The sequence below is a fragment of the Domibacillus indicus genome (assembly GCF_023715895.1).
In the GTDB taxonomy this organism is placed as follows: Bacteria; Bacillota; Bacilli; order Bacillales; family Domibacillaceae; genus Domibacillus; species Domibacillus indicus_A.
The window spans coordinates 57,672-115,342 of sequence record NZ_JAMBOO010000007.1 but is presented as its reverse complement, the minus strand read 5'-3'; the positions used below and the strand labels follow the sequence as shown (position 1 = coordinate 115,342).

56 protein-coding genes and 3 pseudogenes (2 of these 59 cut by a window edge) are annotated in these 57,671 nt (G+C 41.4%); 41 read left to right on the top strand and 18 right to left on the bottom strand.

Translation table 11 applies throughout. The annotated features are described in order from the left end of the window. From M3221_RS13095 to M3221_RS13085, 3 genes are all read right to left on the bottom strand, one after another. On the bottom strand, positions 1-721 hold the 5' portion of the coding sequence (locus M3221_RS13095; RefSeq protein WP_251272198.1) for a hypothetical protein. The gene continues 554 nt to the left of window position 1, outside the view; the window shows 721 of its 1,275 coding nt (coding positions 1-721); it begins with the start codon at positions 719-721; its stop codon lies off the left edge, out of view. A 520-nt stretch (positions 722-1,241) separates the two neighbouring features. After that, the gene (locus tag M3221_RS13090; protein WP_251272197.1) at positions 1,242-2,510 is read right to left on the bottom strand and encodes a saccharopine dehydrogenase NADP-binding domain-containing protein; all 1,269 of its coding nucleotides are present in this window, start codon (positions 2,508-2,510) and stop codon (positions 1,242-1,244) included. Positions 2,511-3,219: 709 nt separating this feature from the next. Further along, on the bottom strand, positions 3,220-4,674 hold the full coding sequence (locus tag M3221_RS13085) for an alkaline phosphatase PhoX (RefSeq protein ID WP_251272196.1): 1,455 nt from the start codon (positions 4,672-4,674) through the stop codon (positions 3,220-3,222). A gap of 425 nt (positions 4,675-5,099) precedes the next feature. On the opposite strand from M3221_RS13085, the gene M3221_RS13080 reads away from it, so the two are divergent. Next, on the top strand, positions 5,100-5,564 hold the full coding sequence (locus M3221_RS13080; protein ID WP_251272195.1) for a hypothetical protein: 465 nt from the start codon (positions 5,100-5,102) through the stop codon (positions 5,562-5,564). Positions 5,565-5,903: 339 nt separating this feature from the next. Here the strand turns inward: M3221_RS13080 and M3221_RS13075 are convergent, their stop codons facing one another. Further along, positions 5,904-6,782, bottom strand: coding sequence for an AraC family transcriptional regulator (locus M3221_RS13075; RefSeq protein ID WP_251272243.1), 879 nt, complete (start codon positions 6,780-6,782; stop codon positions 5,904-5,906). Between the two features lie 124 nt (positions 6,783-6,906). Between M3221_RS13075 and M3221_RS13070 the strand changes: the two genes are divergently transcribed. Both M3221_RS13070 and M3221_RS13065 read left to right on the top strand, forming a co-directional pair. Next, entirely contained in the window at positions 6,907-7,851 is a 945-nt protein-coding gene (locus M3221_RS13070; RefSeq protein WP_251272194.1) for an EamA family transporter, read from the top strand. A gap of 302 nt (positions 7,852-8,153) precedes the next feature. Beyond that, the gene (locus M3221_RS13065; protein ID WP_251272193.1) at positions 8,154-8,357 is read left to right on the top strand and encodes a hypothetical protein; all 204 of its coding nucleotides are present in this window, start codon (positions 8,154-8,156) and stop codon (positions 8,355-8,357) included. Here the strand turns inward: M3221_RS13065 and tnpB are convergent. Further along, complete coding sequence (gene tnpB, locus M3221_RS13060; protein ID WP_251272192.1) at positions 8,354-9,568, bottom strand: IS200/IS605 family element RNA-guided endonuclease TnpB; 1,215 nt, start codon at positions 9,566-9,568, stop codon at positions 8,354-8,356. The genes M3221_RS13065 and tnpB overlap by 4 nt on opposite strands. Positions 9,569-9,846: 278 nt before the next feature. Between tnpB and M3221_RS13055 the strand changes: the two genes are divergently transcribed. The 8 genes from M3221_RS13055 (at position 9,847) to M3221_RS13020 (ending at position 16,019) form a co-directional block, all read left to right on the top strand. Then, positions 9,847-10,017, top strand: a complete 171-nt coding sequence (locus M3221_RS13055) for a hypothetical protein (protein ID WP_251272191.1) — start codon at positions 9,847-9,849, stop codon at positions 10,015-10,017. Positions 10,018-10,110: 93 nt separating this feature from the next. After that, complete coding sequence (locus M3221_RS13050) at positions 10,111-10,545, top strand: SMI1/KNR4 family protein (RefSeq protein ID WP_251272190.1); 435 nt, start codon at positions 10,111-10,113, stop codon at positions 10,543-10,545. A 117-nt stretch (positions 10,546-10,662) separates the two neighbouring features. Beyond that, a complete protein-coding gene (locus M3221_RS13045; protein WP_251272242.1) occupies positions 10,663-11,118 on the top strand; it encodes an SRPBCC family protein in 456 nt (151 codons plus the stop codon). A 165-nt stretch (positions 11,119-11,283) separates the two neighbouring features. Then, positions 11,284-11,931 (top strand): DUF3221 domain-containing protein, encoded by a 648-nt coding sequence (locus M3221_RS13040; protein WP_251272189.1) that lies wholly within the window; start codon positions 11,284-11,286, stop codon positions 11,929-11,931. 167 nt (positions 11,932-12,098) lie between these two features. Next, positions 12,099-12,404 (top strand): DUF3221 domain-containing protein, encoded by a 306-nt coding sequence (locus tag M3221_RS13035; RefSeq protein WP_285880448.1) that lies wholly within the window; start codon positions 12,099-12,101, stop codon positions 12,402-12,404. Positions 12,405-12,774: 370 nt separating this feature from the next. After that, entirely contained in the window at positions 12,775-14,142 is a 1,368-nt protein-coding gene (locus M3221_RS13030) for an NCS2 family permease (protein ID WP_251272187.1), read from the top strand. Positions 14,143-14,333: 191 nt separating this feature from the next. Next, positions 14,334-15,362 carry a GTPase gene (locus M3221_RS13025; RefSeq protein ID WP_251272186.1) on the top strand — a complete coding sequence of 343 codons (1,029 nt, stop codon included), beginning with the start codon at positions 14,334-14,336 and terminating at the stop codon, positions 15,360-15,362. A gap of 111 nt (positions 15,363-15,473) precedes the next feature. Beyond that, positions 15,474-16,019 (top strand): GTPase domain-containing protein, encoded by a 546-nt coding sequence (locus tag M3221_RS13020; protein ID WP_251272185.1) that lies wholly within the window; start codon positions 15,474-15,476, stop codon positions 16,017-16,019. Positions 16,020-16,211: 192 nt separating this feature from the next. Here the strand turns inward: M3221_RS13020 and M3221_RS13015 are convergent, their stop codons facing one another. After that, on the bottom strand, positions 16,212-17,864 hold the full coding sequence (locus M3221_RS13015) for an alkaline phosphatase (RefSeq protein WP_251272184.1): 1,653 nt from the start codon (positions 17,862-17,864) through the stop codon (positions 16,212-16,214). A gap of 422 nt (positions 17,865-18,286) precedes the next feature. On the opposite strand from M3221_RS13015, the gene M3221_RS13010 reads away from it, so the two are divergent. The 6 genes and pseudogenes from M3221_RS13010 (at position 18,287) to M3221_RS12985 (ending at position 22,174) form a co-directional block, all read left to right on the top strand. Then, positions 18,287-18,565 (top strand): hypothetical protein, encoded by a 279-nt coding sequence (locus M3221_RS13010; RefSeq protein ID WP_251272183.1) that lies wholly within the window; start codon positions 18,287-18,289, stop codon positions 18,563-18,565. Between the two features lie 68 nt (positions 18,566-18,633). After that, a pseudogene (locus M3221_RS13005) lies at positions 18,634-19,155 on the top strand (GTP-binding protein); the annotation flags it as partial. 222 nt (positions 19,156-19,377) lie between these two features. Beyond that, the gene (locus M3221_RS13000) at positions 19,378-20,736 is read left to right on the top strand and encodes an RNA-guided endonuclease TnpB family protein (protein WP_251272182.1); all 1,359 of its coding nucleotides are present in this window, start codon (positions 19,378-19,380) and stop codon (positions 20,734-20,736) included. Between the two features lie 7 nt (positions 20,737-20,743). Further along, entirely contained in the window at positions 20,744-21,469 is a 726-nt protein-coding gene (locus tag M3221_RS12995) for a CobW family GTP-binding protein (RefSeq protein WP_251272181.1), read from the top strand. A 90-nt stretch (positions 21,470-21,559) separates the two neighbouring features. After that, positions 21,560-21,828, top strand: a pseudogene (gene rpsN, locus M3221_RS12990) (30S ribosomal protein S14). 4 nt (positions 21,829-21,832) lie between these two features. Then, positions 21,833-22,174, top strand: coding sequence for a hypothetical protein (locus M3221_RS12985; RefSeq protein WP_251272180.1), 342 nt, complete (start codon positions 21,833-21,835; stop codon positions 22,172-22,174). Positions 22,175-22,432: 258 nt separating this feature from the next. On the opposite strand, the gene M3221_RS12980 is transcribed toward M3221_RS12985, so the two are convergent. The 3 genes from M3221_RS12980 to M3221_RS12970 form a co-directional block, all read right to left on the bottom strand. After that, positions 22,433-22,600 carry an aspartyl-phosphate phosphatase Spo0E family protein gene (locus M3221_RS12980; RefSeq protein ID WP_251272179.1) on the bottom strand — a complete coding sequence of 56 codons (168 nt, stop codon included), beginning with the start codon at positions 22,598-22,600 and terminating at the stop codon, positions 22,433-22,435. A gap of 287 nt (positions 22,601-22,887) precedes the next feature. Further along, the gene (locus M3221_RS12975; RefSeq protein WP_251272178.1) at positions 22,888-23,868 is read right to left on the bottom strand and encodes a cation diffusion facilitator family transporter; all 981 of its coding nucleotides are present in this window, start codon (positions 23,866-23,868) and stop codon (positions 22,888-22,890) included. 122 nt (positions 23,869-23,990) lie between these two features. After that, the gene (locus M3221_RS12970) at positions 23,991-24,932 is read right to left on the bottom strand and encodes a magnesium transporter CorA family protein (protein ID WP_251272177.1); all 942 of its coding nucleotides are present in this window, start codon (positions 24,930-24,932) and stop codon (positions 23,991-23,993) included. 416 nt (positions 24,933-25,348) lie between these two features. On the opposite strand from M3221_RS12970, the gene M3221_RS12965 reads away from it, so the two are divergent. Further along, the gene (locus tag M3221_RS12965; RefSeq protein WP_251272176.1) at positions 25,349-26,710 is read left to right on the top strand and encodes an MATE family efflux transporter; all 1,362 of its coding nucleotides are present in this window, start codon (positions 25,349-25,351) and stop codon (positions 26,708-26,710) included. Positions 26,711-26,759: 49 nt separating this feature from the next. Here M3221_RS12965 and M3221_RS12960 read toward each other — a convergent pair whose 3' ends face one another. From M3221_RS12960 to frlD, 3 genes are read right to left on the bottom strand one after another with little or no spacing between them, the layout of a single operon-like run. Beyond that, positions 26,760-27,188, bottom strand: coding sequence for a secondary thiamine-phosphate synthase enzyme YjbQ (locus M3221_RS12960; RefSeq protein ID WP_251272175.1), 429 nt, complete (start codon positions 27,186-27,188; stop codon positions 26,760-26,762). Further along, a complete protein-coding gene (locus M3221_RS12955) occupies positions 27,181-28,044 on the bottom strand; it encodes an amidohydrolase family protein (RefSeq protein WP_251272174.1) in 864 nt (287 codons plus the stop codon). The genes M3221_RS12960 and M3221_RS12955 overlap by 8 nt, the downstream gene beginning before the upstream one ends. Before the next feature lie 25 nt (positions 28,045-28,069). Then, positions 28,070-28,852, bottom strand: a complete 783-nt coding sequence (gene frlD, locus M3221_RS12950; protein WP_251272173.1) for a fructoselysine 6-kinase — start codon at positions 28,850-28,852, stop codon at positions 28,070-28,072. Between the two features lie 162 nt (positions 28,853-29,014). On the opposite strand from frlD, the gene M3221_RS12945 reads away from it, so the two are divergent. The 7 genes from M3221_RS12945 (at position 29,015) to M3221_RS12915 (ending at position 35,208) form a co-directional block, all read left to right on the top strand. Further along, a complete protein-coding gene (locus tag M3221_RS12945) occupies positions 29,015-29,977 on the top strand; it encodes an SIS domain-containing protein (protein ID WP_251272172.1) in 963 nt (320 codons plus the stop codon). Positions 29,978-29,990: 13 nt separating this feature from the next. Further along, on the top strand, positions 29,991-30,809 hold the full coding sequence (locus tag M3221_RS12940; RefSeq protein ID WP_251272171.1) for a fructoselysine 6-kinase: 819 nt from the start codon (positions 29,991-29,993) through the stop codon (positions 30,807-30,809). Between the two features lie 88 nt (positions 30,810-30,897). Further along, a complete protein-coding gene (locus M3221_RS12935; RefSeq protein WP_251272170.1) occupies positions 30,898-31,611 on the top strand; it encodes a GntR family transcriptional regulator in 714 nt (237 codons plus the stop codon). A 112-nt stretch (positions 31,612-31,723) separates the two neighbouring features. Continuing rightward, the gene (locus tag M3221_RS12930; protein ID WP_251272169.1) at positions 31,724-32,560 is read left to right on the top strand and encodes a sugar phosphate isomerase/epimerase family protein; all 837 of its coding nucleotides are present in this window, start codon (positions 31,724-31,726) and stop codon (positions 32,558-32,560) included. A gap of 453 nt (positions 32,561-33,013) precedes the next feature. Next, positions 33,014-33,805, top strand: a complete 792-nt coding sequence (locus M3221_RS12925) for a transporter substrate-binding domain-containing protein (protein WP_251272168.1) — start codon at positions 33,014-33,016, stop codon at positions 33,803-33,805. Between the two features lie 28 nt (positions 33,806-33,833). Continuing rightward, positions 33,834-34,493: an amino acid ABC transporter permease gene (locus M3221_RS12920; RefSeq protein ID WP_251272167.1), complete on the top strand. Its 660-nt coding sequence runs from the start codon at positions 33,834-33,836 to the stop codon at positions 34,491-34,493. Continuing rightward, positions 34,486-35,208 carry an amino acid ABC transporter ATP-binding protein gene (locus tag M3221_RS12915; protein ID WP_251272166.1) on the top strand — a complete coding sequence of 241 codons (723 nt, stop codon included), beginning with the start codon at positions 34,486-34,488 and terminating at the stop codon, positions 35,206-35,208. The genes M3221_RS12920 and M3221_RS12915 overlap by 8 nt, the downstream gene beginning before the upstream one ends. A 126-nt stretch (positions 35,209-35,334) precedes the next feature. Here the strand turns inward: M3221_RS12915 and M3221_RS12910 are convergent, their stop codons facing one another. Both M3221_RS12910 and M3221_RS12905 read right to left on the bottom strand, forming a co-directional pair. Further along, positions 35,335-35,517, bottom strand: a complete 183-nt coding sequence (locus M3221_RS12910) for a hypothetical protein (protein WP_251272165.1) — start codon at positions 35,515-35,517, stop codon at positions 35,335-35,337. 270 nt (positions 35,518-35,787) lie between these two features. Further along, positions 35,788-37,353: an S-layer homology domain-containing protein gene (locus M3221_RS12905; protein ID WP_251272164.1), complete on the bottom strand. Its 1,566-nt coding sequence runs from the start codon at positions 37,351-37,353 to the stop codon at positions 35,788-35,790. A 473-nt stretch (positions 37,354-37,826) separates the two neighbouring features. Here M3221_RS12905 and M3221_RS12900 point away from each other — a divergent pair, with 473 nt between their 5' ends. The 7 genes from M3221_RS12900 (at position 37,827) to hutH (ending at position 46,302) form a co-directional block, all read left to right on the top strand. Further along, complete coding sequence (locus M3221_RS12900; RefSeq protein WP_251272163.1) at positions 37,827-38,135, top strand: hypothetical protein; 309 nt, start codon at positions 37,827-37,829, stop codon at positions 38,133-38,135. Positions 38,136-38,380: 245 nt separating this feature from the next. Continuing rightward, positions 38,381-39,829 (top strand): helix-turn-helix transcriptional regulator, encoded by a 1,449-nt coding sequence (locus tag M3221_RS12895; protein WP_251272162.1) that lies wholly within the window; start codon positions 38,381-38,383, stop codon positions 39,827-39,829. Positions 39,830-39,982: 153 nt separating this feature from the next. Further along, positions 39,983-41,662 carry a urocanate hydratase gene (gene hutU, locus M3221_RS12890; RefSeq protein WP_251272161.1) on the top strand — a complete coding sequence of 560 codons (1,680 nt, stop codon included), beginning with the start codon at positions 39,983-39,985 and terminating at the stop codon, positions 41,660-41,662. After that, positions 41,659-42,915 (top strand): imidazolonepropionase, encoded by a 1,257-nt coding sequence (hutI, locus tag M3221_RS12885; RefSeq protein ID WP_251272160.1) that lies wholly within the window; start codon positions 41,659-41,661, stop codon positions 42,913-42,915. The genes hutU and hutI overlap by 4 nt, the downstream gene beginning before the upstream one ends. Next, positions 42,912-43,892 (top strand): agmatinase family protein, encoded by a 981-nt coding sequence (locus tag M3221_RS12880; RefSeq protein ID WP_251272159.1) that lies wholly within the window; start codon positions 42,912-42,914, stop codon positions 43,890-43,892. The genes hutI and M3221_RS12880 overlap by 4 nt, the downstream gene beginning before the upstream one ends. Before the next feature lie 188 nt (positions 43,893-44,080). Then, positions 44,081-44,539, top strand: a complete 459-nt coding sequence (gene hutP / locus M3221_RS12875) for a hut operon transcriptional regulator HutP (protein WP_251272158.1) — start codon at positions 44,081-44,083, stop codon at positions 44,537-44,539. A gap of 236 nt (positions 44,540-44,775) precedes the next feature. Next, complete coding sequence (gene hutH / locus M3221_RS12870; protein ID WP_251272157.1) at positions 44,776-46,302, top strand: histidine ammonia-lyase; 1,527 nt, start codon at positions 44,776-44,778, stop codon at positions 46,300-46,302. Between the two features lie 330 nt (positions 46,303-46,632). On the opposite strand, the gene M3221_RS12865 is transcribed toward hutH, so the two are convergent. Beyond that, positions 46,633-47,439, bottom strand: coding sequence for a helix-turn-helix domain-containing protein (locus tag M3221_RS12865; RefSeq protein ID WP_251272156.1), 807 nt, complete (start codon positions 47,437-47,439; stop codon positions 46,633-46,635). Between the two features lie 189 nt (positions 47,440-47,628). Between M3221_RS12865 and M3221_RS12860 the strand changes: the two genes are divergently transcribed. The 3 genes from M3221_RS12860 to M3221_RS12850 all read left to right on the top strand — a co-directional run bounded on the left by M3221_RS12860 (position 47,629) and on the right by M3221_RS12850 (position 51,705). Further along, the gene (locus M3221_RS12860) at positions 47,629-49,584 is read left to right on the top strand and encodes a primary-amine oxidase (RefSeq protein WP_251272155.1); all 1,956 of its coding nucleotides are present in this window, start codon (positions 47,629-47,631) and stop codon (positions 49,582-49,584) included. 61 nt (positions 49,585-49,645) lie between these two features. Then, complete coding sequence (locus M3221_RS12855; protein WP_251272154.1) at positions 49,646-50,203, top strand: hypothetical protein; 558 nt, start codon at positions 49,646-49,648, stop codon at positions 50,201-50,203. Positions 50,204-50,265: 62 nt separating this feature from the next. Then, the gene (locus tag M3221_RS12850; RefSeq protein WP_251272153.1) at positions 50,266-51,705 is read left to right on the top strand and encodes an APC family permease; all 1,440 of its coding nucleotides are present in this window, start codon (positions 50,266-50,268) and stop codon (positions 51,703-51,705) included. Between the two features lie 207 nt (positions 51,706-51,912). Here the strand turns inward: M3221_RS12850 and M3221_RS12845 are convergent, their stop codons facing one another. Further along, positions 51,913-52,449 (bottom strand): helix-turn-helix domain-containing protein, encoded by a 537-nt coding sequence (locus tag M3221_RS12845; protein WP_251272152.1) that lies wholly within the window; start codon positions 52,447-52,449, stop codon positions 51,913-51,915. A gap of 194 nt (positions 52,450-52,643) precedes the next feature. Here M3221_RS12845 and M3221_RS12840 point away from each other — a divergent pair, with 194 nt between their 5' ends. From M3221_RS12840 to M3221_RS12825, 4 genes are read left to right on the top strand one after another with little or no spacing between them, the layout of a single operon-like run. Beyond that, positions 52,644-52,883, top strand: a complete 240-nt coding sequence (locus tag M3221_RS12840) for a PLD nuclease N-terminal domain-containing protein (protein WP_251272241.1) — start codon at positions 52,644-52,646, stop codon at positions 52,881-52,883. Further along, complete coding sequence (locus M3221_RS12835; RefSeq protein ID WP_251272151.1) at positions 52,880-53,788, top strand: ABC transporter ATP-binding protein; 909 nt, start codon at positions 52,880-52,882, stop codon at positions 53,786-53,788. The genes M3221_RS12840 and M3221_RS12835 overlap by 4 nt, the downstream gene beginning before the upstream one ends. Further along, positions 53,785-54,564, top strand: coding sequence for an ABC transporter permease (locus M3221_RS12830; protein ID WP_251272150.1), 780 nt, complete (start codon positions 53,785-53,787; stop codon positions 54,562-54,564). The genes M3221_RS12835 and M3221_RS12830 overlap by 4 nt, the downstream gene beginning before the upstream one ends. A gap of 25 nt (positions 54,565-54,589) precedes the next feature. Continuing rightward, positions 54,590-54,748 carry a hypothetical protein gene (locus M3221_RS12825; RefSeq protein ID WP_251272149.1) on the top strand — a complete coding sequence of 53 codons (159 nt, stop codon included), beginning with the start codon at positions 54,590-54,592 and terminating at the stop codon, positions 54,746-54,748. Between the two features lie 113 nt (positions 54,749-54,861). Here M3221_RS12825 and M3221_RS12820 read toward each other — a convergent pair. Both M3221_RS12820 and M3221_RS12815 read right to left on the bottom strand, forming a co-directional pair. Continuing rightward, a pseudogene (locus M3221_RS12820) lies at positions 54,862-55,068 on the bottom strand (KGG domain-containing protein); the annotation flags it as partial. 116 nt (positions 55,069-55,184) lie between these two features. Continuing rightward, complete coding sequence (locus tag M3221_RS12815) at positions 55,185-55,436, bottom strand: hypothetical protein (protein ID WP_251272148.1); 252 nt, start codon at positions 55,434-55,436, stop codon at positions 55,185-55,187. A 116-nt stretch (positions 55,437-55,552) separates the two neighbouring features. Between M3221_RS12815 and M3221_RS12810 the strand changes: the two genes are divergently transcribed. Next, positions 55,553-55,996: a GNAT family N-acetyltransferase gene (locus tag M3221_RS12810; protein ID WP_251272147.1), complete on the top strand. Its 444-nt coding sequence runs from the start codon at positions 55,553-55,555 to the stop codon at positions 55,994-55,996. A gap of 108 nt (positions 55,997-56,104) precedes the next feature. After that, positions 56,105-57,671: the 5' portion of a molybdopterin-containing oxidoreductase family protein gene (locus M3221_RS12805; RefSeq protein ID WP_251272146.1), read on the top strand. 473 nt of this gene lie beyond the right edge of the window; only the first 1,567 of its 2,040 coding nucleotides appear in the window; it begins with the start codon at positions 56,105-56,107; its stop codon lies off the right edge, out of view.

The following is a 57,671-nucleotide window of genomic DNA, read 5'->3' as shown; positions in this document are numbered from 1 at the left end:
GTTTGGTGATATAAGCCTTCATTTCAGCCATTGACTTATCTCTAGGAAAATCGGGTTGCTCCCATAACCTGGCCACCGAGTGAATCGTTAGATTATCTGTGGTTCCTGCATGGCGAACAATCCATTGCTTCAATGTTTCATCTTGAAACGGAATTGAAGGCAGACCGCCGACAAAATTATATAAATCTTTATCGTATTTTCTTAGTTTAGCTGCAACATCGTAAACTTGATTGCCAAAAGCAAGGCTTATGAATACTTGGTATTGAATATCGAGTTCTTCTATTGTCAAAGCATATTTCATACTTTTAACGTTAAAATTTGAAATGACAAGATCAACATTCAATGCTTCTGTTGCTGAGATGATTACCGGAAAAACTTTGGGAATTCTATTGAAACGATTAATAAATTGCGTGTATAACTTCTTCACATTGCCCATAATCTTAAAATCGGATAGTTTGGCGCTATCCATCTTATTCTCTTTCACCAGATTATCCAATAAATTGATGAGTTCGGAAGGAACGTTATGGTTAAAGAGAGATTGCAGAACGAACCATTCATTAAGGTGCTCTTTTTTGTTCCTCACGAATGAAACACTCCTTTCATAGCTATATTTTGTTCGTGCATATTTTTTCTGCATATCAGCCCATGAGAAGGCAGCTGTTTTTGAAACTTCTTCAAATCCTGAAAATTTAATTGGTACATACTGATTTGTGGTAATCAATCTCTTTTGCACTTAAAATCAGTAATTTGAACTCATTTGAATTTATTAATGAGTGTAGTGAGCTATCTCTTATTGAATTACTTCTTAAAGGCAACCTCTGCACAAAATGAGAATCGCCCGTCCTTGAATTCCTCTATAATTTTTGAAAAATAGATTTGTTTCATCTGGTGTGCTGTCATTTTAATCGGAAGGGCACTTTATCTATTACTTGATATGAATTTACGAAGCATTCGAAGTTTATGTGAAAGCAGTTGGGATAATTTAAAGTGGAGTTAGTAGGACGAGATATTCAACTTATACAGTGGAATTTCGGAGTATAGGCAGAATTCATTTCACATGAAAAAACATAAGGAAAAGGATTACCAAGTATTTAACAGCACAGCACCTTTTTTACCTCATCAATTGAGGGGGAGATTCAAACAAGCTCCAATGTTGCAGGCAGTTTGAAAATCTGTCTTCATCTATTACTCTCTTTAGAGGTGAAAAACAGTAACTATAGAAATACGTATAAAACCTGGCTCTAAGGATCTATTTTCTTCATTCTCTGAAGTAACAGGCCGTCTGTGTGATTATTTTCCCCCGTAACAAAGTCCGTCATATAATAAGCTAGGTATTGACCGTAATGATTATTTGTTTTTAACAGCAGCTCATCCACATAATAGACGCCTTTCGGTATAGGATCGAGCAACAAGACGGATAACGCTGCATAAAGACCGCAGGCTACTTGAAAATAGGTGGCGTTCGTCTTGTATTTAGAAGAAATCGTCTTATTGCTTAATACATTGTACATATACCGTTCCCTATCTTTATAAACAAGGAGTACACCGACTAAATCCTTACCTTTCAATGTTGCTTCAAGTGGATCAAGAACCTTCATGTCATGCTCCCATAATTTATCAACATCATCAAGATTCGAGCGGATTAGTTCTGTTGTATGGTCATTTACTTTATATAAAAAGCCGCTCTCCATGTTGAATAATTTGCCTAGTGTATAAACTTCTTCGTGAGGCATTAAACAACCGTGGAATTGTTTATTGCCTAATGTCACTTTAAACTCAAGATCATATACTTTTTCATACAAAAAGAGCGGTGTATGCTGGCTCATAAACATAGGATAACTTGCAATGGCTTCGTCTAAGAAACATTCAGGTGACCATGTTGTATAAATAACGTTCTTTTTTGCTTTTTTCCTATTTTTAAAAAAAGAGCTGTCATGCTCAACAATGTAGCAGCCAAGAGGAGACTCTCCCGCATTCTCTTTTAAAAGTTCTATGGCCATCCATTGGACGACGCCTGGGTTCATTCCAGACCCTATAATGGCAGCTGTATTGGTAAATTGACTTTTGAATTTTTCAAAATACCGCATCCGTTCAAGCAATTGGAATCCCTCATATAATTCTTCATTTTCATCTATCATCGTATTTTCCAAGGCAGTATTGATGTACTTAACACCGAGTGTATCGCAGCATTTCAGCATTTCAACCGTATCTGCCCACGAAGCGTCAATAACAATAGTCGTTTGTGTGCTCTTAAGATGCTTTATAAATTTAGCAGTATCTTTTAAATCAAATTGATGGAATGTAAATTGATTTTGTAAATGAGGAAATAATCTGCAAAAGTAATCTTTTTCTTTTTGCTTATGATCAAGTAAGTGAATCTTGCAACTGCTGATAAAGTGGTGAATAGGATCTTTTTCATCAACTGCTGATTGATTCAAGATAGAAAGTATAGATTTTGCTACCCCTCCAGCACTTCCAAGAATGGTTAGTGCTTGCTGTTGATCTTTCATTCTAGCACCTCGTTAATCTTTTTATATAAAATATGCACGAGGGGTTGAGCCGGTATAGATAGATTCCCTACAATAAGGAATTTTGTCGATGATTAGTATTTTGGGGTAATGCTGTCTTGATGATGTGTATTTTAGGTCTCATAACCATACAAAACTGTTGCTTTGTATCGTTATAAAACTCTTTAAAAAAGGAGATAGCTAGACTTAAAACAAGACAAACGAGCTTCGAAGCGTTGCCACTCAGCATGTCCAAAAACACGGAATTAGACAGTCTTTCAGATGGAAATGTTGTCCTTTAAGAAATTGAAAGGATCAAAAAGAATATGAAAAAAAACAAGAATTCAAAGAAGTGAAATATTAAGAACGAGGGTGAGTTCATTTAAAAACGCATTAGGTACAGAACAAGCAGTGAACCTCTCCAACTAATTGCTATACAATTTGATGGAGCGTCTCTGTGAGAGGCATGAAAAAATACGCTCTAACTTTTACTTTAGTATACGGCTAGGGCGCCGCTTCTTTAATAAAGGAATGGTCTCTTTAAAAGAGTTGGCTGATTTAGTGTTGACAATCCAGAAACATAAAAAGAGGGCTGGGAGGTCCTAAGAAACTCTCCCAGCCAATTACTTTTATATGAAATTAATAAAAAGAAAAGATATAAACCATACAAAGTGTTGGCTTACATCTTTTCAGGGGTATCCTGTAAAACAGTTTAAATCATTTTTACTCCGTGGCGCTCAAATGCTGCCGCTTCTAGAATGGACATACCTTGCGCCTCAGCAGCCTTAGCCACTTTTTCTGAAACTTGTGGTGCAAGATTTGCAGGAGCAGCAAAGGACATTTCTCTTGCGCGCGCAGCGTTTCTGCGTTGGAAAGGTCCCCAGATTGCAATAGTTTTTCCTGGGCTTTGAATATTGACAAAAAGTGTGTTTCCATCTGGCGAGAAGGTTGGACCACATAATTCAGAGTCACTTAGGCGGTTGGCGGCAAAAGGATAAACTTTGCCTTCTGGGGTAATTCCCATAATGCGATCTTGCCCAGAACCATCTTCTGCATACCAAAGGTCGCCCCAAGGAGTACAGCAAATATTATCCGGATATTCCATTTCTCGTGCATCATTTCCCTCATAGAAAAGCTCTAATGTATTAGTGTGAGGAACATAACGATAAACGCGTCCAAGCTTTTTGTCCCCAGCAGAGGTGTCATCGAACCAGAAAACACCCTCTTGGAAGAACGCTCCCTCTAGTCTACTGAATTCAATGCATTTTTGTGCCTTAGCGTCCTCACGGCATAAGTGAGGATCCAGCTCCTTCCAAACAATTTTAAATGTTTGTCCTGTTTTAAATGTGCTTGCTGCTGGGTCAGTTACTGCTTCAATTGCTGCTGCATAAAGCTTTCCGCCTTTTTGTAACGCACCTGGTTTTTGGCTCGTGTCATTTGGAATAAAACGGTACAAGTAACTTGGGCTAGCATCTTCAGTTAAATATACATATCCTGTCGCTGGGTCGATTGCGCAGGCTTCGTGGGAAAAGCGTCCCATATCCTTGATTGGAGTTTTGGACATTTCGTTCTCCGGCTGCTGCGGGTCCACTTCGAATACATATCCGTGTGTCGCGGTACGTGTTTCTTCACAAGTCAGCCACGTATTCCAAGGTGTCGCTCCTCCTGCACAATTTCGAATTGTTCCTGAAGAGCTTACATATTCTTTGATGACTTCTCGATTTTGACCAACAACAAGAGCTGTTGTACCACCTTTAGCGGCTGGATCAAAAGGGTTGATTCCAACCACCGGATTGTCCGCACTTGTTCCTAATTCATGATTGCGAACAAGAATAGTTGTATTATTAGGTCCTTCAAAAGCAGCCATTCCATCAAAGGCTCCAGGGATTTTTCCGCCGTTTGTCAGCTGACCGCCCTCTTGGGAAATAATTTTGTAATGAAAACCCTCTGGAAGATCAAGAATACCATTTGGATCCGGAACTAAAGGGCCATACCCACCAAAGCCGCTGGTTGGATTATTGGTTGGATTAGTAGCTGTATCCGCAAATACTTTTGAACCGAGTGATAATACTCCAGTCGATCCAAGGGTAAGAGCAAGTGCGCCCATTCCTCCCGCTTTTAAGAACTTTCTTCTGTTCAAGTCATTATTAGATGTTTGATTAGTCATAAAGTACGTGTCCCCTCACCAATAATTTTTTAAATCTAGTAATAGATTAAACGGAAATTATTAAGGAGAAACCCGGGTTTTGTAAAAGCCCGGTAAAAAATCAGTTAAGAAATGCACAAAAGAAATGAAGCAGTCTAGTTTCACTTCTAGTGGCCTCAGGTTGTTTAGTTTCTTCTGAATCTGTTTCTGACATAGTAATAACCTTGCAATTCATTTTTACATTAAAAAAGCTGTTTGAATTAGTGTTGGCGTTCTAGGTTCATAGTTGACCATTACTGTTGATTAAGCCAAGACAAAAACGGTTGGATTTAAAATTGAGATTAAACAACAATCATGATTTTCCTGTGATAAACTAAAATGTATCATTATGGAATTTGGTTTGGGAGGGAAATTTTTTGAAAGAGCGATCGGTTTATCTTATTGTCATGCTTATTATTCTTTTTTTAATAGGAAGTTTTGGAAATAGTGTAGTACAAGAGAAGCTTATTCCTTTTATTATGATCGTAATTATACTTTTTATAATTGGACACGCGCTTGAAGATCAAAAAAAATTTGATTTAAACCAGCTTGCCAGAGTAGAGGTACGAGAATTATATGTAAAAACAGAAAATGGATTTGAGATTACGGAGGAAAAAGATTTTGATGTGATAAGAGAAGCTTTTGAAAAAGTCGAATGGGAACCAAATACCATGATGGATATTCAAGGCGAAAGAACAGTAGAAGCCACCTTCTTCTATACATATGAAGAGAACATGCCGGAACCGTTATCCATGTGCAAAGTCTACCTTATGGAAGAAGGAAGTATCTCTCTTCAGAGTAAAAAAGAAGAAGAGGGCTACGGAGAGCTGAGTAAAGAACACGCGGAAAGGTTAAAATTTCTCTTTTTTTAAAATGAAAAAAGTAAATTGTAAAAGCCTCATGATTATTTCATTAGTAATTATGTGGCTCTTTTCTACTCAATTCTTCTTTTACAGTAGATTGAAGCGGTTGAGTAAAAGGCCTTTTCGATAACTGACTTAAAAAAGGAATCATGATATTGTTGATTTTCTTATTCATCTAATAGGAAAGATTCGTTAAATAAGAAAAAGACCGAAAATTTTCAGGAAAGCCTCCTCATATTAATGCCTATTCTCTCTGAAGTATCCTTTAATGTTAGTATTTTAAGACATGAGAAGCGAGGGGGGGGGGGGCACAAAATAGCCATTCGTCAAAAAATAATGTTAATAAAGCTATCCATTTTTGAGTTTTTTGTATGCTAATGGTGTCATGTTGACGGACTTCCGGAACTTATCTATAAAATAGCTTGTACTATTGAATCCTACTTGATAGGCAACATCTGTGACATTGGAATCTGGCTGTTGCAGCAGGAGTAAGCTTTTTTGAATGCGGTAATCTGTTACATAATTTAATGGTGTTTTGTTTAACATTCGCTTGAAATATCGACAGCATTCCGAGCGGCTCAATTGGCCGGCTTTTGCAATATCGTCTAACATGATTTTCTCAGCGTAATGTAGATGTATCCAATTTAACATTTGCTTCAACCGATGATTTTTCAACATTTCTGTCTGTTCGTACTCTAATTGGAAGCCATTAGCGATTAAATTTCTCCAAATGAACGTTAGCTGTATGGTGATTTCGATTTCATAGAATGGTGGCTTTTGTTGAATCAATTGATTGATTTTTATAATGGTATCTACAATGTTTTTCTCCCAAGGTTCCTTTGTATCTAGGTATAAGTAAGATAAATTAGTCGCATGGATATAAGGGCTTATATAGGAAGAATAAAGTTCTTGTGATAAAACAAAATGCGGAGAAACATTTAAACAAATATAAACACAACCAGAAGCATTTTTTTCTTCTGCCATGTGCAGGCGGCCGCTATTTATAAATATCCCTTTGCCTTCAGGAACCACTACCTTTTCCTCATTTATTTGAAAGATGGCTTCTCCTTTTATAATCAAAACAAATTGAATTTCATCATGCCAATGAAGAGGTATATATCCATTAATATTTTGGCTAATCGTGGTTTCATAACAGGCAATCGGCAATACAACCGTACGATGTTCTGTTAGTTCCTTTAAATTTTGGTCAATTCTAAAATCTTTTATTTGCATATAACTACCTCAATATATTTATATTTTTACATTCGATTTAAGTATTATTTAAGGGATTCTTCACTTATTATGACAATATTATAATATTATTTTTATAGTTGAGGGTGGGGAACCGAACATGAATAGAAGAAAAGGGTTATTTCTCGTTATTACGGGAGCGACTTTTTGGGGTATTGGAGGCACCGTTGCACAAAAACTTTTTCATCAATACGCCATTGATATAAATTGGCTTGTAACGATCCGATTACTTATAGCAGGTTTTTTACTTCTGACCGTTCAATTTTTTGGGAAAGACTCTTCTCAAATACTTGGTGTATGGAAAAAGAAAAGGACTGCTGTTCCACTGATTATCTTTGGATTAATGGGTATGCTTGCGGTTCAATACACGTATATGGCATCCATCAACCATGGGAACGCGGCTGTCGCAACACTATTGCAATACTTAGCACCTGTCATGATTATCATTTATTTAATCTTACGCAAACAATCCGTTTTTACAAGAAAGGATTTCATAACCGTTTCGCTTGCTTTAGCTGGCTGCTTTTTCTTATTAACCAACGGCTCAATCTCTCAATTATCTGTACCGATACTTGCAGTGGTTTGGGGTGTTTTATCTGGAATTACATTAGCCTTTTATACGTTATATGCCGTTCCTCTACTGAAGCAATACGATTCTCTTGTCGTTGTTGGCTGGGCTATGGTGATTGGCGGTTTTGCATTAAGTTTCATCCATTCACCTTTGCAAATGGATTTTAAAAGCTTAACATTGGAGGCCTATATATACTTAGTCTTCGTTATTGTATTTGGTACAATGATTGCTTTTTGGTTTTATATCGAAAGTTTACAAAGTCTGTCGCCTAAAGAATCAAGCCTTTTTGGCAGCATAGAACCGCTGGCGGCTGTCCTAACAACAGTCTTTTGGCTAAAAGAACCCTTTGGAGTTTTCCAATGGATGGGTGCAGTTTGTATTATTGGAATGGTTGTTCTATTGGCTTTGAATAAGGATTCTTCCTCAAAAGCTGCCCATCCGTTAAAGATTAAAAAGCTTCTTAGGTTTAGATAATTTCGTTCTAATCAAAATACAAGTAAGTTACGCAGTAGTTCGCCCATATAATAAACAGCCTATTCTCTGGATGAGCAACAGTTAATCGAAAAAAGGTTTTTCGATAACCGGCTTACAGGGAAGGAGTATGAAAGACTGTTACTTATTTTCTGTTAAACTAGAGGATATCAATATTCAACGATGAAGGGAGAACCCTTTATGTTAATTATCACCCCAAAATGTATACGAATCCGTTCAATATCATAGAAGACCACGGAACGAAACTTATAAATCTTATCGGTAAACACATAAAAGAGGTGTGGGTGGTTTGGGAACAAGATGAAGACGAATGGTTTAATGATTGCCCTGTGATCATTGGTTTTAAAGATAGCCAATTAGAATTATGTGCATTTGAACTACCACCCACTTACCTGACGATTGAAGTGGGGGATTCCTGGGCAAGGGGATCTTCGACCCCCAGTAATCAGGCTAACCCCGTATTCCAACGGTTTTATGACCAAGCTTAACTAGACTGAAGTGAAAGAAGCCGAAGAGCTTCTTTTTTAATATTCAGGCTCGCATTCAGATCCCGGTCGTGACGTACGCCACAGGATGGACATTCCCACACCCGGACAGCGAGATTTTTCACATCCTTATGCTGATGCCCGCACCTTGAGCAGAGCTGGCTTGATGGGAAGAGCGGATCGACTTTTATGATCGTCCGTCCGTACCACTTCGCTTTGTAAGCGAGCATTTCGTTGAACCTCGACCATGACGCATCGTGAATCCCCTTGCTTAGTTTTTTGTTTTGGACAAGATTCTTCACGGACAAATTTTCTACTGCGATCACTTGGTTTTCATGAACGAGCCTGGTCGTCAGCTTGTGAAGAAAATCTTCTCTTGTGTGTTTGATTTTTTCGTGCAGTTTAGCAATCTGGGCTTTATTTTTTTTCCACGATTTCGAACCTTCTTTTTTACGTGCAAACGCACGTTGAAGAAAGGCTAACCGCTTTTCGTATTTTTGATAGTATTTCGGGTTGGCAATGGATTTACCGTTGGAGAACACGGCAAACTCTTTTAACCCCAGATCAATGCCAACGGCATCGTTGGTGCTTGGTTTGTACGGGGAATAAGGCATCTCGCAAATAACCGAAATAGAATACCGGCCGGTACTGCTGCGGCGCACGGTGACACGCTTAATATCACCTTCAATGTTTCGGGACTTTGAAAAACGAATCCAGCCGAGTTTCGGCAGCTGAATGTAGTTGTCTATCATTTTAATATTGTTGTTTGTCATTTTGGTCGTATAGCTCTGAATCGGGTTTTTCTTACTTTTGAATGTTGGATGGCCTTTGAAATCATACGCCGTTGGCGTATAGCCTTCTGCACATTTTTTTGCGGCTCGTTTTTTTAATTCTTTTTTCGGCTGATCCTTATATTTTTTAAATCCTTCGTACTGATATTCGATGCTTGCCTGAAGAGCAATACTGTCAGGACCAGACAACCATTTAAATGTTTGTTTTAGCCCAGGGAGAAGCTTTTTGGCAGCTGTTTCTGTATACCGTTTTTTTGTTTTTTCGAAACTCTTGATGTTTTCATTTAATATATAATTGTAGACAAACCGGCAGCAGCCGATCGTTTGGTTAATCAGTTGTTTTTGCTCGTCACTTGGATGGATTTTAAACCGAAAGGCTTTAAAATGAAGGTTCTTTGTTTCATCTGTTTTGGTTTTCATCATTTTCTCCACCCCTGAACGTTTGTTCTGTACCTAATTATACCATTTTAGCAATAGTGCGTTCAAGGAAAAAGAATAACTGAAAGAGCAGCGATTCATCCCCCACTTAGCAAGCTTGAAGTGGGAGTGTTCTCGCCGGAAATGATAAAACAGATGAATTTGCTGTTACGTTTGATCAAATCCTCGTTTCCCAAGGTCCTTCCTGGTATGGATCAGATTTAAAGCTTCATTGGGAAAAGAATAAGTTAGAAGAATGGAATTTCATTGTAGGCAAAAAGGTGATGGGGATTCAAATAATAGAAAGAAGTGAAACAAATACAGCGAACTATTATGTAGCAGGTATTGGTTTTCACTTGAACGAGAGCTATTTTGCCGTATGTAATGGGCTGGATAAAAACGTAATGATTAAAAAAAGAGAAGAAGGTCCAAATTTCAAGTACACCATGATTTGAAATGCTCGCACGTTTTTTAAATAACAGCCCAGTTTAGCAAAAAAAAAAAAACAAAAGTAATTAGATCATTTTATAAAGGAATGTAATTCAATAATGTGGAAAAATTACATTGAGACAATATCGAAGAATTATTATTTCACAGCTCCAGCATCCAATTCCGAAATGACCCTGGTGAAAGAAAAATTAAATGTTGAGTTGCCTTTAAATTTAATAAAACTATTCAACGAAACGAATGGAGCGTTTGATGAACATGGCTATCCTCTAATTTGGTCAACCGGACAAATAGTAGAAGATAACTTGTTTTTTAGAGGTTTTGAGGATTATAAAGATATTTACATGCCATTTGATCATTTATTATTTTTCTCTGGTGCAGGGAACGGTGATTTATTCTGTTTTGCAATATTAAACGAGAATATTCAAAAAGACGATATATATGTATGGAATCATGAAGATGACAGCCGGATAGAGGTTGCTTCTTCGTTAGAAGACTTTGTTAAAGGCTGGATTACTGGTGAAATTTCTGTTTAAACAAAAGGGTTTGTTCTTCAATTAACCGGACAGATTAACTGAATAAGAAGCAGTTAAGATTGACTGAACAAATTGTAGCTGGGGTATTAATAAATGCTTGTAGAAGGGAAACTTAAAATGCCTATTATCGAGCATCACCAATTTATTAAAGCATCTATTAAAGTATGTTTTGACCTTGCAAGGAACGTAGATATCCATACTCAAACGACCTCTAAAACAAAGCAAAGGGCTATTAGTGGAGTAACAGAGGGATTATTAGAAAATGGAGACTGTGTCACTTGGGAAGCCATCCACTTCGGCATTAAACAGAGGCTGACAGCAAGGATAATAGAAATGGAAAAACCCCATAAGTTTGTAGACATTATGGTCAAGGGAGCTTTTCATTCCTTTGTTCATACTCATGAATTTTTCGAAAAAGCAGACGGAACCCTCATGATAGATAAATTCCAGTATAAGTCACCATTCGGTCTAATTGGCGTTGCAGCCGATAAGTTGTTTTTGGAAAAGTATATGAGAGCTTTTATTGTTTCTCGGGCAAAGGCACTGAAAAGGATTGCTGAAAATGTGGATTAACCTTATTCAATCAGTGGGTGCTTTAGTTTAATAAGGAAAAAAGCAAAGGACCAAACAAAAACAAATGGTCCTTTTTTGCTTGAAGTGTTACCATATCCATTGTAAACATATTCCTTTTGAGTTGTGGATTATATGGTTTAACACTAGAAAAAGGAGGGCTGAAACTTGAAAAGCAAATGGTTTATTACTATAGTGGTTGTTTTCTCGATACTGGCAGGTTGTTTAGGTGAAAAAGATGCCAGTTCAACCGATACGGATACACAATCATTAGAAGAGTTTCAAGGTTATGCTATAGCAAAAGAAACTGAGAATAATGGAAGAGAAAAGCTATTAGTGGTAAAAGGTATTACGCAGAAGGATGCCTTAAATACAAGCTATAAAGAGATTGTTAAAAGCACAGAATCTGAGAATGTCATTTGGTTTGTAACTGAAAAAAATATCTTTGATGGAATAAAAAAAGGTGATGAAGTGAAGGTCTGGTGGGATAATTCTAAACCCCATAACGAGCCTGCCATTCTCACACTATCAGCGGAAAAAGTTGAAGTGATACGGAAATCAGAAGAAACTACATCAAATAAGGATGTCTCTACGTTTACTGGATACGTTCAAAGTAAAGATGCCGCGACCCTCTGGGTGACTTCGAAGCCAGATGATAAAAAGAGCGGCATTATATTTGATATAAAAGCTATCGATCAAACTAAAGCAGCTGCATTAAAAACGGGTCAAAAAGTACAAGTTACCTATGATGCTGATTTAATGTTTTCTGATCCTGCACAAGGAACAGCGGTTAAAATTGACGTGCTGGAAGAATAGATTAAATGAAAGCAAGACGTTATGGATGTCCTGTTTTCTTTATGAGAAAAAGATGAATAATAAATATGGATAACTGAACGGCAGCGAATATGGAAAAAAGACAAAAAGGGGAGAGTAAGTGAAAAAAAGCAGTTGTTGGAGCAGCTGCCTTACTTTTTATTATTTTGATGATTTGGTTTTTTGATCAAAGAGTGAGCGAGGGATATGTTTTATCAGCAGAGGGTTCCAGGGTTTTGGTCATTCCAATGAGTGATACTGACGTGGAAGAGAAAACAGAAAAAGAAATTATAGCTGCTTTAGAAGATAAGGATATTCAATCACAGGGAACGTATTATGATATCCCCTTGATTAATAGGACTTTTGATACAAACTTCCAAAAAGGGCAGAAGGTAAAGGTGTATTGGACCGGATATACCTTAGAATCTGCACCAGCACAAGTTAAAGATACGCTGCTTATGATAAAAGCTCATTAGCTCCAGAGGAGCCTAATGGAAAAATTTTCTCAAAGTCGATTCTCTAACCAGGGAAACGGCTTTTTTAATTGAACAAGTGGGAAAGAAGGATTTAAAGTTCCGTTAAAATAATTATCGTTTTTCGCAGGAGCTGATGAATTAAACGCACAAGTTCAAAACCAAACGTCTGCATGTTAATTTTTTAATTATAAAAAGTGCTTCTGCTCCCTTGTTAAATAAATCTTATAGCCGTATAATGACCCATATTGAAATCCTCACCTTTATTACCCCGCTAGCAAAACCGGCATTTCCAAGCTACAGAAGATATGCTTAGTCGGCATATTTTTTGCAGCTTATTTTTTTTTGACTAACGACGAAGGAGCTGAAAAAAATGAGTAACTTAAACGCGAAAAAACAGGAAAAGCCTCCTGCGCGTTCACTATATTTGTTTTTAGACAGGTTTTTTAAATTGTCCGAGCGCAATACGAGCATAAAAACAGAAATGTTAGCCGGTTTGACGACATTCATGACCGTCAGCTATATTATCCTGATCAATCCTATTATTTTAGGAGATGCAGGTATGCCGGTAGAAGCTGCACTGGGAGCAACCATTTATGCGGTTATGTTTGCTACACTCCTCATGGGTCTATGGGCAAACTTTCCAATTGTTTTAGGGCCGGGCATGGGACTCAATGCCTTTTTTACTTATTCGGTTGTGTTGGGGCAGGGGCTATCCTGGCAAACAGCGCTGGGAGCTGTTTTTATTTCAGGTATTGTCTTTTTTCTGCTGACGGTTACAGGTATTCGTGAAAAAATTATTATTGCAATTCCAGAAGGTTTAAAAGCGGCAATTACGGCAGGTATTGGATTGTTTATTGCCTTTGTTGGATTTAAAAATGCTGGATTAGTTGTGGCGAATGAGTCCACATTTGTCTCCCTGGGCGATCTTTCCCAGCCAGGCCCGCTGCTGGCTTTGTTCGGACTCGTATTGTGTGCCGTGTTAATGGCGAAGCGGATAAAAGGAGCATTGATTATCAGCATTTTCGCTACAACGGTTTTAGCCATGCTGGTGGGAGCTCAGGAGATTCCACACAAATGGAATGACGTCTTTTCATTAACGCCGCCCAGCATTTCGGATACGTTCCTGCAGCTTGATTTAAAAGGGGCAATTGCGTACGGCCTTTTTTCGGTTGTGTTTTCTTTTACCATTGTGGAGCTGTTTGATACGCTGGCGACTTTGATCGGCTTAACAAAAAAAGCGGGACTGGCTGACGAAAACGGAAAAGTACCCGGCTTAAACCGCGCTTTAACGGCAGATTCCATTGGAACGATGGCCAGTGCTGTCTTTGGAAGCACTGCTCTAAATACGTATGTTGAAAATGCCACGGGCATTGTAGAAGGCGGGAAAACGGGACTAAAGGCCGTAACAGCAGCTGTTTTATTTGGTTTTACACTGTTTTTGGCTCCGCTTATTCACTTTATCCCAAATGCGGCAACAGCAGCTGTGTTGATTATTATCGGCTCAATGATGCTGAGCGAAATCAAAAAAATCAACTTTGATGATTTCACAGAATCTGTTCCGGCTTTCTTAACGTTGATTTTAATGCCTTTAACATACAGCATTGCAGAAGGACTGGCATTCGGCTTTGTTTCTTACACTGTACTAAAGCTTGTGACAGGCCGAACGAAAGAAGTTCATTGGATGATGTACATGGTGAGTGCCGCCTTTATTATTAATTTTGTGCTGATCGGCCATTAAGGCAGAGTGAACTAGATTTGAAAATGAAATGAAATAGTATGCTAGCGACAAGCTTTACGTTTTAGAGACCCGGCTTTTTCTAAGTGAGAAAAAAAGGGTGCCTTTAGCGTAAAGCTTTTTATTGATCTTTTATTATGACAGATGCAATGTATGATAGAATATTGCTTAACGATACATATGAGGTGAAGGACATGTCGATTTATGATGATATTGAAAAAATTAAAAAACAAATAGAGGAAGAAAACAGCGAGCCGCTGAAAATTGCCCTGTTTGGCCAGCCGGGAGCAGGTAAATCCTCAATTATTAATAAGCTGGTCGGTGAACGGGTAGCCGAAACGGGAGCGTCTACTGATGTGACAACAGAAGCTGATTTTATTCCGTATGAAGGCCTGCTGCTAGTGGATCTGCCGGGCTATGGGACAAGCAAGTTCCCGCCAAATGAATGGATGAACCAGTTTAATCCAAAGGAATTTGATTTGTTCCTCTGTGTGTTCTCCGGAAAATTCCATGAAGCGGATACGCGCTTTTTTAAAGAGCTGCAGGAAAGCGGGAAAGTGTGCTTGTTTGTCCGCAACATGAGCGATCAGCTGTGGGAAGACGGAAAAACGCTGGAAGAATTGAAGCAAGATATTATTGATGATGTAGAAAAGCAGGTAGGGTCGAAGCAAAACGTATACTTTACAAGCTGCCGAACTTCTACTGGTTTTGATTCTTTGCAGGATGCTATTCAGGAATCTCTTGAGCCCGCGAAGAAAGAAAAGTATATCCGCTATGCGAAAGCGTATACAGTAGAGCATCTAGAGCAAAAAAGAGAAGAATGCAAAAAGCTGGTGACGAAATATGCAGCAATCGCAGCAGCAAACGGGATTAACCCAGTGCCAGGCGTCGATATCAGCGTTGACCTTTCTGTCATGTTGAAGCTATTCTCTCAAATTAATAAAGCATATGGATTAAATGACGCCAAACTTGCTTTATTAGAAGGCGCACTGCTTCCAGTCGCTAAAAAAGTGCTGGACTACGCGACAAAAGAAGGGCTGTCTCTTCTATTAAAACGATTTGCCACCAAGACGGCACTTAAAAATTCATCTAAATATGTTCCGATCGTCGGCCAGGTGATCGCGGCGTCAGCCGGATACGCAATGACATATAAAGCGGGCATTCATTACTTGGATGACTGTCATGAGCTGGCGACTGAGGTATTAAAGAAAGAGCTGCAGTAACGGACTATGGTGAAAAATCCATTTAAGCGGGACAAAAAGAACACTTCTTATAATTCTTCTGTTTACGATACTGCTCCTTATTGGAGAAAAAGCAGGCTGGAAGAGAATTTTTTGAAGCTTGCGGCATTGTTAGAAGAAGCAGAGAGCAGGAAGATTGCGTTTATTGGCCAGCCGGGTGCCGGCAAATCTTCTCTTCTGCTGAAGCTGACAAATGGAAAGTGTGAACCGAAACCGAACATTGGACAGGGAACGGATACAACCGATTGGAGCAGCGGCCGGGAGCCTGTATGGTATCATCTATACAATGGAACGTACTTTATTGATACACCGGGCTACGATACAAAAGCCCATCCGCTGCGAAGCTACCGTGAGTATTTTCCTTTCCAGAATGTTGACGCGATTGTATTTGTGATAAGAGGGAAGATTCATCAAAGCGATGAAGACATGTTCCGGCTGATTATGGATAAAAGCAAGTGCACGTCCACCGTTGTACTGGTTAGAGGGTATGCGGAAGATCTAACCGAGGAAGACAGAAAAAGCCTTGAGCAGGAATTTAACGAGAAATTTAAACTAAAAAGATATCATGTTTCTTTGATTTTTGTCAGCAACCGTCTTGGCGAGGGAATCACTGAGCTTCAATCCTTATTAAACATATAACCATTTGACTAATGAAACAGCATTAGGCGAAGGAGATTGAAAAAGCTGGGCAGATTTGGACTGGGCGGCTCTGATTAAAGTGTTAAAAGAGGCAGCTGAATGAAGGCAAAATTCTTTCTGTCAGCCGTTTATAACTCACATAAAAAAGCCGGGGCATAGCCCCGGCTTTTTAAATTCGCAGAATGGAAACCTTTATTTTACTAATTTCAGTGCTTGTTCGGAAATATAGAAGTCTTTTCCATTGTACACTGTAACAGCGTTCACTTCTTTTTGTTCAGTTGACTTCCCTAATTTTTGAATCACAATATTTTTATTCACTGGGAACTCAACGGTTTTGTCGCCTTTTTTCGCTACTAAAACAGGATTGTTCGGATTTGTTACATCAATACGGGATGTATAGCCTTTTTTCGCCAATGCTTTCTCGGCATTCGTGTACAGTTTATCGGACACTTTCTCAAGATCGAAGTTCATAACTTCTGCCATCTTTTTCGCAATATCTGTGTTTTCAACTAATCCAGTTGGTCTTGATGGGCCGTATGAGTACAAGAAAACATCTTCACCTGTATGGCCGCCGGTTGTAAAGCCAAGGTTTGCACGTTTAGCGAGCATTTTTGACATATCAGAACCAATATTTTTGGAAGCAGTAAGCGTTTTTAGTTCTTCATCTGTCAGGTCTTCAAGGCCGTAAAGAGCGGCTACTTCCTTCAAATTCGATTTATCTTCTTTCAGCAGGCTGAGAGCACCTTCAACCGTCATCTTTGCTTTTTTCAACGGGTCGATGTAAGAAGAAACCGGCGTTGAAGGGTAAGAAGAATTTGTATTTGTATTCCCAATTGAGATACCGCTGTTGCCGTGGTCAGTAAGAGCGATAACCATTGTGTTTCCATCTTTCTTTGCAAACTCAACCGCTTCTTTTACGGCATCGTCAAAAGCAAGTGTGTCACTAATCATTCCGATTGGATCGTTGGCATGAGCTGCCCAGTCAACCTTGCTTCCTTCTACAAACAAGAAGAATCCATCTTCGTCTTTGTTTAACGTGTCAATCGCTTTTCCTGTCATTTCCGCTAACGTTGGCTGGCTTGGCTGAGTGCTTTCGCGGTCAAAGTCATAAGCAAGGGCACTTGTGGCAAAGCTTCCCCAAATTTTGTCGGAATCAGAAGCCAGAAGTTCATCGCGGTTTTCGACGAAATCATATTTTTTCTCGTCCAAAACTTCTAACAGGTTTTCGCCATCAGTTCGGGCATTTTTCGTTGAGCCCGGAGCAAGAGACTCTTTTCCTCCGCCTAATACAACATCAATGCCTTGATACACCTGCTGCTCAGCGATGTCACCATAGTTGTTGCGGTGCGTAGCGTGAGCAGAGAAGCCTGCTGGTGTGGCATGTTGAATTTCAGAAGTAGCAATGATACCTGTTGCTTTTCCTTGCAGCTTTGCTCCTTCTAACACATTGGCTACAGGCTTTTGAGCATCTTCCGGTTTAACGGGCTCTAATCCAGGTGAATTTACGACAGAAGGCAGGACGCCTACATATTTATCATTTGATTTGTTGCCTGTTGCAAGCGCAGTTCCGGCCGGTGCGGAGTCTGTAATCGCCGATTCAGCGGAGTATGTACGAACACCACCAGCCAGCATTTGATCCATAGCCAGATTTCCGCCCTTGTACCATCTTGAAAGGGTAGTCGTGCTGGAGCTTGTCCCATCCATTACCATCATAATGACATTAACCGGCTCTTTTTTCGGGTTTTTCGCCTGTACATCTTCCTTAGCAGCAGAAAAACCTAACGAAGAAAGCGCGACAGCTCCCGCCAATGTAATTCCTGCAGCTTTTTTGTGTAACTTCTTCAACGTAATCCCTCCGAGTAACTTGATACAGCTAAGAATAAAGAAGTTTTATTAAGAAAATAAAACAGTAATGTAAAGATACTGTTGGAATATTGTGAAGCTGTTTAAATTTTTACAGGGCGCGTTTAAATTAAGAAAAAAGGAACTTGAAACAGGCCTCTTCGTTTATATTACTTAAAATTATATTGAAATTATGTTGAAGACAAAATAAGAAAAGGGAAGAACGATTCAAATTTCTGTCCTTAATGTGCATTTTTTCGTTTTTTTTATGCGAAAAAAGGTACAAAAACAAATGGAAATCCATACAGACAGCTGTGCATCAAAAGCAAAAACCTGTATAAAAAGCTTTGGCATTTGATTAGAAGAAAGGATTAATGTATGATAAATAAATCGTAATAATTTCGATTTAAAAAAGGGGGAGAAGTATGTTCAAGTGGATTATCATAGGGGGAGGCATTCAAAGCGTAACGATGGCTTCTTTCCTGCTAAAGGAAAAAAAGGCCTCTATCAGGGAATTGGCCATTGTTGATCCACATCAAAAACCGCTTCAAAACTGGAAAAGGTGTACAGAGTTTATTTCGATCTTGTATTTGTGCACGGGGTTATATGTGACCGGCGCTTTGGCGGAATTGGAAGCAGGAACGATCGCAAGAAATACTTCAGGTGCGCGCCAGGCAGCAGAACGAATTATACAAAGCTTATAATCACTAAAGCATAAGAAAAATGTTTATATTTTAAATCGTAATGATTACTATTTTTAATGGAGATTCACATAAAGAAAGTTCCTGTTACCGTTTTAAGCGGCTACTTAGGCTCAGGGAAAACCACACTGCTTAATCATATCCTGCAAAATCGTGAAGGCTTAAAGATAGCGGTTATTGTAAATGACATGAGTGAAATAAACATCGATGCAGCACTTTTAAAGCATGGCGGGTTTACACGGACAGAGGAAAAACTGGTTGAAATGCAAAATGGCTGTATTTGCTGCACGCTGCGCGACGACTTAATGAAGGAAGTAGAAAGGCTCGTAGACCAGGGCGATATTGATTATATTGTAATCGAGTCATCAGGCATCAGCGAGCCAGTGCCAGTTGCACAGACATTTACATACATCGATGAAGAATTGGGGATTAATTTAACGCAAAAAACCCGTCTTGATACGCTGGTCACCGTTGTAGACGGCAACCGTTTTTGGCAGGATTTTTCATCAGGAGAAACACTCGTAGATCGCAGTCAGGGAACAGATGAAATAGATACCCGGGAGGTAGTGGATCTGTTGATTGATCAAATTGAACAAAAAATTAGCGCCGCATTCCCCTTCAAAATCTCCGATTTAGTGGGGGTTAGGCGCTAAGGTCTTGATTCTTCTTATTCTTTTATGTATTTTTTATGACATCGCTTGTCGCTTCTTACTTATCATCACTCATGCCGATTCTGTTTTCATTTTACAAGTGATTTCCATTTTGGTACGATCAACCTATCATAAGGACTAAAAAATGGAAAGGAGGGTTTGGTCGTGAAAGTTGTGAAGTCGCTGCTGCACAAAATTACAAATCAGACGGAAATCTTCAATGCTACGCTGGATATTCACAATGAGGCCCTGTTCTTCATCATCCAGATTATCGACAAAGAGTTTGATCATACCAACGGCCTGACAACAAAGTCGATTGTGCCGGCAGTAGAAAAACTGATTCACGCAACTAAATCAAACCCTCTTCCAAAATACAAAGAATTTAACGAGCGTTTTTATAAGTTTCCGTCTTACTTCCGCAGAAGTGCCATTGCTTCTGCTTTTGGCAAAGTAAAGAGCTTCCGCTCTAACTATCAAAACTGGGAAAAAGAGCAGAAGTACGCTCTTTCCGAAGGGAAGAAATTTAAGAAACAGTCTCCGCGTCTGCAGTTGGAACATAAAGAATTCCCCGTTTTTTATCGCGGAAACATGTTCAATAGAACATCTAATACGACCGCGCAAATAAAGGTATTCCATCAGAATGACTGGGTATGGATGGATATCGAATTTAAAGAGCAGGACCTTTATAAAAGAGGTGTCTGGGAATGGAAAGAGAACAATCCTAAGCTGATTAAGCGGGGAAAGAAATTCTTCCTTTCCATCAGCTACGAAAATAAAGTTACTTTAACGAAAACGCCTATTCAAGAACAAAAAGTGTGTGCGGTAGACCTTGGACTGACAAACTCTGCGGTTTGTTCCGTTATCGATGCAACAGGCACTGTCTTAGGCCGGACATTTATTGACCAGCCTAAAGAAAAAGACCGGCTGCAGACGTTAACGAACAAACTGCGGAAAGCCCAGCGGGCAAGCGGCCGCATTCACGCACCCAATTTTTGGCGGCAGATCAATGGGTACCAGCAGCATATTGTCCGCCACACTAGCCATGAAATTGTAAAATTTGCGGCAAAGCATGGCTGTGACGTCATCATATTCGAATACTTGGGCAGAATGAAAACCCCAAAGGGGTTTTATGGAGCCAGGAAACTTCGTTTCAAGCTTAACGGGTGGCGGAAAATAGGCATCCAGAACAAGGTGGAAGAAATGGCGCATTGCCTGGGCATGCGCATTTCCCGGATCAATCCGCGAAACACCAGCGCCCTGGCGTTCGACGGCTCCGGAAAAGTGAAACGGAACCTCAAAAAAGACCTTGCTGTATTTTCAACTGGCAAAGTCTATCACGCGGATTTATCCGCTTCGTATAATATCGGCGCCCGCTACTTCATTCGGGCCTTTCAAAAATCCATTTCGGAAACGAAATGGTTGTCTCTTCAGGCAAAAGTTCCTGATCTGGCAATAAGGACATCCCAGACCTTGTCTTCGTTCATTAGTCTTCATCATGCACTCGGGCTTCCGCAGGAAGCTTAACCAGCTGATGTTGTACCGTATTCAAGATAAGGGATGCTCCATCAAAATCTTTGATTTAGGTGGAGAGGTTCACTTCGCTAATGTCATCTTATTGAATAAAACCGATTTGCTGAATGAACAATGTGTGGAAGAATTAGGAGCGGTACTGACAAAGCTCAATCCCGAAGCCCAGATTATCAAAACAGTTTTTAGCCAGGTTCCACTTACGGCGGTTTTACATACAAAGCGTTTTGACTTTGACCAGATGAGCCAGTCTGCTAGCTGGATAAAAGAGTTAAATGAAGAGCATACGCCAGAAACAGAAAGTCTTGGTATCTCATCGTTCGTTTACCGTCGGCGTCGTCCTTTTCATCCAGAACGTTTTATGAGCTGGCTCGAAAACTGGCCGGAAGATATTATACGGGCGAAAGGATTTTTCTGGCTTGCCAGCCGGAACGACACGACCGGTTTATTATCCCAGGCAGGGCCTTCTATTATGATTCAAGGGGCCGGAAAGTGGGTGGATGCGTATCCAGAATCCGAAAAACAAGCCCTTTTGACTGAAGAGCCTGGACTGCTTCAAGATTGGGATTCTGTATATGGGGACCGCATGATTGAAATGGTTTTGATCGGAGTGAATATGAAGAAAGAGGAAGTAATGGCTTCTCTGGACGCTTGTCTGCTTTCTGAAGAAGAGGAAACGTCGGAATGGACTCAATTTCGAGATCCTATTCCAGCTTTTTCAGCTGACTAATTAGGAAAGCTTTAAGCACGTTTAGTATACAAGGACATTATTCAATATTTAAAACGTAATGATTACGATATAAGAGTGGAGTGTTAAGAAATGGCTAAAAAATCAAAAGTGGTAAAAGAGAAAAAAGACAGGAAATGGTCGCAAAATATGCGGAGCTGCGCCGGGAGCTAAAAGAAAACGGTGACTATGAAGCACTTCGCAAACTGCCAAGAGATTCTTCTCCGACACGGCTGAAAAGCAGATGTGAAGTAACAGGGCGTCCGCGTGGATATTTGCGGAAATTTAAAATGTCCCGTATTGCATTTCGGGAATATGCCCATAAAGGCCAAATTCCAGGCGTTAAAAAGGCCAGCTGGTAAGCCGATGAACGAATCACTGGCTGGCATGCTGCTAAAAGGACTTGTTAGATCCCTGCCGGAAGAAAAGAGAGAGCTGTACGAGTATATTATAACGATGGAGGACACACTTGCACAGCGGGCCGCAACTTCGGAGCATTTTATATCTCTTTTAATAGAGCATGCTCCACACAAACAGGCCGCAGCTCATTTTGGCTGTTCATATGGTGAAATCTTAAAAAGAATGAGGGAAATTGAGGAAGAGCTGGATAATCAGCTGCACACAAGATTAAGCAAAGCGAAATGGATGGACTGCACATGTGCCACCCGGCGAAAAAAAGAAGAAACGAAAAATAAAACGGCTCTTTAGTTGTTCATACTATAAAGCGATTGCCGTCCATCGGAAAGCCCTAAGCTGCAAAGGCAGGGGGCTTTCTTTTTCGTTTCTAACCAAAAAATACTGTCAATCGGTACCTGTCATGGACCATTGACTAAGAGAAGATAAAAGAAGAGTTAAAATAGCGGTTATAATTGTGCCTATGGGATTGTAAAAAGGATAAACGGGGCAGAAAACAGATAATTACAGTTAAAGATTCTCTCTGAATGAAGTGAAACTAAGCAAAGGACATTATGGATTTTGCAGCTGTGCCTGCATAATCAGTTTATCCAGCTCCTCACTGTACCGTAGTGTATCCAGACTGCTGATTCCATGCAACGTGGCAGCGTCAATCATTAAAGAGCGAAGTTCTTCAATTTGAGAGTGCAAATCGTTGTAGGTTACTTCGAGGGTTTCCATGATTTTCTCCCAGCCTTTTCATTTGATGAGGTGATAGTCATTCATTCGAAGGGATAATAAAGCGCTTTTTGAACCTAACGATTTTAAGGCTTATTGGCGATTTTAATTAAATATTCCAAAAAAAGAAGCTGTTTCAGCTTTCGTCTTTGTAGCCACTTTTATTGTCTATCTGTTTAATCTTTAATTCTACAATACTCACAAAAAAACCTTTTTGATTTTGATGAAAAAGAAAAAAACTTTAAGCGAAAATCATGTTTTCGCTTAGAGTTTTTCCTGTTAGAGGGTGGTTATTCTTTTACATTTTTGATCTTGTCCCAAGTGTTGACGCCATCATCTTCATCAAACTCGATGACAACATCCGTAACATTCGCAACGCTTTCTTTGATTTTCTTTTCAATATCATCTTTGATGTCATCTGCTTGCTCGATCGTCATTTTCGGATCTACTTCGAGTGTAAGCTCAACATGAAGGCTGTCTCCTTCTTTAATGACATCCAAATCTTGAATATCGCTTACTTGAGGATGGGCGAAAACTTTAGAGCCGATTTTGGCCTGCATTTTCACATCCGCCACACCAAGCGCCCCAGCGGCATTGTCTAAAAAGATGCGTCCGACTACTAATAAAAGAAGGACACCGATAATGATAGACGCATAACCGGTTGCGCTGTGAAACGGGGTATAGGTGGAAATGATGATCGCCAGTAGCGCCAGCACTGCACCCCCGACAGCCACATTATCTTCTAAGAAAACCAGCTTTGTAGCAGGCTTCGCGTCTCGAACATGCTTATAGCTTTCCGGTATGACTTTTAATCCTTTTACTTTTTCGCGCGGCAAATGTTCCGTAATTTCCTGCATGGCTTTATACAGCACCGTTGCTTCAAGCACGGCCGCTGCCCCTAAGACGCCAATGTTCAGCCAGAACCAGTCGTCTGAATGAGTCGCATCCGAAATATGGTGAATGCCTTCGACAATTGTTTCATAGGCGAGGACGCCAACAACGAGTACAGCGCCAAGCAGTACAAGATTGACAAGGCGTCCAAAACCAGCCGGGAAACGATCTGTTGGCGCTTTTTTACTTAAAGCCGATCCAATAAAAACGAAAAGCTGGTTGGCTGCATCCCCGAAACTATGCATCATTTCAGCAAACATCGCGACGTTTCCTGTAATGAGGTAAGCAACGGTCTTGATCAGCGCGACAATGGTATTTACAATGGCGGCCCAAAGGGCGGATTTGCTGCCGAGCTTCAATAATTTGAAGGATTCTCTCATTCCTTTTACTCCTTTCTCTTTTTCTAATCTCCTTTCTTTTCCCTTACACAAGTAAGAAATAACATGTTTTTTTAGCCAAAAGCTGATAAAAACAGCGGGTCAGCTGCCTTTAAAAAATGCTTTTATTTAAAAAAGGATTTTTTACTTTTCGTGTTTAAAAGGTCGCCCATCCAGCCTTTGCTTTTCAAATAAAAATAAAGGAACACTGTACTAAAAACGATTAAGGTACCCGCAAATGCGTAACCAAATTTCCATTCCAGCTCGGGCATATGCTTAAAGTTCATTCCCCAGATTGCACCAAGGGCTGTAGTAGGAGCAAACAGAGTTGTCATAATGGTTAGTGTCTTTGTAATTTCGTTCCCCCGGTGAGTGGATATCAGGTTTTCGAGATTTAATACTGATTTAATCTCACCTTCATACGCATCTAAAAGTGTTTTAGCCCGTTCAATCCGACATGTAGCCCGTTTAAACTGTGCTCCTTGTGCCGTTTGTTCTCCAAATGCTTCTTCAACAGCCATCTGTGTTTCTTCTATTGGGATGAGTAGGTTCTTCCAAACGAGGAGTTCATGATCGACCGCAGCAGCTCTATCCAAGATTTTCGTACGATTGTTCTCTTTTATTTCCCAAAGCAGAGTGTGCAATTTTACTTCAAACTTATCGATTTTTTTTAAAAAGTCAGCAATGATTTCACTAAGCAGGACCAAAAACCCTTCCATGGGCGACTCACAATGATGCATTTTTTCTTTCATGGTTTTGGCGTTATGATGATCTAATTGGGATAAATCAAAATTTGCAGTGACTAGTTCCTTCCTTGTTAAGTAAAAGTGAAAGGTGGCATTTTCTTCTCTTTTTTCAATGTCCTGCTGATAAATAAGAGAACCCCATACATTTTCTTTGCCAGGCGTTCCAGTGTACATATTGATCGAATTATTGTCGTTTTTCTCTACCTGCTTGATCCATCTTTTATACTCGTGTGATTCTTTTATTGCATTTTCGAACAGATGAGTATCTTGAAGATCAAGTTCATACCATTTCCATTGGGAAGAGTGGAAAGTATACTCCACTTTCATCAATCCTTTCAATAAGCCCTTTTCCATTAGGGATTTTCAGCAAGTCATAGAATTTTCTAATCAGTATCCCCATTTGCTGCCAATAATATGAACCATAAATTTCAAGACAAAGGAGGCAGCCACCTGGAACAAAACGATCTTCAATAGAAGGCAGATGTGGCTCAGGCATAAATGAGACAGAAGAACAAATGGGAAAAATACAAAAGAGCGCATAGATTAAGCTTTTTTGTTTCGTGTCTCTTTTTGTTCAAACAGTTTTGGAGAGTAAAAAGGAAAAAATCGATCATTTGTTTTCAACTTTTGTAATACGTTGTAATACGTATTATTGTGAATGATATATAGTTTTTTCGGATCATCTACGATTTGTACGAAAAGCAGAATGGAAAATCAAACAAGAAAGGGGAGATTGCTTGAAGGCAACAAGCAGTGGACGTGAAAAAATGAAAGTATTTTTAACGATCATGACACCGATTCTATTGACTCAATTAGGAATGTATATGATGAATTTTATCGATACGGTTATGTCTGGAAGAGCAAGCCCAAAAGACCTTGCCGGGGTAGCCGTTGGCACCAGTTTATGGTTTCCGGTTTTTACGTGCTTAAGTGGTATTTTAATGTCTTTAACCCCTGTTATTTCCGAAAATATAGGAGCTAAACGAAACAAAGATATTTCATTTTCGCTGATCCAAGGGTTATATTTATCTATTGGATTATCACTAGGTATTTTTACGATAGGAGTTCTTTTTTTGGATCTGGTTTTGCAAATGATGCCACTTCAAAACGAAGTGAGAGCTGTTTCGAAAGGATATTTAACCGGTTTATCAAGCGGAATTGTGCCATTATTTATGTATACGGCTTTGAGGAGCTTTATTGATTCACATGGGAAAACCCATATCACGATGACGATTATTTTCCTGGCGGTGCCTATTAATATGCTGCTTAATTATCTTTTTATATATGGCAGGTTCGGTATTCCTGCATTAGGAGGAGCGGGGACAGGTTACGCGAGCGGCATTACGTATTGGTTTTTGTTTTTATCTGCTTTTTTTTATATAGCAAAAGGAAAAGCCTTTTCGGGCTATCATTTGTTTAAATCATTTCCGGGCATTTCTTTGAGCAAGTGGAAAGAGCTCCTCGGTTTAGGAGTGCCTATTGGCGTGACTATGTTTTTAGAATCAAGTATTTTTTCCGTAGTAACGATACTAATGAGCCGGTATGACACCGATACCATCGCCGCTCATCAAGCAGCGGCAAATTTTGCTTATTTATTTTATATGCTGCCGCTAAGTATTGCTTTAACACTGACCATTTGTGTCAGCCATGAAGTGGGGGCAGGCCGGAGGGAAGAAGCGAAAAAGTACAGCTATTTAGGAATGATGATGGCTTTTGGACTTGGTTTGCTTTCGTGTTTATTTATTTTCTATTTACGTACGCCAGTGTCTTATCTGTATACAAACAGCCCTTCTGTAGCCCTATTAATTCAAAAGTTTTTAGTTTTCTCGATTTTTTTTCAGCTTTCAGATGCTTTGGCTACACCTATACAAGGAGTGCTGAGAGGGTATAAAGATGTAAAGATGACATTTATTATTGCGCTTATATCGTTTTGGATTATTGGCATTCCAACAGGCTCTCTTCTGGCTGTATTCACAAAGCTGGAAGCTTTCGGTTATTGGATTGGGCTGATTTCCGCGCTTGCATCCATGGCTGCTGCTTTATTTATCAGGCTGCAATGGCTTCAAAGAAAAAGCCAGCTCGGTGAAAAACAGTCATAATTACAGCCCCCTGAAACCTATTTCAGGGGGCTGTCCGCGTAAAAGTGAATTATTCTCCGATCATCTGCACGTAGATTTTTCTGCTTTGAGGACCGTCATATTCAGCTAAATAAATATCCTGGGCAGACCCAAGCAGTATTTTGCCATCTGCTACTGGAAATAAGCAGTGATTTCCTGATAAAAGAGATTTTAAATGAGCGGGTGCATTACTGCCGGTTGCCCCGTAGCTTGGCAGAAAGTGAGCATGAGCATAAGGAAGGTGAGGAGGGACTAACCGCTCCAGCAATTCTTCGATATCGGTTTCTACACATTCTAAACCTTCATTTACCAATATTCCAGTGGTCGTATGAGCTGTAATAACCGCGACAAGCCCATTAGAAATAGAAGAATCCTTTACTGCGTTCTTTACTTGAGAAGTGATATTTGCCAATTCCGTTTGCGCGCGGGTGAGAACGGTAAGCGTCGTTAATTCAACCATGGTGCTGTTCCTCCAATCCAAGAAAATATTCAGCGTTGCCTCCCAGGATTTTTTGCAATGTTTTCGGGCGGAGATCTAAGCTTTCTAAAGCTGGCTTCAACCTTGAAGCTCTAAAGCGGGGGCCATTTGAGCCGAACATGACTTTATGGGCTAAATTTCGCTCAAGCCATAATGGACCCATATCACGCGTGAAAATTTGTTCGTAAAAGTCTTTGGCAGAATCCATATATAGCATGGATGTATCTGTATAAACATTTGGATACTTTAACAGCAGCATAATGGTTTCATGGATCCATGGCCATCCAAAGTGAGCCAAACAAAACCGCAACGCTGGATAATTATGAGCGACTTCCTCGAAGTTAAGCGGCTGCGCGTACTTAGCGAGTGCATTCGGCTCCCAGCTCATACCGGAGTGAAACATAATTGGCTTATTATACTCGATACATTTCTCGTAAATTGATTTTAGCAACGGATCATTCGGATAAAATTTTTGCTTGGAGGGGTGTAATTTTAATCCCATAAGCTTTAAATCTTTAAAAGCATAGTCCAAAACATCAAGCGCGTCCTGGCGGTGCGGGTCTACGCTTGCAAAGCCAATAAAGCGCTCAGGGCATAAATCGATGAGCTTTTTGATTTCTTCATTTGAAACAATATGCCCGCCAGATTGAGTCGTTAAATCCAAAGGCAGAAGAACCGTTTTATCAATACCACTGTAATCCATCTCAATCAGCAATTCTTCCAGCGGATAGGGAGACTGCTTAAACACGCCGAATTGCTCCATACGGTAGTGCAAATCTTCTTTATCAGTACAAATATCCTCAAAAAAAATCGGATGCGTGTGCACATCAATAACCATGTTTTCTTCCACCTTTTCGGTTTATTTAATAAGGCTCGAACTGAGTGATCACGCTAGAGGCAAGCGTGGCGCCGCTTTTTAAACAATCGGGAATGCTTTGTCCGCAGATTGTGCCGTGGATAAAACCAGCAATAAAAGAATCGCCTGCACCGACTGTGTTTACTACATCAACAGGGATGCTTTCACCTTTGTAAAAGGTCTGCCCATTATAAGAAAGGCTTCCATGCTCCCCAAGCGTAACCGTAACAAGTGAAGGGCCCAGGCTCTTTGCCCATTTCATATAATCCCAAATAAAATCGTCCTCTTGTTCATACGAAAAAAAAGCGTAATTAACAGAAGGTAAAATGTGCTCTATTCTTTCATCCTGTAGAAAAGTGGAAAAATCAAAAACGGTTTTCAAGCCGCGTGATTGAAAGAAGGGGAGGAAGTTCAAAATCTTTCCGAATAAGTCTGTATGCAGGTAATCGTGAGTTGAAATAAAGTCGATATCTTTTTGTGTGAGTGAAAATTGCTCCATTACACCTTCGTCTTCATCTCCATGAACGCGGTCATTTCCATTCAATTCTAGCTGGATTACAGCAGTCGAGCCTGCCAGAGTATGAAGATGGGAGATATCGATTCCTTCTTTTTTCAGGGTTTCTTTCATCAGCTCGCCATACGAATCATTTCCAACGGCACTGATAAGAGAAGAGGCGTAACCGAGGCGGTTCATATGAACGGCAAAATCGACTCCGTTGCCTGTAGGGTAATACTTTTTAAGATTGTTATATACATCTATACAGCAAAAGCCGGCGGCAGCTATTCTCAAAATAAAACCTCCTTAAAGAGTATATTGTTAATAACGTTATAATACATTATGTAAAAATTTAAATCTACAGAATATTTTAAAATTTGTATTGACGCATAAATAGAAAAGATTTATAGTAATAAAAAATAAATACGTTATATAACGTTATGGGAGAGTGGGACAATGAACGCAGAACAAGTTGTTGCAGCTATTAGTTCAGAAGAAAACATTACAGAAGTATATTTAGTTGCATGCGGAGGATCGCTGGTAGATATGTATCCAACTAAATATTTTCTTGAAAGTGAAGCCGAAAAAATCGTTACAGGTCTTTACACAGCCAATGAATTTGTTCATGCTACACCTAAGCGGTTAAATCCAAATTCTCTCGTGATTGTATGTTCACATGGGGGCAACACGCCTGAATCTGTCCATGCTGCAAAACGGGCAAAAGAGTACGGTGCGTATACAATCGGATTAACACATAACAAAGAGGCAGCTCTCATCGAGCATTCCGATCATGTTTTTCTATATGAATGGGGAGCAGACAGTGATGTGAAAAATAATCCAATGGCTATCATTTTAGAAATTGCCTCTGAAGTATTAAAGACCGTAGAAGGATATGAACACTATGAAGACTTCCGCGATGGCATTCAAAAAGCGAACGGCATTATCAAAAAAGCAGAAGAGCTCGTAGCTGAAAGAGCAAAGGTGTTTGCTGACCGCTACCAAAAAGAAGAATTGTTTTATATTTTATCAAGCGGCGCTTCTTATGGCCACGCGTACGGCTTTGCCATCTGCTCTTTGATGGAAATGCAGTGGCTGCATGCTGCTTCCATTCATTCAGGTGAGTACTTCCATGGCCCTTTTGAAGTAACAAATAAAGAAACACCTTTTATTTTGCTCGTTAACGAAGGGCGGACACGCGCTTTAGATGAAAGGGCAAAAGAGTTTTTAGCAAAGTATGCGGAAAAAGTAGAAATTGTGGATGCGAAGGAACTGGGCATCAACACGATTTCCGACACCGTTGTAGAATTCTTTAACCCAGTTTTATTTTACAGCGTCATGTGTGTATATCGTGAAGCATTGGCAAACGTCCGCAATCATCCTCTCGAAACACGCAGATATATGGGGAAAGTAGCTTATTAATGGAGTGAAGGATATGGTAAAGGTATTAGGAATAGGCGACAATGTTGTCGATAAATACGTTCATGTACAGGTGATGTATCCGGGCGGAAACGCTTTGAATTTCGCTGTTTTTGCCAAAAAGCTGGGGACTGAAGCAGCGTTTATTGGAACGTTTGGAGACGATAGAGAAGCAGAGCATGTTCAAAGCGTTTTGAAAGAACTGAATATTGATTTTTCGAGGAGCCGGTTTTTAGAAGGAGAAAATGGATGCGCCCGGGTTACTTTGCAGGAGGGGGATCGTGTTTTTCTCGACAGCAACAACGGAGGCGTAACCGGGAAAAATCTGCTCATTCTGACGGAAGAAGATAAAGAGTATATAAAAGCTTTTAACCTCATGCACACAGGTCTTTACAGCCATACAGGCCACCTGTTAAGTGAATTGAGCTCTTTAGGAGTGCCGCTCTCTTTTGATTTTTCTGATGATTTCGAGCAGGAACAAATAGACAAGTATATCTCTCACGTACAGTATGCGTTTTTCTCATGCAGCCACCTGTCTGAAAACGAAACCAGGGAATTTTTGAAAAGAAACTTTCAAACAAGTGGACAGCTTTTGGTCGCCACACGCGGAAATGCACCTGCTATTGCTTATGATGGGGACGGATTTTACAGCCAGGCTCCTGAATCTGTTGAAGCGGTAGATACAATGGGCGCAGGGGACTCCTTTATTACAGCTTTCCTCCTTTCCTATATCACAGGAAATGAAGTAAGCGAATCATTAAAGACAGCCGTCTCCTATGCAGCCAAAAGCTGCCTCGTAGAAGGATCGTTTGGCTTTGGCATTTCATACAGTTAAGTACTGAGACTTACTTGTGCTATAGTAAAACGTTTGGTACTCTTGCTCATAAGAACCAAATTCTATATTGGACAAGTGGGGGCGGAATATGTTAAAGCCGGAAAATCTGGAACCTTTATATATACAATTAAAAAAAGCCATTCAAGCGATGATCTTTAATGGCGATTTTCAGCAGGGAGATAAAATCCCGACTGAAGTTGAATTAAGTGAACAGTATAACATCAGCCGGATTACGGTACGAAAAGCTGTAGAAGAAATGGTGAAAGAAGGATATTTGATCAAAAAGCAGGGCAAAGGAACTTTTGTAAACAATTTGAAAATTGACCGAAAAGTGGAACATGTGATGAGCTTCAGTGCAGCCTGCCAGTCAAAAGGGCTGACTTCTCACAGCGTCATTACCAAAAAAGAAATGATCGAACCGGACGAGGACTTGAAGAAAGACTTGCGCCTGGAAGAGGATGAGAAAGTGATTTATATTCAGAGGAAAAGGTATGCTGGAAACAGTCCGCTTATGTTGGAGAATAATTATTACCCGCAGCACCGTTTTCAATTTTTAATGAACGAATCATTAGAAGGGTCTCTCTACGAGTTATTGGAGAAGAAATATGACATTCGTCCTGAAAACCCGGGAGAGACCATCCTGGAAATTACATTAGCAGATGAAGAAAAAGCACAATTATTAGAGACCTCATTAGGAAAAGCGCTTTTTTACATGAGAACCATTATCTATGACCAGCATAATCAGCCTGTTCACGCCGGAAGACAGTATATCATTGGTGAACGCTATCAATTTACCCTATAAATCTCTTTCTGCTTCTTTACAACAGGTGTTTTACCATTCTTCTGCCTTTACCTGTAACGTTTTATGTCGTTATCAAGTTCAGCTTAAAATCTGTTAAAAGGGAGATAGCAGAATGCCGCAAATCAAGCGCAGCCAAATTGCCGGAATGAATATTCACTATTTATTTTACTCACTTGATTATTTCTTTGCTGCCCAGCAAAAAGCAGGCATTGAAAGCATTGAGTTATGGGGAGGAGCTCCGCACTTTTTAATGGATTCCATGTCTTATGCAGATTGCAAAAAGGTAAAGCAAAAAGCTGCTCAACACGATGTGGAAATCGTGGCTTTTACCCCTGAATCCATTATTTATCCTTATAATATTGCAGCGCCCGATCCGGACCAGTTTGAGAAAAGTAAGCTTTATTTCACCAATGCGGTAAAAGCAGCTGCTGAATTAGGCACTTCGTTGATGACGATTAATTCAGGATATGGATATTTAAATGAAGCTAACGAAGAAGCATGGAAACGCTCAGCAGAAATGCTCCACCACTTAGCCCATGCAGCAGAAAAAGAAGGCGTTACCATTGCGATGGAAACATTGCGGCCGGAAGAATCTAAAATCGTGACCACTCTTGAAGAAGCGAAAAGAATGCATAAGGAAATCAATTCGCCTGCTTTTAAAATCATGCTTGATACAGTAGCGATGAGCGTAGCCGGAGAAACAATGGAAGACTGGTTCGCTGCATTCGGAGAAGAGATTGCGCATATTCATTTTGTAGATTGCAAGCCTTACGGACACCTGGCATGGGGAGACGGCAGCCTCGATGTAAGCAAGCAGATTGAAATCCTCAATCAATATCAATACAAAGGTTTTTTAGGCCAGGAAATTACGGAGATGAAATACTTTGAAAAGCCGGACGAAGTTGATCAGCGGATTATGGAGCACTTAACTCCGTTTTTTAATGAGTGAACGAACAATTAAAACAGCGGATGCTTGTAAAAAAGTAAAAAGAGCAATTGTCCTATAGAGGATAATTACTCTTTTTTGTAAACTGCGTATTTATAAAGGCATGCTTTCTTTTTTACTGCAATCTCTCCGCAGTTTTCAAAACGATTAAATGTCAGGAAATATATCACAAGAAGCCATTGACAGTCTAAATAGAAAGTTGTATAAATAGTTAAATAACGTTATATAACATTACATCAAATGTGAGTACTCATCGCTGTTTATACTTTGTTTAAAAAAGGAAGCGAAAATTCACTGCCAGGGCTCAAGAAAGAATATGTACACAATCAATTATTTGAAAATTAAAAAAATATATTGTGAAAGACATATCGCTTAAATTGAACAGACATGTATATTAATTTTTTCAACTAAGCTAAGGTTGTCATTAAAAATTTCCCAAAGAAAGAAGGACGAATAATGAGAAAAACACGTGTTTTACTTTTTTTGTCGGTTTTCCTTTGTCTTATTTTATCAGCCTGCAGCAATCAAAGCGGGGCTGACGATGTTTCGAGCGAGAAGAAAGTGTTGAAAATGGGAACTTCTGCTGACTTTGCCCCTTTTGAATATGTAGATACGGAAACGAATGAAATTGTAGGGTACGATATCGACTTTGCCAGGGCGATTGCAAAAGAACTGGGCTATGAACTGGAAATTGTCGATATTGAATTTTCAGGCTTAATTACAGCTATGCAGAATGGAAAAGTAGATTTTGCGATTTCTGCCATTGAACCAACCGCTGAGCGAAAGAAAAATGCAGACTTTTCGATTCCTTACCACCGAAGTGAGCTTGTGCTTCTTACGATGAAAGACAGCGGGATTGACAGTGTAGAAGATTTGAAAGGAAAAACAGTCGGTGTTCAAGCTGGATCTCTTCAAGAAACAATGGCGAAAGACCTTCAGAAAAAAACAGATTTTGAGATTACAACGCGGGACCGGGTAGCTGAAATTGTTCAGGAGATTGCGGTTGACAGAATTGATGCAACAATCATGGAAATGCCTGTGACAAAAGGTTATATGGCTAATAATAAAGAATTAAAAACGGTTTCAATTCCGGGTGTTGAAACGGGAGGCGCTGCGATTGCCTTTCCTAAAGGAAGCGAGCTGACAGAGAAGTTCAACCCTGTTATTGAGAAAATGGAAGAAGACGGAGAGCTGGAAGAGTTAACGGTTAAATGGTTTGGCGAAAAAAGTTTAGAAGTGAAGAAATAAAAGATTTTGGCCGAAAGGAATGAGGGGTATGAATTTAGACTTTACCCAAGTCATACCCTCAATCCCCTACATTTTACAGGGGCTTGGGGTTACCATCAAAATCGTATTAACATCAGCCCTCTTTGGTTTTATCATTGGTGTGATCTTGTCGCTTTTTAAAATTAGCCATAATAAAGTGCTTTCTGGATTTGCGGATGTGTATACATCTGTTTTCCGGGGGACCCCGTTAGTACTGCAGCTTATGATTTTTTATTACGGGCTTCCGCAATTTATTGGGTTTGATATTGATGCATACTGGGCTGCCGTTTTAGCATTTGGATTAAATTCGGGTGCCTATATTTCTGAAGTCATCCGTGCGGGAATTTTAGCCGTTGATAAAGGACAGCGGGAGGCTGCTCTTGCGCTAGGCATTCCTTACAAGCTGACAATGAAAGATATCATTCTTCCACAGGCTATGAAAAATATTTTGCCGGCTTTAATGAATGAATTTATTACCCTCACGAAAGAATCAGCGATTGTTACCGTGATCGGGGCGCTGGATGTGATGCGCCGGGCGTATATCATTGGAGGGCAGACCTACCGCTTTTTTGAGCCTCTAATTATAGCCGGTTTAATTTACTATATCATTATTATTGGATTAACGTTCTTAGGGAAACTCGTAGAAAGGAGGATGCGGAGAAGTGATTAAGATAAAAGATCTTCATAAGAGGTTTGGCACAAACGAAGTGTTAAAGGGGATATCCACTGATATTAAGGAAGGAGAAGTGGTCGCTATTATCGGCCCGTCCGGTTCTGGAAAATCTACTTTTCTAAGATGCCTTAATTTGTTAGAAGTCCCGACCAGCGGACAGATTTTTATTGGAAACACCGAAATTACAAAACCGAAAGCGGATATTCGAAAAATCCGGCAAAATGTAGGGATGGTATTTCAGCATTTTAATTTGTTTCCCCATAAAACGGTATTGGAAAATTTAACGTATGCGCCTGTAAAAGTGAAAGGAATAGGACAAGCAGAAGCAGCAGCAAAAGGAAGAGAGCTTTTAAAGAAAGTGGGCCTGGCCCAGAAAGAAAATGAGTATCCCATCCGTTTGTCGGGGGGACAGAAGCAGCGTGTCGCCATTGCAAGAGCCCTTGCTATGAGCCCTGACATTATGCTGTTTGATGAACCGACTTCAGCACTGGACCCGGAAATGGTCAAAGAAGTGCTGGAAGTAGTAAAATCCCTAGCTACAACAGGCATGACTATGGCCATTGTGACACATGAAATGGGATTTGCCCGAGAAGTGGCAGACCGCATCCTGTTTTTAGATGGAGGCACTCTTGTGGAAGATGCCCATCCTCGTGAGTTCTTTTCTTCCCCTAAAAGTAAACGCGCCCAGGAATTTTTAGAAAAAATGCTGTGACTGCTTCTCTTCTGTATTCGTAAATGGATGACCCTTTTTTAAAAATAGTTCCTGGCTGAAAAAAGTGTAGCACTTGAAAGAAAGAAGGAAAAAGACTGACAAAGCTGTCAGCCTTTTTTTGTTGTTTTAATCTTTAGCAGTGGCTCTCCAGTGAGTCATGTCGACAGACACCAAGTCTACCCACGTTTCCTGAGGTTTATTTTGATCAAGGATTGTGCCACTTTTATCAAAAGGCAGACTTATTAGATTTTTCTCTTCGTCAACAAGCCGGTGGAGAGACCGGTCAACGATATGTTCTAATAATTTCAAAAATGTCACTCCTCTTTTGTTTGAGGAAGTTACAGCAAACTTCAGTACAGTTTAGCCAGTTATGTCCTATAGTGATAGTGAAAATAAGAATAATTATGCAAAGACTCTAAATGTATGCCTCAAATTTAATAAGAGGCTGTCAACTTAAAAAACACTCCATGCTGGTATCACGAATAAAAAAATTTTGACTGTCGGACTTTACATAAAAAGGAGAAAGATAAAAACACCCAGCTGGCGTCGTAGGCAGCTGGGGTGTTTTTGGTAATACTTTTATTCTTCTGTATCAAAATAAACAACTTCAAGTCCTGTAAACGGAACGGTTGATTTTCCAAGGTAAACAGTTGTAAAGGCAAGAAGTGTATCAGAATTTTGATCATAAAACATCTTTTTAACATTTCCGTATGTGGTCATTTGTCCAATGGCGTCCATGGTCTGATAATCATATGCCTGGATATATTTTTGATTATTGGACGTATACAATTCTCCATACTCTGTATCAAAAGCGATAGCGCTATATGGGCGGTCCAGTTTGGCGAAATACGTCATATCAGATGTAGCCCCGGCTGATGCCCGGAAAATATGACCTGTGCTATTGAAAATATATTTACCGTCTGGTGATAGTGTCAAATCCTTACCAAGTGTATATTCTCCGTGATAAGGTGAATCTGCTTCGGGACCAAGGACACCTTCTGTAATCGAGTATGCCCCAAAATCACGTGGAGAAAGTCCTGTCGAAATAGTGTAGAGCTTATTTTGAGACGGATTCAATTCAATTAGTCCTTGCTCGTATATACCTTGAGAGCTAAGCAGCGCGCCTGTTTGGCTGTTGAAGCTTTCCACTCGAGTGTGCTGCCCGGAGCCTGACGAAATATAAACCACACCTTTGTCATCTGCTTCAATATCATACGGATCTAAATTAATTTGGATAGATTTCTCTATCTTCAGAGTAACAGCATCCACAACTGCAAATGCGCCTTCTTGATCTTTGTCGAACCAGTAATGACTGTGAGCACGTTTTTGCTGTGTTACGTAAATTTTGTTGTTGGCGTAAGCAATCCGTTCAGCAGGCAGCGGAAGGGCTAAAGAAGAAACGACTTCATAAGTCTCGTAATTAATAGCAGCCACTTCATTTGTTGCACCATCTAGTACATAAATAATAGGTTTGGCCGGGTCCATATCATAGTCAATCGCATTTACATCATATAATGCTTCTAAATACGTATCCGCTACTTCCGGGTTATCAGGCTGGAAGGAAGGTTCAATAATTCTTGTCATAAATGCGGCAAAGTGAGCACGGCTAATCGTTAAGGTAGGCTTAAACGTGCCATCTTTGTACCCGATGGTAATATTATTGGCTGCCAGAGAAGAAATATAAGGGTAGCCCCAGTATTGAAGGGATACATCAGTAAAGCCTTTCGGATAAATGCCCGATAAGTTGTACGTTCTAACCAAGACCGTAGCCATTTCAGCTCTTGTTAGGTTTCCATTTGGATCAAAAATATTGCCTGGTTTTCCGGAGATAATACCAAGCTCAACCGCTTTTGCTACTTCATCATAGCCTTTTGAGCCAACTGGCATGTCTTTAAAATTTGGATTAGGAGATTGGCCAAGCGGTTCATCTAATTCGCGCATAATCATGCGGACTGCATCTACACGTTTAATCGGCAGGTCAGGGCGGAATGTTCCGTCAGGAAATCCCATGATAATTCCGGCATTAGTTAAATAATCTATTTCTTTACTGAATGTGCCGGCATCTTTAAACGTAGCAGCAGAGGCAGAAGGAGCGAGGGATACAAGCATCAACAGAGCAGCGATGCCTTTAAAAAATCTTTTCAATTATTGCAGTCAACCTTTCATAATGTAGTAGATATTCATCATACTACGAAATTTGGATTTTAACACCAAAAAATAAGGCAAGAAAGTATCTTTTTTTTGAGGAGTTAAAAACCTTGCGTAGAAAGCATGAAATAGACCTTCGTTAATGTGATCTAATTTAAAAATGTAAAAATAGATTGTGATTTGGGGGTTTATTTTGATGTATAGAAGGGGTTTGAAAAGTTAAGGCTATCAAGATCAATAGGCTTTTTTGCTCATTTTCGGTGTTTTTTTTGTTATCACTGATTTTTAAGGTCTAGATTACGAGAAGGTGGGTAAAGAATAAAAAACAAAATAAACATGAACGTTCAATACTCCACGACCTATAGAAAAAAGTGAGATCTGTACCGATGCCTGGTTTGTATAAAATAGTTTATTTAAAGTCGGTTGCTCGGCATATAAATGAGACGGACCTATTTAAAGGAGGAATTTTCATGCTTTTATATAAACAATCAAGAAACGATCAATCGATAAAGGCTTCTCAATTTATTATACGCTTAAAGCAAAAAGGCCTCATTAAAGCATTTGTTTGCTTTACGGATGAAAAAGGCCAATTAAAAAGTATGACCTATGAAAACGGTGAATACAATTTATTTAATTTAACAGACGGAAATATCAAGCCAATTACGTCTTTCATGTTCTTTCAAACACTGGATTTAATTAAAAAAGGTTTTTATACCGCCCGTTCTTATGGACAGGTGCGTTTGAAGCAAACGAAGCAAAGAAGATACGGCAACTGGTGAAAAGTCACGGGAAATACAGATAATAAGAGAATGTAAAGCGGATTAAACATCCATATAGAGCATAAAAGTGTTTAAAAAGCCAAATCCTTTCTAGGGTTTGGCTTTTTACGTTTTTACCATTTAAAAGAATGGAGGAATGTTGAGTCAATAAGACTGGCTGGAGGGTGGATTAGTAAATGACTTATCTATTCTAGTAAATCTGTAATCAACTGTTAAAATAAAAAAGACAGAATGGGGGTGTGAGAATGAAGGTATATGTACTGGCAAAAGACGAACTTGAAGCACAAGGAATTGAGTGGATGATTAAATCCCATTTGCAGACGCTGGACTTAACTTTATTACATAGTGTGTCCGAACTTGATGCAGCATTTGAGCGGGAAAGGCCCTTGATGGCGATTGTGGATATGGACCAGTGGCAGCATGAGGACGTGGGTAAACTGCTAAAAAGGTACAATGCCCGCTGGCTTGGCCTATCTTCAGAACGTATTTTTCAAACAGCTTATAAAGCACTTAGGTTTCGAGCGGAAGATGTTTTGTTTCGTCCTTTTGCGCCTATGGAGGTGATCCGCCATCTTCAGCAGGCTCGTTTTGAAAAGCGCAATCAACCTGTTTCTCACTCATCGAAACAATCGTTTATCCAGTATGCGGACTTATTTATCTCCAGTCAAAGGCTGAGCGGAGATCCGTACAGGATGGCGGCTTTTTTAACACCAGATGAGACCGTACTGTCAGACCTTTATAAAGAATTGCTGACGTATCCTTTTGCAGAAGAAGTCTATGTATTCGTGCTGACAGACATGGTTTTAGCCATTCAAGAAAGTGTAAATCGTGCTGATTTAGAGGATTATCAAGCTTTCCTTCGTTTTTATAAGAAGCGGCTCAGTCAGCCAATTGCCATTGTGATACAAGAAGGTAAAAGCGGTGCCACGTTTAAATCAACCTATCAAATACTGCGAAGACAGGCCGAGCGTGTATTTTTTGAAGGATATGACGTTATTTTGCAGGGGGGTGAAGAGGATGGGGTGCAGGAAATGGACCCTTTTTTAACGCCGCTCGAGCAGCGGGAATGGGTGGAAATGCTGGAAACCCGTAATATGAAAGAAATCCAGCAGTGGCTGGAACAGCATTATTTAAAAATGGAGCCTCCGTATCCAGATCCAGAGATGGTCCGGATTGCGTTAACGAGCGTACTGGCCCAGGTGAGGCGTTATATGAAATCACATGACATTGAAGGAAACGACTTAGAATATGAATATCATAATGTATTCAATCAAATAATCAGGCAGCCGGTTATGTATAAAATTGTTCAAGCGCTTCAAGTATTTATTCGCAATCTGCTTGCATCAGGCGGTCAATTGGCTTCTCAAGATACTCCACAGTCGCTCGTTGATAAAACCCGCAGCTTAATTGAAGGGAACTACTGGAACAGTCAATGGAACCTGGCTGACTGCGCAGAAGCACTTCGTTTAAATAAAAGTACGTTAAGCCGCCGGTTTGCGGCTGAATCCGGACGAACATTCCGCGATACCTTACACCGCGTACGGCTTGATGAAGCGAAGCGGCTGCTGAAAGAAACGGATTTGCCGTTTCAGGAAATTGCCCGTTTAACCGGATACACTCATCAGACCCAGTTTAATGCGAAATTTAAGCAATACGAACACCGGACTCCTCGAGACTATCGCTCCGGCTTCTAGCCTGCTAAAGTTTATGAGATAATTCATAACAAAAAGGGAAAAAGTTTAATTTGGTGAAATCAATAATAAAATAATCATTATTACATAACCGGAAAGGAATATTCTCCGTGCTATCATCAATGTATAAAAGAAAGCAAGGGAGGAAATGTCCATATGAAAACGGTACCAGGAAGAAAGGTCATTCAGTATAGAGGAACAGCGCTTCACACGAAAGGGTGGCAGCAGGAGGCCGTACTGCGCATGCTGATGAACAATTTAGATCCGGATGTGGCTGAGCATCCAGATCAACTGGTAGTCTACGGCGGCATTGGAAAAGCAGCACGCAATTGGGAATCATTCGACGCGATTGTAAAGACGATCAAGAATCTTGAAAATGATGAAACCCTTCTCGTCCAGTCAGGAAAGCCGGTCGCTGTGTTTAAAACACACCCGGATGCCCCACGAGTGCTTCTCGCCAACTCTAATATCGTACCGGCTTATGCCAATTGGGATACTTTCCACGAGCTTGATAAAAAAGGATTGATGATGTACGGCCAGATGACAGCAGGAAGCTGGATTTACATTGGGTCCCAAGGCATTGTCCAGGGGACATATGAAACATTTGCAGAACTGGCCAAGCAGCATTTTAACGGCTCATTAAAAGGGACCATTACCGTCACAGCCGGTCTTGGCGGTATGGGCGGCGCACAGCCGCTTGCTGTTACAATGAATGGCGGTGTCTGTATCGGCATTGACACAGATGAAACCCGAATTGACCGCCGCATCGAAACGAGATATACAGATGTGAAAACCCATTCGCTTGATAAGGCAATCCAGCAGGCAGAAGAAGCGAAAAAAGAAGGCAGGGCCCTTTCAATCGGCTTGATTGGCAATGCAGCGGAAGTGCTGCCAGCCATGATAAAGCGCGGCTTTATACCGGATGTATTAACGGATCAGACATCTGCTCATGATCCACTAAACGGGTATACACCGGCAGGGATGACCCTTCATGAAGCAGCAAAGCTTCGTCAGGCTGATCCTGGAGAATATGTGAAGCTCTCAAAGGCTTCAATGGCTGTACATGTTAAAGCGATGCTTGAAATGATGGAAAAAGGGGCCGTTACGTTTGATTATGGCAATAACATTCGCCAGGTCGCTAAAGACGAAGGGGTAGAAAACGCTTTTGATTTCCCGGGTTTCGTACCGGCTTATATCCGGCCACAGTTCTGTGAAGGAAAAGGGCCGTTTCGCTGGGTGGCCTTGTCTGGCGATCCAGAAGATATTTATAAAACAGACGAAGCCATTTTGCGGGAGTTTGCGGATAATGAGCACTTATGCAACTGGATACGCATGGCGCAGAAGAAAATTCAATTCCAGGGGCTTCCATCGCGCATCTGCTGGCTCGGTTACGGAGAACGAGCCCGCTTTGGCAAAATTTTAAATGATATGGTGGCAAGCGGTGAATTAAAAGCACCGATTGTGATTGGCCGTGATCATCTTGACTCCGGTTCTGTTGCTTCACCAAACCGTGAAACAGAAGCGATGAAAGACGGATCTGATGCGGTATCCGACTGGCCGATTTTAAACGCCATGATTAATGCCGTAGGCGGCGCTACATGGGTATCCGTTCATCACGGCGGAGGCGTCGGGATGGGATATTCTCTTCATGCGGGTGTCGTCATTGTCGCAGATGGAACAGAAGAAGCAGCCAAGCGCATCGAGCGAGTGCTGACAACCGATCCTGGCATGGGTGTGGTCCGCCATGCGGACGCGGGATATGAACTGGCTCAAAAAACAGCCCGGGAAAAAGGCATCCACATGCCGATGCTGGACAAAGGAGCATCTTCCTCATGACGAAATATAGATGGATTAAACACGCCGCACTCGCGACGCTTTATTCCAATCAAAAAGGGCCGCGTACGAAAGCAGCGATGTCTGATATTGGCTTTATTGAAGATGGCAGTGTCTGGATTGAAGATGGCATCATTCAAGCAGTTGGGACAACAGCTGAACTAGAGAAGATTTATGGACAGAAAGAAGCCGAGATTATTGACGCTGCTTACTGCCTTGTCACACCTGGCCTTGTTGATCCGCACACCCACGTTGTGTATGGAGGTACAAGAGAAAAAGAATTTGAGATGCGTCTTGAAGGTGCCTCGTATATGGATATTATGAATGCAGGCGGCGGTATTCATGCAACGGCAAGAATGACCAGAGAAGCAGAGGAAGAAGAGCTGATCAGCCAAACGTGGAGACGCCTGGATTCGTTTTTAGCGCACGGCGTAACCACTATTGAGGGCAAAAGCGGATACGGCATGAACTGGGAAACAGAGCGCAAGCAGCTGCAGGTAATGAAATCTTTGCAGAAGCGGCATCCCATCGACATTGTTTCGACTTTTATGGGAGCCCATGCAGTCCCTCCAGAGTTTAAAGGAAGGGAAGATGAATTTGTTGACTTGATTATCGAAGAGATGCTGCCGGCAGTTGCAAAAGAAAAATTAGCCGAGTTTAATGATGTTTTCTGTGAAAAAGATGTTTTTACTCCCGAACAGTCCAGGCGCATTCTGGAAGCAGGGAAAACGTACGGGCTTGTGCCAAAAATTCATGCGGATGAAATTGTATCTTATGGAGGTGCAGAGCTGGCAGCCGAAGTGGGTGCGATCTCAGCAGAGCATCTTTTAAAAGCGTCGGATGAAGGCATTGAGGCAATGGCGAAAGCTGGCACGATCGCCTGCCTGCTTCCGGCTACAGCTTTGTATTTGCGTGAAGAAGCGGCTCAAGGACGGAAAATGATTGACCGTGGTGTAGCGGTAGCTATTTCAACCGACTGTAATCCTGGGTCTTCGCCGACTACATCTATGCCGCTTGTCATGAACCTGGCCTGTATTTCTATGAGATTAACACCAGCTGAAGCGCTGACTGCGGCAACATACAATGCGGCTTGTGCCATTCGCCGTGAAGATATGATTGGTTCCATTGAAAAAGGCAAGCAGGCTGATTTTGTATTGTGGAATGTGAAGAGCTATCAAGAGCTGCAGTATTTGTTCGGCGTGAACCATGTCCGGTCGGTTTGGAAAAATGGTGTTCAAGTGGCGGGCGGCTTATGAGCGGCTCATGGCTTCAAAAACCAGTCTGGTCATGGAAGGCAGACAGTGGTGAAGAGCATTTTGTACATCAGTGGGTAAAACCGCTGGAGGACATACAACAGCCTGACCTTATTATATACGGTGCGCCAATCTCACGCTCATCAATCAGTGTATCCGGTGCTTCCTTGTATCCGGAGGAATTTCGCCGCATGTGGAAGAGTTTTGCAGCGTATAACTTGGATGAAGATCTTGATTTATCTCCTTACCGTGTTGCAGATGCAGGGGACGTAATGATGCATACAACGGATATTGTCCTGTCACATGACCGTATTCAAGCTTCAACAAAATATTTAGCTGAAGCTTTCCCGCACGTGCCTACCTGCATGATTGGCGGTGACCACTCAACAACGGCCTGTGCCGTAAGAGGAATTAAAGAAGCTTATCCAGAAGATATAATAGGGGTTTTGCAATTTGATACGCATTTAGATGTCCGGGATCCCAAAGAGCTTGGCCCGGCGAATGGTACGCCGATCCGCCAGCTCATTGATGGGGAAACTGTGAAAGGCGAACATGTTGTCAACATTGGGCTGCATGGCTATTTTAATGCGAAGCCGCTCATTGACTATGCGAAAAAACAGGGTATACAAATGGTTTCATTAAGCAGCGCACGCAAAAAAGGTATGATCCAAACTGTTCAAGAGTCCCTTATGTATTTAGCAGAAAGAACAGACCGCCTTTATGTAACAGTTGATATGGATGTGCTCGACATTTCAAACGCACCGGGTGTTCCAGCGTCTACACCAGGCGGAATGAAACCCGAGGAGTTGTTTGACGTGCTGCTGGAAGTGGGCAGGAATCCCAAAGTGTCTCATATTGACTTTGTGTGTCTGGACCCATCTAAAGATTCACCTGTGGAGCAGACGGTAAAAACCGGTGTTTATGCATGGCTCCAATTTGTAAGCGGCCTTGTCAGCCAAAAAAAGAATAATGGTTTTTAAGAAGACCGGATAATCAAGCTCATTAAAAATGGTCGAATAAAATAGAGTTCTCAATTGGCTCGAGGCTCGTGTAAGCTTTATCTCAAAAAGTAATATGTTTTACCCTATAAGAAGCCTTCAAAGCCTGACCCGCGCTAGAAAAGCACGGCATTTTGTCAGAGATGACGGAGATTGGAAAGTGAAGAAGAATGTCTTATAACGACGAAAAAGAATTTCCTTTAGGAAAATTAACAACACTGCTGGCATTGCTTCATAAAAGTCCGGCAGGCCATGAAATCAAAAAAGAATTAACAAGCAGAGGATATCGGTTTACAGTTGGGCGCGTTGGGGCGATGGATCTCAATAAAGTGATTGCCTCCATTGAAACAAATGCTAAATCCAACGGTATCATTGATGGAGAATCTTACCGTGAAGTACATGCCCTTTACCATAGTATTTTAGAAGCCGTTCAAGGAGTTGGACGGGGTACGGTTCAGTTCGGAGAAATACTTCGAACTGTCGGACTGACCTACAGCGTCGTCAGAGGAGAGATTAACAGTCCCGGTTATTCAGGTGAATGGATCAGTATCTGTATTTATGGGACGATCGGTGCGCCTAAAAAAGGCTTTGAACATGATGCTCTGGGGTTCGGTTTTAACCATATTTAACCTTGACAATTTTAGGAATCATGCATAAAATGAAAGTATAGGATGAAGTGAGAATCCTAACTTAGTGATTTACCTAGTAGCAAGACCTTTTTAAAGAAGCGAATAGAATAAAAATGCCCAGAGTGGTTTTTAGTTTAGAGGGGGCTGCACAAAAGAACGCGTGTTCTTTTTGTGCAGCCCTCTTTTTTGTTTTTTTATAATCGATGTTTGAAAAACAGATGAGGGGAGCGGTCCACATGACCATTCAATTAGACGGGAGCACATTAACATTTGAGGAAATTAAACAGGTGGTGTATCATGCCGAACCAGTAGAATTGAGCGAAGCAGCGTGGGAAAAAGTCGATGAAAGCCGCACAGCTGTCGAGCGGCTGATGGCAGAAGGAAAGATCATGTATGGAGTCAATACGGGATTTGGCAAATTTAGCGATACACCGATTTCTGAAGAAAACGTGGAAAACCTGCAGCTCAATTTAATTAGAAGCCATGCATGCGCTGCAGGCAAGCCGTTTTCTGATACGGTTGCCCGCACGATGGTGCTGCTCCGTACGAATGCCCTGGCAAAAGGATACTCGGGCATCCGCAAAGAAACGCTTCAGCTTCTTATTGACTGTTTAAACCATGGCATTCACCCCGTCGTGCCAAGCCAGGGTTCGCTCGGTGCAAGCGGTGACCTGGCTCCTCTCGCTCATTTAGCTCTCGTCTTAATTGGTGAAGGAGAAGTCATGTATAAAGGAAACACACTGCCTGCAGAAAAAGCACTTCAACAAGCGGGCCTGCATCCAGTCCGTTTACAGGCAAAAGAAGGGCTGGCGCTGATTAATGGGACTCAGGCGATGACATCCGTTGGAGTGATCGCTTATATGGAAGCGCAAGAGCTCGCTGATTTAGCGGATGGTGTGGCGGCACTCACACTGGAAGGGCTTCAGGGCATTGTGGATGCATTCAAGCCGGAATCCCACCTGGTACGTCCATACCCGGAACAGCAGCAGGTGGCCAGCCGTATTCTCTCTTACATGCAAGGGAGCCAGCTGACCACTACCCAAGGGGAAATACGCGTACAGGATGCTTATTCTCTCCGCTGCATTCCACAGGTGCATGGCGCCATTCAGCAGGTACTTCATTATGTAAAAGAAAAGTTATTGATTGAAATCAACTCGGCTACCGATAATCCGCTTATTTTTGCGGACAGTGGAAATGTCATCTCCGGAGGAAACTTTCATGGCCAGCCGATCGCGTTTGCAATGGACTTTCTTGGCATTGCGGTGGCAGAAATCGCGAGTATTTCCGAACGGCGGATTGAGCGCCTTGTCAATCCGCAGCTCAATGACCTGCCCGCTTTTTTAAGTCCGGATCCAGGTCTTCAATCCGGCTTAATGATCACGCAGTATGTGGCAGCTTCGCTCGTTTCTGAAAATAAAACACTCGCACACCCGTCCAGTGTCGATTCCATACCATCCTCTGCGAACCAGGAAGATCATGTAAGCATGGGGACAACAGCTGCACGCCACGCATACGATATCGTGCAAAATTCGCGCCGAGTGCTTGGGATTGAAGCGATATGTGCCGCCCAGGCCGCTGACATTCGCGGGAAAGAGCGCTTATCTCCTTTTTCAAAGCGGCTGCATGCTAATATCCGCTCTGTTGTGCCTATTATTATAGAAGATCGGGTATTTTCGAAAGATATTGAAAATATAGCGCAGGCAATGAAAAACGAGCAATGGCTGAAGCAGGTGTTGGAATCTGAAAAAATCGGCAAAAACTAATAAACGATCCGCTTGATTTATTGATCAGGCGGATCTCAATCAAATACATTGAAAGCACATACAAAGGGAAATGCAGATTATTGGGAAAGTAAAAATCTCACTACAGAAGATGAGGACTTCCGTAATAAGAAAGTAGATTGAGAAAAATAAGCTGGAAACACAGAGTTCTGCTTTCCACGCAAATATAAACGATACGGTGAGTCATGATAAGAGTATATTTCCAGCATTGCTGCTGAAATGTACTCTTTTATTTATTTTTTTCAATCATTTAATAGATTCTTTGCTTATACAACAACTAAATGAAGCTGCAGAGCAGAAACGTTAGATGCTTTACTTTGGAGAATAAGTATTCTTATATTGCACCGGTGTCAGAGACATATACTTTTCAAAATCCTTGTAAAAATGGGCTTTGTCATAAAAATCGCAGCTTTCAACAAGGCTGTTGATGTTTATATTTTGAGAAAGCAGCTCTTGAACAGAATACTGCAGCCGGACAATTTGGCTGAAGCTTTTTGGGGAAAAGCCGATGGACTGTTCGAATTTTTTTCGAACATACCGGTCTGTATATCCGGTGGCTTCTGCAAGCTTCCGAATATTGATCAGCCCTTTAGCGGCATAAATCATATTCAAGCAATAGGAGACCAAGGTGTAGGTTTCTGTTTTTTCATTTTGCCTGCTCAATAAAAAAGAAGAAAAAAAGGCGACCCGTTCCTGAAATGTTGAGAGAGAAGCAATTTTTTCAAGCAGGTTGCTTTCAACTTTTGTAACTTCAAACAATGGAAGTTGTTCAAATTGAAGAAGTTCTTTTACGGAACAATGAAACTGCAGGCTTGTTTGATCTGGAATTAACCGAACCCCAAAGTAAGTAACATTGGTACGAAAGTGATAAGAGCAGCGGTGGCGGGGGCTGACGGCTACAACTGCAAACGGACGCGAAGGATCGCAGCAAAAAAGCAAATCCAGGCAGCCATCCGGAATGACAGGGAGCATGCTGGACAATTGTTCGTTGATGTTAAATTCGTATAAAAGCGAAATATCAGAAGACAGGGCATTGTCAGGCTTGCATTCAATATAAGAAGAACTATGAGAGATCATTTCCGGCTGAGTAGGATGAAAAACCGTGCTTCGTAATAGCATGCTGGTACGCCTCCTCTTTTTTGGTTTTGTACCATGATTATAGGAAGAAGGATTACAGAGAGAAGCAAATATGTCAGAAAACTTGACAGAAAATTTAGATATATACGTACATAGTTCCGTTTTTTACAATGAATTGTTCTGAAAATGTATCTATAGTGAAATCAAGCTAAATACAAGGAGGAATCATTCATGCAAGTACACGATCAAGTAGTAAATGCCGTCAATCACCCGCTAGAGCCCCTTACAGCAGAAGAAATTAAAAGTGCCGTCGCCATTTTGCGCACAGAAAAAAATCTGAATGAAAAAGCCCGGTTTGTGACCGTTGTTCTAAAGGAGCCGGATAAAGAGACCGTGTTAAACTACCAGACTGGCGATTCGATTACCCGTGAAGCTTTTATGATTATTTTAGATAATGAATCTGAAAAAACATATGAAGCCATCGTTTCCGTAACAGAAAATAAAGTGGTGAGCTGGGAGTACATTCCGGACGTGCAGCCAGGTGTCATGCTGGATGAATTCGAAGAGTGTGAGCAGGTAGTGAAAAACAGTCCTGAATTTCAAGAAGCGCTTTTAAAGCGGGGCATTACAAATCCAGATTTAGTCATGGTAGATCCATGGTCAGCCGGGAATTTCGGCATAAAAGAAGATGAAGGAAAACGCCTGGCACGTGCTATCTGCTGGGTACGGAAGTTTCCGAACGATAATGGGTATGCATATCCGCTGACAGGCATTGTGGTGTATGTCGACTTGAACAAAATGGAGGTGCACCGGTTCGAAGACCATGGTGTCCGACCAATGCCGCCGACCGATGCCAACTATACACCTGAAACCTCTGACAGCATTACATTTAGAACAGACTTAAAACCGCTTGAAATCACCCAGCCGGAAGGGCCAAGCTTTGAAGTAGACGGCCACTTTATTAAATGGCAAAAATGGAATATTCGGTTTGGCTTTACGCCGAGAGAAGGTCTTGTTCTGTATACAGTCGGATATGAAGACAAAGGGAAAGTCCGTCCTATTTTATACCGGGCATCACTTTCAGAAATGGTTGTGCCGTATGCCGATGCGAGCTTTGCACATAATTCGCAGAATGCGTTTGACGCCGGTGAATATGGAATGGGCCAGCTGGCCAACTCGCTGGAGCTTGGCTGTGACTGCCTTGGCGAAATTCATTACTTTGACGCGTTAATGACAGATAGCAGAGGAAACGTGCGGAAGATTCCAAATGCCATCTGTCTTCACGAAGAAGATTACGGAGTTGCCTGGAAGCATACGGACTGGAGAACAGAACAGGTGGAAGTGCGCCGGTCCCGCCGGTTAGTTCTTTCCTTTTTCTGTACAGTCGGAAACTATGATTATGGATTTTATTGGAGCTTTTATCAGGATGGAACGATGGAAATGGAAGTAAAGCTGACAGGCATGCTCAATACGGGTACGTTCGATGAAAGCGGCATGTCCAAGTACGGAACAGAGATTGCTCCGCAGTTAAACGCTGCTTATCATCAGCACTTCTTTAACTTCCGCTTGGATACAATGCTCGATGGGATCAATAACTCGGTTGTTGAAATCAATACGCTGCCGGAGAAAAAAGGAGAAGACAATCCATATAGCAATGCCTTTTATATTGATACAAAAACATTTAAAACGGAACAGGAAGCACAGCGGATTATGGATCTGGCGTCGCAGCGGACGTGGAAAATTATCAATCCAAATTCCCTGAACGCAGTCGGAAAGCCGGTCGGTTACAAAATTATGCCGGGTGAAAACTGCCTGCCGTTTGCGAGTGAAGAAGCAAGCGTGATGAAGCGTGCCGGCTTCTTGAGTAAGCATTTGTTTGTGACAAAGTATGATGAAAAGGAAATGCATGCAACAGGCAGCTACCCGAACCAGCATAAAGGAGGAGATGGACTGCCAAAGTATATTTCTGCGAACCGTAATATTGAAAACGAAGATATTGTCGTCTGGTATACAATGGGCCATCATCATATTACAAGACCAGAAGACTGGCCGGTCATGCCGACTGCTTATATTAATTTTCAATTAAAGCCGGTGGGCTTCTTTGACCGAAATCCGGCGCTTGACCTTCCGCGCCCTGTCTCGAAAGCTTCATCCTGCAGCAGCGGCGGGTCTTCCTGCCACAATTGACCACGGAAAGGGAGCAGACACTATGCTCCCTTTTTAAAATCACAATAAAGGAGGGAATCCTATGCTGCTTGCAATGAACATGATGCTGATTGCAGGATACAGTATTTATTTTTCTTATGCTTCTCGTGGAAAAGGGGAGGGAGCATCAGGAGCAGCTGCCAAATGTATTCCGATGCTGTTAGGCATGACAAGCAGTTTAACACTAGGATTGGTTACCGCTCTTTTAATGACCGATAAACTTGCCCTTTCGACCATTGTGTCCATTGTTTTAAGTGCAGGTGCCGCTTATTTGATCGGAAAGAATTACGGGCTCAACGGATTGATCGAGGCACAGGCTTCTAGCTTAATGGGTGCAATGATGGGCGCCATGCTCGGCGTTATGCTTTCATCGAATGAAGAGACGATGATGGTGCTGGCGATGGATATGATTTATCTTGCTAGTTTGTATGGGGCAAGAGCGTGGCAGGCAAAAGAAAATCAGGCGCTTCTCAATCAAAAATTAACCCCTTTGTTGATCACCATGTGTGTAAGCTTCTGCCTAGTGGCTGCAGCTGGCTTTTTGCAATCCGCCAGCATAGAAGCGCCGGCAGAAGAGTCATCACATGACCATATGCATTAAAAGGAGAATCCTCCTCCAACTCTTTTTGATTTATGAAACCAAAAGTTAAAGGAGAGATCAACATGGGATTAGAAGCAAAAAACGTGACAGAAGAGACGGTTTCGGCTGTATCCAAATTTGGATATGAACAAGAATTAAAAGGCTCCATGACCGTTGTTCAGTTAACGGCCTTTGGGCTGAACTATATGCTTCCACTGGCACCTGCGGTTATTTTCGGCGTTTTGCTGGCCACTTCAGGCGGTACGGTGGCCCTTCCTTTTTTATTTGCGGGGATCGCCATGCTGCTGACGGCTTTTAGCTACTCCACTATGGTCAGGAACTATCCGTTATCCGGATCGGTTTACAGCTATGTTGGCCGGGGGTGGAATGCCCACTTGGGCTTTTTAGCCGGCTGGGTTGTGACATTGGATTATGTGTTAATCCCAACCATTACTTCTGTCAGTGCCGCTTATATGGTGCAGGAATATTTTCCAGCTGTCCCTTTTTGGGTGCTGCTAGGCGTGTTTTCTGTAGGGATTGGGCTTTTGAACTTATTTGGCGTTGAACTTATGAATAAGCTGGGTATCTGGTTTTTGCTGCTGGGAGAATTTGTAGTCTGGACGTGTATCTTAGTTTGGGGGAAGGCGGTTCATATGGATGGAGCCGGCACAGGAACCCTGCTCAGCATGCAGCCTTTTCACTTTGACAGTGTAAGTGGCTTGGTCGCAGCTACTTCACTAGCCGTTTTAAGCTTTTTGGGATTTGATGCGATTACAACGCTGGCGGAAGAAACAAAGGAGCCAAAGCGGGATATCCCCAAAGCAATCTTTATGTGTGTTGGCATTGGCCTTGTCACCATGGTGGTCTGCAGCTATGTGGCGATGTTGGTTATTCCGGAATGGAGAACACATGTAAATGATGCAAATTGGATGAATACAGTACTGCTTCAAGTTTCCGAGAAGGCAGGAGGGGATCTTTTCGGCCTCTTTTTTACAGCAGGATTTTTAAGTTCATTAGCTGTTTTTAACATGGTTGCAACCGCTGCAGGCGCCCGTTTGTTATATGGAATGGGGCGGGATAACCTGCTGCCAAAAAGCATTTTTGCAGCTGTAAATAAAAAGTTTAGTACGCCACATTTTAACATCATTTTTATCGTAGCCATTGAATTTATATTAGGAAATACAATGGATATCAACCTTATTTCCAATTTGGTCAACTACGGAGCTTTTTTTGGCTTCACTGCTCTAAACTTATCTGTCATTTGGCTGTACTACGTTAAGAAAAAAGGAGAATCACCGCTTAAACTTGGCAGTCAGCCAAACTGGCTTCCATCCGGCCTGCAGCATATCCGATACTTTGTGCTTCCGCTGTTGGGCTTTTCAGTCATTGCCTATATCTGGTTCGGAATGGACAGGCTTGCTTTACTGCTGGGAACTGTATGGCTGGCAATCGGAATCGCTTTTTTATTCTCCAGAACAAACGGATTTAAAAAGCTGCCGCCTTCTTTGCATGAAGCTGAATAACGCATACTAAATATTTTCTTGAAAAACAGAAGGACCGTAAAAGGTTCTTCTGTTTTGTGCTTATAACTTTTAAAATATTTGTAATCGGCTGTTGGTTTCTTTCAATTTGAATTTAGACTATTAAAATCAGTTGTATTCTGTTCACTACTATTCCAGCCTTTTATTCAATAGTATCCATTTGGAACTCGGATCTAAAAGGTATTTATATTAAGTCTCAGGAATAATCGTTACCGCAATCGTGCGGGCTGGCGCATCAGCATCCTCATTTTTTCGATCATAATATTTGCGCATTAACTGGTTTAATTCCTTCTGAAAATCCTCAAAATGCTGCTCGTCGATTTTTAATTCCATAAGCGAGAAAGTGGAGAGGTCTTCCGCTTGTTGCTTTTTCTCTAGCATAGACAAATAGTTTTGATACTGGGTCATGAGTGACAGCTGATAATATGAAAGATAGCTGAGCTTTTTTTCTTTCGTTAAATGTTTCCACTCATCCGTATGAAGCTGGGCGGCTTCTTCGTCCAACACATAATATTTTTCAGACACGGACCGGACTTTTTTTTCTTTTGCCACACGGATGATACCCGCTTGATGCAGGGTGCTAATATGACGGTACAGGGTCGCTTGAGGCACATCCTGAATGATTTTAACCATTTCTAAAGGTGTCAGGCCGTTTTCTTTGTTTCGCATAAGAGCCTGGGATATTTTCATTCTGACTGGGTGCATTAATATTTCTGCTTTATTCATATATAAATCTCCTTTGAGAACGAAAATGTTCTATTTTTTAGCGTTAAAAACTGTCAGTTGAAAAAAGTTGAGAACATTATCAGTAACGATAATAAAGAAATCATATTAAACTTCAGCCAAAAAAACAAATGCATTCTCCATATATTAATGTTATCATTATCGATAATGATAATAAAGTGGAAGGAATGAGACAATTGCAGCTTCATTACGGATTGGAAGAATTGAAAGAAATCGACTGGACGGTTGTGCTGCCTATTCTTATGCCGTTTATAGCCGTTGCTTTGGTTTTGATTGTGGTGGCGTTAATTGATTTATACCGGCACCGCAAAACACAAGATCATGTGCTTTTTTGGATGATCATCATTCTGGTTTGTAACACGATCGGTCCTATTTTATATTTCACAATCGGACGAAAAGGAGGCGCTGCCCGATGAAAATAAGCGTTGAACATGTGACTAAAACGTTTAAACATAAAACAGCTGTCCAGGATGTTTCTTTACATATTGAGGAAGGGGAATGTGTAGGGCTGCTTGGCCCGAATGGAGCAGGAAAGTCAACGCTGCTCAATATTATTACAGATGTGCTGCCAGCAGATAAAGGTGAGGTGCACCTAGACGGAAAAAGGCTGTCTTCTATGAAGCGCCAGATTGGCTACCTTCCACAGGAGCCACCTCTTTATTCCTGGATGACGGCTAAAGAAACACTCGTTTTTATGGGGCGCCTATCAGACATGCCAAAGAAAAACCTTCTGAAAGAAATTGAAACGGTGCTGACGCGGGTAGGCCTCAAGCAGGAAGAGAATATAAAAGTCGGCACCTTTTCCGGGGGCATGAAACAAAGGCTGGGTATTGCGCAAGCTCTTCTTCATAAGCCGTCTTTTCTTATATTGGATGAACCGGTTTCAGCGCTGGATCCAATCGGAAGAAGAGAGGTGTTGAATTTAATTCGAGATATAAAAAAAGACACCACTGTACTGATATCAACACATATCTTAAGTGATGCAGAAGAAATTTGTGAGCGGCTCGTCATTATGAAAAACGGCATAAAACTGGAAGATACTACACTGGCTGAGCTGACATGCAGAAATGAGGATTCAGCGGTTTATGTTGACCTTACGCCAAGAGACTTGGGCTGGGCGGGGCTCGTCCGGTGCCTGCCCTATGTTCAAAAGGTAGACCTTATTGGTAATACTGTTAAAGTAACGCTTGACGATGTGCAGGCATATAAAAACCATTTGATTGGGCATGCATTGAAGAATAATGTAGACATTTTACGTTTTGAAACAAGAAGGTCAGATACGTTGGAGGAAATCTTTTTAAGAATGGTGGCAGGCGCATGAATGCTTTTTACGTGATCTGGCATAAAGAGTGGATTCAATTAATAAGAGAAGCGAAAATCATTTGGATGCCGCTCGCCTTCATGGGTTTAGGATCTGCTCAGCCTGTTCTGCTGTTTTTTCTACCTTCTATTTTGGAAGCAGTTGGAGGAGGGCAGGGAATTACCATTGATCCGGCGATGACCAATCAAAGCGGAGATGAAGTGCTCGCTGGTACACTTGCCTCACAATTTGATCAGATGGGCTTAATCATTATTGTCGTTTCGACTATGGGAATTATTCAGGCAGATAAAGTGAGCGGCATGCTCAAATTCATTTTAACAAAACCGGTTACTGTGGGAGCTTATATAGGAGGGAAAATAGCGGCCGGCTGCTCCGCTGCTGCCCTAAGCGTGGCAGCTGGATTTGCCGCCTCGCTATTGTATACAGATTATTTGTTTACAAATGTTCCTTTTCGAGTGGTGCTGCCGGCTTTGCTTTTGTATCTGATCTGGGTATTTTTTATTGTTTCCTTTACGGCAATGGTCAGTACCTTGTTTAATGGGCAAGCGGTTATTGCGCTTATCAGTATAGCCTGTCTTCTTGCTTTTCGAATACTGGCCGGGCTGCATCCTATGTTGGGTTGGCTGAATCCAGCCAGTGCCAGCCTGCAGGCGATAGAATTACTTTCCTCGCATTTAAATAAAGCAGAAATGTTTAAAGGCATAGCAGCAACAGTCGTATGGATTATTATAACGGTTGCCTTTTCTTATAAATGGATCGTAAAAAAACGTTTTTAATACGACTGCGAAAATGATCAAAGGAGTGAGCGGAATTTCTGAGCAGGCTGCCGGAAACATACAAAATGTAGCTGCCTCGGCTGAAGAGCAAAATGCAGCGATGGAAGAAGTGTTGGCTTCTGCAGAAGCTTTAAGCCGGATGGCTTTAGAGTTAAGAGAACCAATCAGTAGATTTAAAATATAAAATGCCAAAAGCACACAAAAACGAGCATGCTAGAACAGCGAAGCATGCTCGTTTTTGATGTGATCAATGGCGATTTGATTTTTGTGAGTATCTTCGGTGTTTAACCGGCATTAATCGTTATCGCGTTGTTTAGCGCGGGCTTCTCCGCCCTTTTCGCCAATTTCTTGATAAAATTCTTTATCATGATTCTTGGCAGTGGCTTCTCCACCTTTTTTTCCAATTTCCTGATAGAATTCCTTGTCATGGTTCTTTGCTGTAGCTTCTCCGCCTTTGCGGCCTGCTTCTTCACGACTCATTTTGTCGTTATTGTTGTTAGCCATTAAAAGTTCCTCCTCAGTTCTCTTAGAATTTCTGGTGGTACAGTGTTAATAATACCCGCCTATTCTTCTCTTAAACAACTTTTTTAAGATTTAAGCGAAAGCACCACATAAAAGCTCTATGTCCAAGCTTCTTTGAGCAGTTGAACACCCAAGCGTATTTGTTCTGGCGAAAGGCCGCTGAACCCTAGTTGAATGAAAGGAATAGAAGGAAGATCCTTTGAAAAATAAGGAGCGATAAGATAAATTTTCACCTCAGCCTGCTTGTACTGTTCAACCGAAGAAGGCGGCAGAATCATATAGCTCAGCCGGATCGATGGCAAAAACACTTTCGAAAATGTACTGATATAAATTACGCGTGCTTCCTGCATAAAGCACTTCTATCTGACATGAAGGAATAATAAAAACTGTATCTTCTTAACATGTCACTTTTTTCCCATACTATAAAACAGAAAGCTTTTTTATCAATCAAGTGGGAGGAAGACAAATGAAAATAATAAGAGCTGAGCTGAAGGATCTGCCTGTGCTCTCTCCATTATTTGATGCTTACCGCGTGTTTTATGAGCAGCCAAGTGATGAAAAAGGAGCAGCTGCTTTTTTAAAGGAGAGACTGCAGAGGGAAGAGTCGATTGTGTTTATTGGATACGAAAAAGAAAAGGCAGCTGGATTTGTTCAGCTGTACTCAACGTTTACATCGCTTGGCATGCAGCGGGCATACATCTTGAATGATTTATTCGTCCATCCCTCTTGCCGGCAAAAAGGAATCGGCAAAGCACTGATGCACATCGCTTTTCAATTTTGCGAAAGTGAAGGAGCCAAATTTGTCACCCTTCAGACAGCTAAGGATAACAAAACTGCGCAGACGCTTTATGAAAAAGTCGGCATGCAAAGAGACACCAAATTTTACTCTTATTTTAAATCGTTAACTTAAAAGAAATGCTGGGAAAAAGCAAGACTGAAGCCGCTCTATTGTCAGGTTTTTTCGCCTGCGCTATGATGAAATAACAAATATCTATTTTAGAAGGTTAGGAGAATGGGGATGTATGCTTACAAAGACCAGCCGGATGGCGTGTTTCCTTCGGTCTGCTCACTTGACTGTCCGGATCAGTGCGGCCTCCTGGTCCACAAAAAGAATGGCAGAATCGTAAAGGTAGAAGGCGACCCAAACCATCCTGTTACAAAAGGCAGTATCTGCAATAAAGTTCGCAACATAAAAGAACGGCTTTATGACGAAAAACGGCTGGCATACCCAATGAAGCGTGTTGGGAAAAAAGGAGAAGGCCGGTTTGAACGGATTACGTGGGAAGAGGCACTTGAGACAATAACGTCGCGCTGGAAAGAGCTTATCGAAACGGATGGGTCCGAAAGCATTCTCCCATACAGCTATTATGGCAACATGGGCGTACTCAATTCGGAAAGTATGGACCGGCGCTTTTTCTACAGGCTCGGTGCATCACAGCTGGACCGAAAAATCTGCCAGTCAGCCGGTGAAGCGGGTTACCGGTACACAATGGGAGACAGCAAAGGAACAAATCCCGAGGATACCATTCATGCCAAGCTGATCGTTTTCTGGGGTGTGAATGCGGTCAGCACCAATATGCACCAGGTTGTGCTCGCGCAAAAAGCGCGGAAAAACGGTGCCAAAATTGTGGTGATTGATGTACACCAAAACCAGACTGGAAAGATGGCGGACTGGTTTATCCCGATTAAGCCGGGTACCGATGCGGCACTCGCGCTTGGCATGATGCATATTTTATTTGCGGAGCATTTAGTGGATGAAGACTTTTTAAGAGAATACACAGTGGGCTTTGAAGAACTGAGGGAGCATGTGGTTCAGTATGATCCGGAAACGGTTGCGCAGATTACAGGCGTATCAGTCGATGATCTTTATACGCTTGCCCGTTTATACGGGAGAACATCACCTTCTTTTATCCGCATTGGAAACGGCCTGCAGCACCATGACAACGGCGGCATGTGCATCCGCACGATTTCCTGCCTGCCTGCTTTAACCGGACAGTGGCTGAAGCGGGGCGGCGGAGCCATTAAAGGAAACGCTGGGTATCTGGCTTTTAATTCCGATGCACTGCAGCGTCCGGATTTTCTCGAAAATAAAAACACACGCCGTATTAACATGAACCAGATCGGCCGGGCTTTGACGGGGCTTAAACAGCCGGTTAAATCCATGTTTGTGTACAGCACAAATCCAGCGGTTGTGGCTCCGGAAGGAAACAAGGTGAGAAAAGGGCTGGAGCGTGAAGATTTGTTTCTTGTCGTCCATGATCTGTTTTTAACTGAAACAGCCAAGTATGCGGATATTGTCCTGCCGGCTTCATCTTCGTATGAAAACACCGACTTTTTTACATCGTATTGGCATCATTTTGTTCAAATTCAGCAGCCGGTCATTGGGCCACACGGGGAGTCTAAATCAAATGTTGAAGTGTTCCGCCTGCTGGCTGAAAAAATGGGATTTGAAGAGCCGGAGTTTCGGGAAAGAGATGAAGAAATGATTGACCGTGCGCTTGATTATCCGGAGAATCCATTTATAAAACACATCAATTATACATCGCTGACGGAAAAGCAGTTTATAAGAGCAGATGTGAAACCAA

Bases quoted from the DNA above. Each gene is read 5' to 3' on its own strand.
- M3221_RS13090 (WP_251272197.1), bottom strand. From the start codon at position 2,510: ATGAAAGATCAACAGCAAGCACTAACCATTCTTGGAAGTGCTGGAGGG.
- M3221_RS13085 (WP_251272196.1), bottom strand. From the start codon at position 4,674: ATGACTAATCAAACATCTAATAATGACTTGAACAGAAGAAAGTTCTTA.
- M3221_RS13080 (WP_251272195.1), top strand. From the start codon at position 5,100: ATGCTTATTATTCTTTTTTTAATAGGAAGTTTTGGAAATAGTGTAGTA.
- M3221_RS13070 (WP_251272194.1), top strand. From the start codon at position 6,907: ATGAATAGAAGAAAAGGGTTATTTCTCGTTATTACGGGAGCGACTTTT.
- tnpB (WP_251272192.1), bottom strand. From the start codon at position 9,568: ATGATGAAAACCAAAACAGATGAAACAAAGAACCTTCATTTTAAAGCC.
- M3221_RS13055 (WP_251272191.1), top strand. From the start codon at position 9,847: ATGGGGATTCAAATAATAGAAAGAAGTGAAACAAATACAGCGAACTAT.
- M3221_RS13050 (WP_251272190.1), top strand. From the start codon at position 10,111: ATGTGGAAAAATTACATTGAGACAATATCGAAGAATTATTATTTCACA.
- M3221_RS13045 (WP_251272242.1), top strand. From the start codon at position 10,663: ATGCCTATTATCGAGCATCACCAATTTATTAAAGCATCTATTAAAGTA.
- M3221_RS13035 (WP_285880448.1), top strand. From the start codon at position 12,099: ATGATTTGGTTTTTTGATCAAAGAGTGAGCGAGGGATATGTTTTATCA.
- M3221_RS13030 (WP_251272187.1), top strand. From the start codon at position 12,775: ATGAGTAACTTAAACGCGAAAAAACAGGAAAAGCCTCCTGCGCGTTCA.
- M3221_RS13025 (WP_251272186.1), top strand. From the start codon at position 14,334: ATGTCGATTTATGATGATATTGAAAAAATTAAAAAACAAATAGAGGAA.
- M3221_RS13010 (WP_251272183.1), top strand. From the start codon at position 18,287: ATGTTCAAGTGGATTATCATAGGGGGAGGCATTCAAAGCGTAACGATG.
- M3221_RS12995 (WP_251272181.1), top strand. From the start codon at position 20,744: ATGTTGTACCGTATTCAAGATAAGGGATGCTCCATCAAAATCTTTGAT.
- M3221_RS12985 (WP_251272180.1), top strand. From the start codon at position 21,833: ATGAACGAATCACTGGCTGGCATGCTGCTAAAAGGACTTGTTAGATCC.
- M3221_RS12980 (WP_251272179.1), bottom strand. From the start codon at position 22,600: ATGGAAACCCTCGAAGTAACCTACAACGATTTGCACTCTCAAATTGAA.
- M3221_RS12975 (WP_251272178.1), bottom strand. From the start codon at position 23,868: ATGAGAGAATCCTTCAAATTATTGAAGCTCGGCAGCAAATCCGCCCTT.
- M3221_RS12960 (WP_251272175.1), bottom strand. From the start codon at position 27,188: ATGGTTGAATTAACGACGCTTACCGTTCTCACCCGCGCGCAAACGGAA.
- M3221_RS12955 (WP_251272174.1), bottom strand. From the start codon at position 28,044: ATGGTTATTGATGTGCACACGCATCCGATTTTTTTTGAGGATATTTGT.
- M3221_RS12945 (WP_251272172.1), top strand. From the start codon at position 29,015: ATGAACGCAGAACAAGTTGTTGCAGCTATTAGTTCAGAAGAAAACATT.
- M3221_RS12940 (WP_251272171.1), top strand. From the start codon at position 29,991: ATGGTAAAGGTATTAGGAATAGGCGACAATGTTGTCGATAAATACGTT.
- M3221_RS12935 (WP_251272170.1), top strand. From the start codon at position 30,898: ATGTTAAAGCCGGAAAATCTGGAACCTTTATATATACAATTAAAAAAA.
- M3221_RS12930 (WP_251272169.1), top strand. From the start codon at position 31,724: ATGCCGCAAATCAAGCGCAGCCAAATTGCCGGAATGAATATTCACTAT.
- M3221_RS12925 (WP_251272168.1), top strand. From the start codon at position 33,014: ATGAGAAAAACACGTGTTTTACTTTTTTTGTCGGTTTTCCTTTGTCTT.
- M3221_RS12920 (WP_251272167.1), top strand. From the start codon at position 33,834: ATGAATTTAGACTTTACCCAAGTCATACCCTCAATCCCCTACATTTTA.
- M3221_RS12900 (WP_251272163.1), top strand. From the start codon at position 37,827: ATGCTTTTATATAAACAATCAAGAAACGATCAATCGATAAAGGCTTCT.
- M3221_RS12895 (WP_251272162.1), top strand. From the start codon at position 38,381: ATGAAGGTATATGTACTGGCAAAAGACGAACTTGAAGCACAAGGAATT.
- hutU (WP_251272161.1), top strand. From the start codon at position 39,983: ATGAAAACGGTACCAGGAAGAAAGGTCATTCAGTATAGAGGAACAGCG.
- hutI (WP_251272160.1), top strand. From the start codon at position 41,659: ATGACGAAATATAGATGGATTAAACACGCCGCACTCGCGACGCTTTAT.
- M3221_RS12880 (WP_251272159.1), top strand. From the start codon at position 42,912: ATGAGCGGCTCATGGCTTCAAAAACCAGTCTGGTCATGGAAGGCAGAC.
- hutP (WP_251272158.1), top strand. From the start codon at position 44,081: ATGTCTTATAACGACGAAAAAGAATTTCCTTTAGGAAAATTAACAACA.
- hutH (WP_251272157.1), top strand. From the start codon at position 44,776: ATGACCATTCAATTAGACGGGAGCACATTAACATTTGAGGAAATTAAA.
- M3221_RS12865 (WP_251272156.1), bottom strand. From the start codon at position 47,439: ATGCTATTACGAAGCACGGTTTTTCATCCTACTCAGCCGGAAATGATC.
- M3221_RS12860 (WP_251272155.1), top strand. From the start codon at position 47,629: ATGCAAGTACACGATCAAGTAGTAAATGCCGTCAATCACCCGCTAGAG.
- M3221_RS12855 (WP_251272154.1), top strand. From the start codon at position 49,646: ATGCTGCTTGCAATGAACATGATGCTGATTGCAGGATACAGTATTTAT.
- M3221_RS12850 (WP_251272153.1), top strand. From the start codon at position 50,266: ATGGGATTAGAAGCAAAAAACGTGACAGAAGAGACGGTTTCGGCTGTA.
- M3221_RS12845 (WP_251272152.1), bottom strand. From the start codon at position 52,449: ATGAATAAAGCAGAAATATTAATGCACCCAGTCAGAATGAAAATATCC.
- M3221_RS12835 (WP_251272151.1), top strand. From the start codon at position 52,880: ATGAAAATAAGCGTTGAACATGTGACTAAAACGTTTAAACATAAAACA.
- M3221_RS12830 (WP_251272150.1), top strand. From the start codon at position 53,785: ATGAATGCTTTTTACGTGATCTGGCATAAAGAGTGGATTCAATTAATA.
- M3221_RS12815 (WP_251272148.1), bottom strand. From the start codon at position 55,436: ATGCAGGAAGCACGCGTAATTTATATCAGTACATTTTCGAAAGTGTTT.
- M3221_RS12810 (WP_251272147.1), top strand. From the start codon at position 55,553: ATGAAAATAATAAGAGCTGAGCTGAAGGATCTGCCTGTGCTCTCTCCA.